General features: G+C 67.1%; 52 protein-coding genes and 1 CRISPR repeat array (1 of these 53 only partly in view). Of the genes, 29 read left to right on the top strand and 23 right to left on the bottom strand.

Annotation, left to right across the window (positions count from 1 at the left end; all coding sequences use genetic code 11):
- Positions 1–259 precede the first annotated feature (259 nt).
- The 3 genes from BBX35_RS23430 to BBX35_RS14585 form a co-directional block, all read right to left on the bottom strand.
- Positions 260–1,072: a hypothetical protein gene (locus BBX35_RS23430; RefSeq protein ID WP_141687867.1), complete on the bottom strand. Its 813-nt coding sequence runs from the start codon at positions 1,070–1,072 to the stop codon at positions 260–262.
- Between the two features lie 26 nt (positions 1,073–1,098).
- Positions 1,099–2,091, bottom strand: coding sequence for a site-specific integrase (locus BBX35_RS14580; protein ID WP_067221662.1), 993 nt, complete (start codon positions 2,089–2,091; stop codon positions 1,099–1,101).
- Positions 2,092–2,332: 241 nt separating this feature from the next.
- Positions 2,333–3,232 (bottom strand): LysR substrate-binding domain-containing protein, encoded by a 900-nt coding sequence (locus BBX35_RS14585; RefSeq protein WP_067221664.1) that lies wholly within the window; start codon positions 3,230–3,232, stop codon positions 2,333–2,335.
- Positions 3,233–3,369: 137 nt separating this feature from the next.
- Here BBX35_RS14585 and BBX35_RS14590 point away from each other — a divergent pair, with 137 nt between their 5' ends.
- Genes BBX35_RS14590 through BBX35_RS14605 form a run of 4 tightly spaced genes read left to right on the top strand, consistent with a single transcriptional unit; the run spans position 3,370 to position 7,266 of the window.
- Positions 3,370–4,356, top strand: a complete 987-nt coding sequence (locus BBX35_RS14590) for a TRAP transporter substrate-binding protein (RefSeq protein ID WP_067221665.1) — start codon at positions 3,370–3,372, stop codon at positions 4,354–4,356.
- 54 nt (positions 4,357–4,410) lie between these two features.
- Positions 4,411–4,905: a TRAP transporter small permease gene (locus BBX35_RS14595; RefSeq protein WP_067221667.1), complete on the top strand. Its 495-nt coding sequence runs from the start codon at positions 4,411–4,413 to the stop codon at positions 4,903–4,905.
- The gene (locus BBX35_RS14600; protein WP_067221668.1) at positions 4,902–6,200 is read left to right on the top strand and encodes a TRAP transporter large permease; all 1,299 of its coding nucleotides are present in this window, start codon (positions 4,902–4,904) and stop codon (positions 6,198–6,200) included. Before BBX35_RS14595 ends, BBX35_RS14600 begins: the two co-directional genes overlap by 4 nt.
- 31 nt (positions 6,201–6,231) lie before the next feature.
- Positions 6,232–7,266: an NAD/NADP octopine/nopaline dehydrogenase family protein gene (locus BBX35_RS14605; protein ID WP_067221670.1), complete on the top strand. Its 1,035-nt coding sequence runs from the start codon at positions 6,232–6,234 to the stop codon at positions 7,264–7,266.
- Here the strand turns inward: BBX35_RS14605 and BBX35_RS14610 are convergent.
- Entirely contained in the window at positions 7,256–8,176 is a 921-nt protein-coding gene (locus BBX35_RS14610; RefSeq protein ID WP_083202414.1) for a LysR family transcriptional regulator, read from the bottom strand. The genes BBX35_RS14605 and BBX35_RS14610 overlap by 11 nt on opposite strands.
- Positions 8,177–8,343: 167 nt before the next feature.
- On the opposite strand from BBX35_RS14610, the gene BBX35_RS14615 reads away from it, so the two are divergent.
- From BBX35_RS14615 to BBX35_RS14645, 7 genes are all read left to right on the top strand, one after another.
- The gene (locus BBX35_RS14615) at positions 8,344–9,390 is read left to right on the top strand and encodes a glutamate cyclase domain-containing protein (protein ID WP_067221673.1); all 1,047 of its coding nucleotides are present in this window, start codon (positions 8,344–8,346) and stop codon (positions 9,388–9,390) included.
- A gap of 68 nt (positions 9,391–9,458) precedes the next feature.
- Positions 9,459–10,541, top strand: coding sequence for a TRAP transporter substrate-binding protein (locus BBX35_RS14620; protein WP_067221675.1), 1,083 nt, complete (start codon positions 9,459–9,461; stop codon positions 10,539–10,541).
- Between the two features lie 5 nt (positions 10,542–10,546).
- Positions 10,547–11,098 (top strand): TRAP transporter small permease subunit, encoded by a 552-nt coding sequence (locus BBX35_RS14625; protein WP_067221677.1) that lies wholly within the window; start codon positions 10,547–10,549, stop codon positions 11,096–11,098.
- 1 nt (position 11,099) lies between these two features.
- Complete coding sequence (locus BBX35_RS14630) at positions 11,100–12,380, top strand: TRAP transporter large permease (protein WP_067221679.1); 1,281 nt, start codon at positions 11,100–11,102, stop codon at positions 12,378–12,380.
- A gap of 284 nt (positions 12,381–12,664) precedes the next feature.
- Positions 12,665–13,555 (top strand): alpha/beta hydrolase, encoded by an 891-nt coding sequence (locus BBX35_RS14635; RefSeq protein ID WP_067221681.1) that lies wholly within the window; start codon positions 12,665–12,667, stop codon positions 13,553–13,555.
- Between the two features lie 46 nt (positions 13,556–13,601).
- Complete coding sequence (locus BBX35_RS14640; protein WP_171901461.1) at positions 13,602–14,549, top strand: TAXI family TRAP transporter solute-binding subunit; 948 nt, start codon at positions 13,602–13,604, stop codon at positions 14,547–14,549.
- 151 nt (positions 14,550–14,700) lie between these two features.
- Positions 14,701–16,572 (top strand): TRAP transporter permease, encoded by a 1,872-nt coding sequence (locus tag BBX35_RS14645; protein ID WP_244271636.1) that lies wholly within the window; start codon positions 14,701–14,703, stop codon positions 16,570–16,572.
- Between the two features lie 2 nt (positions 16,573–16,574).
- Here the strand turns inward: BBX35_RS14645 and BBX35_RS14650 are convergent, their stop codons facing one another.
- Positions 16,575–17,510 (bottom strand): LysR family transcriptional regulator, encoded by a 936-nt coding sequence (locus BBX35_RS14650; protein WP_067221684.1) that lies wholly within the window; start codon positions 17,508–17,510, stop codon positions 16,575–16,577.
- A 72-nt stretch (positions 17,511–17,582) separates the two neighbouring features.
- On the opposite strand from BBX35_RS14650, the gene BBX35_RS14655 reads away from it, so the two are divergent.
- The gene (locus tag BBX35_RS14655; protein ID WP_067221686.1) at positions 17,583–19,268 is read left to right on the top strand and encodes an amidohydrolase; all 1,686 of its coding nucleotides are present in this window, start codon (positions 17,583–17,585) and stop codon (positions 19,266–19,268) included.
- Positions 19,269–19,594: 326 nt separating this feature from the next.
- A CRISPR array of direct repeats spans positions 19,595–20,222; the repeat unit is 32 nt; unit sequence GTCGCCCCCTTCGCGGGGGCGTGGATCGAAAC.
- 193 nt (positions 20,223–20,415) lie between these two features.
- Here the strand turns inward: BBX35_RS14655 and BBX35_RS14660 are convergent.
- Positions 20,416–21,138: a GntR family transcriptional regulator gene (locus tag BBX35_RS14660; RefSeq protein WP_067221688.1), complete on the bottom strand. Its 723-nt coding sequence runs from the start codon at positions 21,136–21,138 to the stop codon at positions 20,416–20,418.
- A 453-nt stretch (positions 21,139–21,591) separates the two neighbouring features.
- Between BBX35_RS14660 and ehuB the strand changes: the two genes are divergently transcribed.
- From ehuB to BBX35_RS14690, 6 genes are all read left to right on the top strand, one after another.
- Entirely contained in the window at positions 21,592–22,443 is an 852-nt protein-coding gene (ehuB, locus tag BBX35_RS14665) for an ectoine/hydroxyectoine ABC transporter substrate-binding protein EhuB (RefSeq protein WP_067221689.1), read from the top strand.
- A gap of 130 nt (positions 22,444–22,573) precedes the next feature.
- Positions 22,574–23,239: an ectoine/hydroxyectoine ABC transporter permease subunit EhuC gene (gene ehuC / locus BBX35_RS14670; RefSeq protein ID WP_067221691.1), complete on the top strand. Its 666-nt coding sequence runs from the start codon at positions 22,574–22,576 to the stop codon at positions 23,237–23,239.
- Positions 23,240–23,242: 3 nt separating this feature from the next.
- Positions 23,243–23,911: an ectoine/hydroxyectoine ABC transporter permease subunit EhuD gene (ehuD, locus tag BBX35_RS14675; RefSeq protein ID WP_067221693.1), complete on the top strand. Its 669-nt coding sequence runs from the start codon at positions 23,243–23,245 to the stop codon at positions 23,909–23,911.
- Positions 23,911–24,732 carry an ectoine/hydroxyectoine ABC transporter ATP-binding protein EhuA gene (ehuA, locus tag BBX35_RS14680; protein WP_067221695.1) on the top strand — a complete coding sequence of 274 codons (822 nt, stop codon included), beginning with the start codon at positions 23,911–23,913 and terminating at the stop codon, positions 24,730–24,732. Before ehuD ends, ehuA begins: the two co-directional genes overlap by 1 nt.
- Positions 24,729–25,724, top strand: a complete 996-nt coding sequence (eutB, locus tag BBX35_RS14685) for a hydroxyectoine utilization dehydratase EutB (protein ID WP_067221696.1) — start codon at positions 24,729–24,731, stop codon at positions 25,722–25,724. The genes ehuA and eutB overlap by 4 nt, the downstream gene beginning before the upstream one ends.
- Positions 25,714–26,706: a cyclodeaminase gene (locus BBX35_RS14690; protein ID WP_067221698.1), complete on the top strand. Its 993-nt coding sequence runs from the start codon at positions 25,714–25,716 to the stop codon at positions 26,704–26,706. The genes eutB and BBX35_RS14690 overlap by 11 nt, the downstream gene beginning before the upstream one ends.
- A gap of 94 nt (positions 26,707–26,800) precedes the next feature.
- On the opposite strand, the gene BBX35_RS14695 is transcribed toward BBX35_RS14690, so the two are convergent.
- Positions 26,801–27,883: an ABC transporter substrate-binding protein gene (locus tag BBX35_RS14695; RefSeq protein ID WP_067221700.1), complete on the bottom strand. Its 1,083-nt coding sequence runs from the start codon at positions 27,881–27,883 to the stop codon at positions 26,801–26,803.
- 318 nt (positions 27,884–28,201) lie between these two features.
- Between BBX35_RS14695 and BBX35_RS14700 the strand changes: the two genes are divergently transcribed.
- Positions 28,202–28,957, top strand: a complete 756-nt coding sequence (locus BBX35_RS14700; RefSeq protein WP_083206326.1) for a FadR/GntR family transcriptional regulator — start codon at positions 28,202–28,204, stop codon at positions 28,955–28,957.
- A gap of 175 nt (positions 28,958–29,132) precedes the next feature.
- Here the strand turns inward: BBX35_RS14700 and BBX35_RS14705 are convergent, their stop codons facing one another.
- The 4 genes from BBX35_RS14705 to BBX35_RS14720 all read right to left on the bottom strand — a co-directional run bounded on the left by BBX35_RS14705 (position 29,133) and on the right by BBX35_RS14720 (position 33,482).
- The gene (locus BBX35_RS14705) at positions 29,133–29,519 is read right to left on the bottom strand and encodes a nuclear transport factor 2 family protein (RefSeq protein WP_083206327.1); all 387 of its coding nucleotides are present in this window, start codon (positions 29,517–29,519) and stop codon (positions 29,133–29,135) included.
- The gene (locus tag BBX35_RS14710) at positions 29,516–30,532 is read right to left on the bottom strand and encodes an aldo/keto reductase (protein ID WP_067221704.1); all 1,017 of its coding nucleotides are present in this window, start codon (positions 30,530–30,532) and stop codon (positions 29,516–29,518) included. The genes BBX35_RS14705 and BBX35_RS14710 overlap by 4 nt, the downstream gene beginning before the upstream one ends.
- A 61-nt stretch (positions 30,533–30,593) precedes the next feature.
- Complete coding sequence (locus BBX35_RS14715) at positions 30,594–32,336, bottom strand: ABC transporter permease (protein WP_083206328.1); 1,743 nt, start codon at positions 32,334–32,336, stop codon at positions 30,594–30,596.
- Positions 32,337–32,375: 39 nt separating this feature from the next.
- Positions 32,376–33,482, bottom strand: coding sequence for an ABC transporter ATP-binding protein (locus tag BBX35_RS14720; protein ID WP_067221705.1), 1,107 nt, complete (start codon positions 33,480–33,482; stop codon positions 32,376–32,378).
- Positions 33,483–33,832: 350 nt separating this feature from the next.
- Here BBX35_RS14720 and BBX35_RS14725 point away from each other — a divergent pair, with 350 nt between their 5' ends.
- From BBX35_RS14725 to BBX35_RS14735, 3 genes are read left to right on the top strand one after another with little or no spacing between them, the layout of a single operon-like run.
- Complete coding sequence (locus BBX35_RS14725; protein ID WP_067221707.1) at positions 33,833–34,996, top strand: serine hydrolase domain-containing protein; 1,164 nt, start codon at positions 33,833–33,835, stop codon at positions 34,994–34,996.
- A 42-nt stretch (positions 34,997–35,038) separates the two neighbouring features.
- Positions 35,039–35,698, top strand: coding sequence for a flavin reductase family protein (locus BBX35_RS14730; protein WP_067221708.1), 660 nt, complete (start codon positions 35,039–35,041; stop codon positions 35,696–35,698).
- The gene (locus tag BBX35_RS14735) at positions 35,685–37,343 is read left to right on the top strand and encodes a GMC family oxidoreductase (RefSeq protein ID WP_067221710.1); all 1,659 of its coding nucleotides are present in this window, start codon (positions 35,685–35,687) and stop codon (positions 37,341–37,343) included. Before BBX35_RS14730 ends, BBX35_RS14735 begins: the two co-directional genes overlap by 14 nt.
- 33 nt (positions 37,344–37,376) lie before the next feature.
- Here BBX35_RS14735 and BBX35_RS14740 read toward each other — a convergent pair whose 3' ends face one another.
- On the bottom strand, positions 37,377–38,255 hold the full coding sequence (locus tag BBX35_RS14740; RefSeq protein WP_067221711.1) for an MBL fold metallo-hydrolase: 879 nt from the start codon (positions 38,253–38,255) through the stop codon (positions 37,377–37,379).
- A gap of 239 nt (positions 38,256–38,494) precedes the next feature.
- Here BBX35_RS14740 and BBX35_RS14745 point away from each other — a divergent pair, with 239 nt between their 5' ends.
- From BBX35_RS14745 to BBX35_RS14775, 7 genes are read left to right on the top strand one after another with little or no spacing between them, the layout of a single operon-like run.
- Positions 38,495–39,694, top strand: a complete 1,200-nt coding sequence (locus tag BBX35_RS14745) for an acyl-CoA dehydrogenase family protein (RefSeq protein WP_244271637.1) — start codon at positions 38,495–38,497, stop codon at positions 39,692–39,694.
- Positions 39,694–40,467 (top strand): enoyl-CoA hydratase/isomerase family protein, encoded by a 774-nt coding sequence (locus tag BBX35_RS14750; protein WP_067221715.1) that lies wholly within the window; start codon positions 39,694–39,696, stop codon positions 40,465–40,467. Before BBX35_RS14745 ends, BBX35_RS14750 begins: the two co-directional genes overlap by 1 nt.
- Positions 40,467–41,669, top strand: a complete 1,203-nt coding sequence (locus BBX35_RS14755; protein ID WP_067222605.1) for a CaiB/BaiF CoA transferase family protein — start codon at positions 40,467–40,469, stop codon at positions 41,667–41,669. The genes BBX35_RS14750 and BBX35_RS14755 overlap by 1 nt, the downstream gene beginning before the upstream one ends.
- On the top strand, positions 41,669–42,793 hold the full coding sequence (locus BBX35_RS14760; RefSeq protein WP_067221716.1) for a thiolase family protein: 1,125 nt from the start codon (positions 41,669–41,671) through the stop codon (positions 42,791–42,793). The genes BBX35_RS14755 and BBX35_RS14760 overlap by 1 nt, the downstream gene beginning before the upstream one ends.
- Before the next feature lie 47 nt (positions 42,794–42,840).
- On the top strand, positions 42,841–43,254 hold the full coding sequence (locus tag BBX35_RS14765; RefSeq protein ID WP_067222608.1) for a Zn-ribbon domain-containing OB-fold protein: 414 nt from the start codon (positions 42,841–42,843) through the stop codon (positions 43,252–43,254).
- A complete protein-coding gene (kce, locus tag BBX35_RS14770; RefSeq protein WP_067221718.1) occupies positions 43,254–44,189 on the top strand; it encodes a 3,5-dioxohexanoate:acetyl-CoA acetone transferase in 936 nt (311 codons plus the stop codon). Before BBX35_RS14765 ends, kce begins: the two co-directional genes overlap by 1 nt.
- Before the next feature lie 22 nt (positions 44,190–44,211).
- Complete coding sequence (locus BBX35_RS14775; RefSeq protein WP_067221719.1) at positions 44,212–44,994, top strand: SDR family NAD(P)-dependent oxidoreductase; 783 nt, start codon at positions 44,212–44,214, stop codon at positions 44,992–44,994.
- A 94-nt stretch (positions 44,995–45,088) separates the two neighbouring features.
- Here the strand turns inward: BBX35_RS14775 and BBX35_RS14780 are convergent, their stop codons facing one another.
- The 11 genes from BBX35_RS14780 to BBX35_RS14830 form a co-directional block, all read right to left on the bottom strand.
- Entirely contained in the window at positions 45,089–46,516 is a 1,428-nt protein-coding gene (locus BBX35_RS14780) for an NAD-dependent succinate-semialdehyde dehydrogenase (protein WP_067221721.1), read from the bottom strand.
- 11 nt (positions 46,517–46,527) lie between these two features.
- On the bottom strand, positions 46,528–47,415 hold the full coding sequence (locus tag BBX35_RS14785) for an SMP-30/gluconolactonase/LRE family protein (protein ID WP_067221723.1): 888 nt from the start codon (positions 47,413–47,415) through the stop codon (positions 46,528–46,530).
- A gap of 106 nt (positions 47,416–47,521) precedes the next feature.
- A complete protein-coding gene (locus BBX35_RS14790; protein ID WP_067221724.1) occupies positions 47,522–48,655 on the bottom strand; it encodes a hypothetical protein in 1,134 nt (377 codons plus the stop codon).
- 135 nt (positions 48,656–48,790) lie between these two features.
- Positions 48,791–49,711, bottom strand: a complete 921-nt coding sequence (locus BBX35_RS14795) for an SRPBCC family protein (protein ID WP_067221726.1) — start codon at positions 49,709–49,711, stop codon at positions 48,791–48,793.
- A gap of 15 nt (positions 49,712–49,726) precedes the next feature.
- Positions 49,727–50,593: a phosphoenolpyruvate hydrolase family protein gene (locus tag BBX35_RS14800; RefSeq protein ID WP_067221727.1), complete on the bottom strand. Its 867-nt coding sequence runs from the start codon at positions 50,591–50,593 to the stop codon at positions 49,727–49,729.
- Positions 50,590–51,789 carry a Tm-1-like ATP-binding domain-containing protein gene (locus BBX35_RS14805; protein WP_067221729.1) on the bottom strand — a complete coding sequence of 400 codons (1,200 nt, stop codon included), beginning with the start codon at positions 51,787–51,789 and terminating at the stop codon, positions 50,590–50,592. The genes BBX35_RS14800 and BBX35_RS14805 overlap by 4 nt, the downstream gene beginning before the upstream one ends.
- Positions 51,790–51,808: 19 nt before the next feature.
- Positions 51,809–52,519, bottom strand: a complete 711-nt coding sequence (locus BBX35_RS14810) for an ABC transporter ATP-binding protein (RefSeq protein WP_067221730.1) — start codon at positions 52,517–52,519, stop codon at positions 51,809–51,811.
- Positions 52,519–53,319: an ABC transporter ATP-binding protein gene (locus BBX35_RS14815; RefSeq protein ID WP_244271638.1), complete on the bottom strand. Its 801-nt coding sequence runs from the start codon at positions 53,317–53,319 to the stop codon at positions 52,519–52,521. Before BBX35_RS14815 ends, BBX35_RS14810 begins: the two co-directional genes overlap by 1 nt.
- A gap of 74 nt (positions 53,320–53,393) precedes the next feature.
- A complete protein-coding gene (locus BBX35_RS14820) occupies positions 53,394–54,659 on the bottom strand; it encodes an ABC transporter substrate-binding protein (RefSeq protein WP_067221732.1) in 1,266 nt (421 codons plus the stop codon).
- A gap of 119 nt (positions 54,660–54,778) precedes the next feature.
- On the bottom strand, positions 54,779–55,780 hold the full coding sequence (locus BBX35_RS14825; RefSeq protein WP_083206331.1) for a branched-chain amino acid ABC transporter permease: 1,002 nt from the start codon (positions 55,778–55,780) through the stop codon (positions 54,779–54,781).
- Positions 55,777–56,391, bottom strand: the 3' portion of a protein-coding gene (locus BBX35_RS14830; protein WP_208979853.1) for a branched-chain amino acid ABC transporter permease. It continues 279 nt past the right edge of the window; 615 of the gene's 894 nt are visible here — the last part of the coding sequence; its start codon lies beyond the right edge, outside the window; it ends in the stop codon at positions 55,777–55,779. Before BBX35_RS14830 ends, BBX35_RS14825 begins: the two co-directional genes overlap by 4 nt.

Raw genomic sequence — 56,391 nt, forward strand, 5'->3', positions numbered from 1 at the left:
AGCCGTTAAGGGCTTGATCTGTAGGGATTTATCTAAGGGGAAGTGGTGCCCAGGGCCGGAATCGAACCAGCGACACGCGGATTTTCAATCCGCCCCTGAGAACACCGATAGCGCAACAGCGACAACACCTTAGGTAACCCAGCGATCAACCCTGTCACACTGGTGTCACAGGAGATGATCGAATGGCGACCATTCGGAAGCGCGTGGAAAGGGTGCGCCTCGGAGGCTATTAGCGTTTCTCAGCGTATTGGCCAAAAGCCTATTTGCCTCGCTCTCCTCTGTGCCGAAGAACCATCACAAGAGCGTTCTCGTATGCTGCTTTTCGAGCAAGTTCAGTGGCTCTCAAAACATTTATTTTATATTTATTTGCTGATTGTTTGGCGAGTTCCTTTAGGTGATGTGAGCAAGTGACGACCACGGCCTCGGCAATGTCACTTGCGGGCGACAAGTTATCGTCTAGCTCTCGAACAGCCTCCAGCAGGCAGTCTCTAGAGCGCTGCGGAGCTACAGGCGTGCTGTTTTTGTCGTGTCGCGTGAGTTCATTCTGCTCATGGCTATCGTTTCCAAAGTCTGCGCTAGTTTCTATTGTTTTGAGATGTATAAAATTTCCAGATTGGAAGTCGTAGAAATGCGCGCCCATTGCACCTTGCTCGTTCCGCAGGCCGGCAAAAACGATCAGCGTGCTATTTTTTCTAAATTCTATGGGTTGAAATCCATCGTCTACATTCCTCCAGCAGCAAACGGAGAACGGGAAAAAGAAAACGTCACCATTCCGGGCGTCGATGACTGCACCAGTTGCACACGATGTCCCGCATCCCCAAGACGCAAGGATGTAGTGACCCGCGAAATTGACCCCGCCTTTGGCTGCCTCGCGAAGTCGTGTTCGATAGGTTTTCGCTTGGCTGTTTGACGAAAGGTTGGGGGCTGCAACCGGACCTTTGTAGATATCTACGGTGAAGTCACGGAATTTCGGAATATCAGCTGCCGCAGATGTTGGGGTGATTGATGCCAGAAGCCAGAGAATAGCGCAGGCGACACTCGGTTTTTTTGTTTTTAGAAACATAGAAATCACGGTTTTTATCTCCTGATCCAAATATTTTAGGCTGCTGCGTGTAGTGCAGACAATTTCGCGGCCACATCTTGAGATTTCAGATGGGTGTATCGAAACAGCATTCTTGGATCTCTATGTCCGCTGATCAAGGCCACTTCGGCAATGTTGAGTCCTCTCTCGAAGAAGCGGCTGACGGCTTCATGCCGAAGGTCGTGGAACCGCAAGTTGGTGATTTCGGCTCTGTCTACCAGCCTATCCCAAGCCTGCCTGAGTGCCGTGTCGGTTATCGGCAAAACCCGTTCACTGCAGCGTGGGAGGCGTGACAGTGTGGCCTGAGCAGCCGGCGTCAGGGGGACTTGCCTTGGATGGCCATTCTTGGTGTCGGGCAGGAGTGCCAGCCCTTTGTCCAGGTCGACATCAATCCAACGGAGCTTGAGCAACTCCCCTCGGCGCATCGCCGTTTCAATCGCCAGCTCGATTGCAGGCCAGAGAAAAGGAGAGCGGCCCCGTCTCGCAGCCTCGCGGAGTGCCTCATATTCTCCGTGCTCAAGGCGACGGTTTCTCGACTTGATCCCCATCGGGATCCGGATTTGATCAACGGGATTTGCGGGGAGGACCAAGCCCCATTCCTTCCTCGCGATTTCGATAGCGTGCCTGATTAAGACCAGATCGTATTGTGCTGCTCTAAGCCCATCCTTGATGCGTCGATCTCGAAACTTGCACAGGGTAGGGGCGTCGAGACAGGCGATAGGTGTGGGCGCAACTCGGTCCTTTCGTAGGCGTGACAGCCGGCGTTCTTCCGCCGCGCGTCCTTTCTTCGAGGGAGTGATTTCGCGCTCATACCTCTCAAGGAGGGCACCGAGGGTAAGGTCTGTGGTGGGCGTCGGCTCTACAGGCTTGCCTAGGTCGATGCTGCTTTCGATCTGCCGTGCCCAGATCTCCGCGTCTTTGCGGGTGGCAAAGCTCTTGTTTTGCGGGCGGGCACCTTTGCGGCGAACCTGCACCTGCCATTTGTTCCCGCGCTTCCGAATGGTCGCCATTCGATCATCTCCTGTGACACCAGTGTGACAGGGTTGATCGCTGGGTTACCTAAGGTGTTGTCGCTGTTGCGCTATCGGTGTTCTCAGGGGCGGATTGAAAATCCGCGTGTCGCTGGTTCGATTCCGGCCCTGGGCACCACCACTCCCCCACGACATTGATATATCGATTGTTCGCCTGCGCATCGCGGGCTGGCGGCTGTCATGCCGCGTCTCGCGCGACACGCGCCGTCGCCGCAAAATCTCAGGTGCATTCCGCCAGGGCTTGCGGGAAATGCCGGAGAAAGGCGTCGTCGACATCGCTTTGCACATGCCGCGAGGAGGTGATCAGCGCGATCTCCAGATCGATCTGGGGGACGAAGGGGCGGATGATCGTCCTGTGCTGGTCCGCGGAGCGGGCGGAGACGGAATCCAGCAGCGCGACGCCCAGCCCCTGCGACACGAACGCGGCGCAGGACAGCGCATGCTGCATCTCGCCGACGATCCGCGGGGCGATCTGCCTTTGCGCGAAAACCTCGTTGATCTGCGGGCGGATGGCGCCGCTGCGCCCCAGCACGTAGAGGCTGATCCCGTCGAGATCCTCAGGCGTGATCTCAGGCCGCTCGGCCAGCGGATGATCCGCCGGCAGCAGGCAGACCGTTCCCACCTCATGGCGGGACAGCACGTTGAGCTCCCGCTCCCGCCTGCTCGGCATGCAGATGCCCAGGTCGTGTTCGCCGCGCGACACCTGCTCGGCGATGGCGCGCGAGGTATCGGAATGCAGGCTGATGGCAAGATCCGGAATGTCGACGGAGACGCGCGCCACCAGGTTTGCGGCGAAGCTGTAGGACAGGAACGGCGGCACCGCCAACCGATAGGGCTCCAGCGAAAACCGCCGTATCCGCCGCGCCGCCTCCTCGACGAAGTCGAGGCCGAGAAAGACCCGGTCGACCTCGCCGATGAGCCGTCGCGCGGCCGATGTCGGCAACAGCCGCGGCCCGACCCTGTTGAACAGCTTGAGATCCAGCGTTTCTTCAAGGTCCGAGATCAGCCTGCTAACGGCAGGCTGCGAGATCGACATCTGCTCCGCAGCGATGGTCATCGTGCGGTTGGTCATGATCAGGCGGAACGCCTGGACCTGTCTCAGGGTGATGCGGGCCGCCATGGCTGTCCTGGCTAGGATAACACCAGGTTATGATAGCATCGAATATTGAGATTAGAAATTATTATTGAACCTCGTCAAATTGGGCAGATCAGAGCCCGGCGGGATGAGCCGGCGCAGTTTCTGGCAGGGAGATAGAGATGAAACGTTACGCCATGTCCGCGCTTGCAGGCGCCATGCTCGCCGTCCTCTCGGGAGGGGCCGACGCCCAGACACTTCGCCTTTCCACCCAGGGCAACGCTCCGCATCCGTGGCTCGATGCCGCCGAGGTTCTCAAGGCCGAAGTCGAGCAGGCGACGGAAGGACGCGTCAAGATCGACATCCATCCCGGCGGCGTGCTCGGCAATGACGCGACCGCGCTGGACGAGATGCGGATGGGCACCATCGACCTGCTGATCGGCGGCACCCAGGAGGCGACCCCCTTCTTCCCGCAGTTCCAGCTGTTCAGCATCAGCTACCTGTTCCCGGACGAGGCGACCTTCCGCACCGCGCTGGATCCGCAAGGTCCGGTGACGGAATACTACCGCCAGGTCTATCGCGATGCCGACAACGGCCTGACCCTGCTGGCGCTGACCGGCGGCGGCATCCGCAATCTCAGCAATAACGTCAAGCCGGTCGCCACGCTGGAAGACCTGCGCGGCATGAAGCTGCGCGTGCCGGGCTCGCGCATGGATGCGGAGATGTGGGAAACCTCGGGCGCGCAGCCCATCTCGCTGCCCTTCACCGAGCTCTACACCGCCCTGCAGACCGGCGTTGCGAACGCGTTCGAGAGTTCGATCAGCGCCTATGTCGGCGCCAAGCTCTTCGAGGTCGCGCCCTATCACTCCAAGACCCAGCACCAGTTCATGGTCAGCCACATCACCATGAGCCGGTTCGCCTTCGATCGCCTGTCCGCCGAGGACCAGGAGATCTTTCTCAAGGCCGCGGCGAAAGCCTCGGTGACCGGCATCGACCGGGGCGTCGAATACGATGCCTCGCTGCTGGAGCCGCTGGTCGCCTCGGGCAAGGTGACGGTGACGGAGGTCGACAAGACGCCGTTCATCGAGATCATCCGCCCGCTGCACGACAAGGTCGCGGCCGAAATCGGCGCGTCCGAGGTCCTGCAGATGATCCGCGACATCAAGTGACTTTCGGTGGCCGGCCCCGGTGATCCCGGGGCCGGCCCGCAAGGGGGGCACCTCATGCTGACAAGATTCAATGCCGGGCTGGAGCGATTTTTCTACCTGGTCGGCGGCGCCTTCTTCCTGGCGTTCATCCTCTGCGTCCTGTTCCAGATCGTCGCGCGCAACTCGTCGCTCGGAACCTTCGTGTGGACCGACGAGGTGGCGATGTTCTGCTTCGTCTGGACCGTCTTCCTGGGCTCGGCGGTCGGCTACCGGCGCGGCGTCCACTATGTGGTCGAGGTGCTGCCCGCCAGCTTCGCCCGCACCAACACCGCGCTGACCCTGCTGGCGCTGTTCCTGTGCCTTCCGGTGATCTGGGTGCTCACCGTCAACGGCTGGACCTATGCGGAGATGAGCTGGCGCCGCTTCTCGTTCTCGCTCGGCTTTCCGATGTTCTACCAGAACGCGGCCGTCGCCGTGTCGGGAGCGGCCATGGCGATCTTCTCGCTCGAACTGATCGTCGCCACCGCAGGCCGCCTTTTCACCAACCGGCAAGTCGAGGACCGGGAATGACGCCTATCGTCACGCTGATCGCAGGATTTCTGTTTCTGATCCTCCTGCGCGTTCCGATCGCCTTCGCCATCGCGCTGGCATCGCTGGTCACGGTCGTCCAGCTGGGTCTTCCCGCGACGTCGGTCGTCAACCAGATGGTCTCCAACATCAACTCCTTCGCGCTGCTCGCGGTGCCGTTCTTCCTGCTGCTCGGCCGGCTGATGAACGACAGCGGCATCACCGACCGGCTGATGACCTTCGCGCAGTCGATGGTGGGCCACATCAAGGGCGGGCTCGGCCATATCAATGTGCTGGTCAGCATGATGTTCGCCAGCATGTCCGGATCCGCGGCGGCGGATACCGCGAGCGTCGGCGCGATCATGATCCCGGCGATGAAGAAGGCCGGCTATCCCGCGCCCTTCGCCGTCGCCCTGACGGCGACCTCCTCGACGCTGGGCGTGATCATCCCGCCCTCGATCCTGTTCGTGATCTACGGCGCCTTCGGCAATGTCTCCATCGCCGGGCTGTTTCTGGCCGGCGTGCTGCCGGGCCTGCTGATCGGCTTCGGGCAGATGGCCTACACCTATTACGTCGCCCGGCGCTACGGCGTCGCCAACACGCCCTACATGCCCTGGACGGCGCGCAAGGAAAGCGCCCGGCGCGCCGCGCCCGCGCTGCTCATTCCCCTGATCATCCTCGGCGGCATCATCTCGGGCTTCTTCACCGCGACCGAGGCCTCGGCCATCGCCGCGCTGGTCGGCCTGGTGCTGGCGGTCATCGTCTATCGCACGGTGCGGCCCGCGGCCCTGTTCGACATCCTGGCATCGACCGTCGTCGCCTATGCCCTGCCGATGTTCGCGGTCGCCGCCGCTGGCATCATGGGCTGGCTGATCGCCTATCTCGGCGTTGCCCGCGAGGTCGCGACCTTCATCATCTCGATTTCGGACACGCAGACGGGCGTCATGCTGCTGCTGATGGCCTTCTGCCTGATCGTCGGCACCGTGCTCAGCCCGATGACGGCGGTCATCATCTTCCTGCCGATCATCAAGGAGCTGGGCGTCCTCGCGCAGATCCCGGACATCCATCTGGCGCTGGTCGTCTGCCTGTCGCTGGCGATCGGACTGACGACGCCGCCCTACGGGATCTGCCTGCTGATCGCCGCGCAGATCGGCGAGGTCGACATGCCGCGCGCCTTCCTGGCGGTGCTGCCGATCATCGCGATCACGGTCGGGATCATCCTGATGGTCATCCTGCTGCCGGGGGTCTTCCTCTATCTGCCCGCGACCTTCTTCCCCGAGGCTTTCCCCGCCTCCTGACGGGCGCGCTTGCTCAACTCAAGGAAAAACAATGAAGATTACCGTGATCGGCGGCGGTCCCGTCGGATTGACATATTGCGCGCTTCTGCAGCAGGGGGGGCACTCGGTCAGGCTGTGGTCGCAAACCCATCCCGACGGGCTGAACCAGCGGTTCGACGGCACCTTTTCCGGGGATCACGTGATCCCCGGCGCCGGCAGCCTCGAGGACGCGGTCAAGGATACGGACGTCGTCCTGCTGGCGCGCTGCGCGCAGGGCATGCAGGACGTGCTGGACCGTCTTGCCCCGATCCTCGATGGCCAGACCGTCATCTTCAGCGCCGAGCTCTCCTTCGGGTCGATCTATCTGGCGCACGCCTTGATGCGGTCGCAGGCCCGCGCCGGGATCGTGTCATGGTCGACCACCGTGGCGACCGCACAGCGCCGGGACGGCATCGTCCGCGTCGGCACGGTGCGCGATGTGATCGACATGGCCGTGTCCGGGGGGATGGACGCTGAGGACGGCCTGCGCCTGTGTCAGGCGCTGTTCGGCGACCGTTTCCGCCTCAAGACGAGCCCCGCGCTCATCGGCATGAGCAATCTCAACCCGCCGATCCACCTTGCCAACTCGCTCGCCAACCTGACCCGGATCGAGCGGGCCGAGGACTGGGAAAACTACCAGTGCATCACGCCCGTCGTCGGCCGCATGATCGAGGCGCTGGATACCGAGCGCCTTGCGCTGGCCGGCCGCTTCGGGTTCGAGGTGAGGGATGTCTTCGACCACTACATGATGACCTTCCCCGGCATCCGGCGCGGCAGCGTCTCCGAGATGGCCCAGCAGGTCTACGAGCGCGCGCCCGGCACGATGGGCCCCCGCAGCCTCGAGACGCGGTACATCACCGAAGACGTGCCGTTCGGCCTGATCCCGCTCTGCGAGCTGGGCCGGCGCTGCGGCGTGCCGATGCCCCTGCACGAGGCGGCGATCGGCACGCTCTCCACCTATCTGGGGCGCGATTTCCGTGCGCAGAACGGGATGCTGGAGACGGTCGTCGCCGAACTGCAGGGCCTGCTCGGCGCGGCTACTTCGTGAAAAGCCGGTTGATGTTCTCGACCTGATCGCGAACGACGTCGTGGAACACCTTTGAGAAGAACTCGCCCCCGCGGCTGCGTCCGATCGCCGGAAAGATCGCCGAGAAGCGGAACTCGATCGCGGGGGTGAAGGGCCTGATCGCAATCCTGTCCAGGTCGACGCCGATGACGGAAAAGATGTCGGCGATGGAGATGCCGAGCCCGGCCGACACATAGCTGGGCACCGTGTTGGAATACAGCGTCTGCGCGGTCCTGCCCGGCTGGACGCCCGCCGCCGTCATCTCCGCCTCGATCTGCATCCGCAACAGGCTGCTGACCCCCAGCGAGATGAACGGCTGCCCGTCCAGGTCGTGGACCGAGATCACATCCTGCTTCGCCAGCGGATGCGCCTTGGGCAGCAGGCAGATCGCGGTGGAAACGGGCATCTCGACATGGTCGATATCGGTGCGCTCCGGCGGCACGCGGCCAAGGCCGATGGAGAACTCGCTGCGCTGCAAGGCGTCGAGGATGTGCACCGAATTGTCGGAATGGATGAAGAAATCCATGTCCGGTTCTTTCTGGCGATAGCGGCGGATCGTTTCGGGCAGGGCGCCCGACGACAGGGTCGACATGGCGGCGATGCGCAGCCGCCCCTCGGACTTCTCGCGCATCTCGCGGGCATTCTCGCGCACCCGCTCCATCGCCTCGAAGTACTTCTCCACCTCCCGGAACAGGGCGACGGCCTCGGCCGTCGGGCGCACGCTGGACCACTTGCGGATGAACAGGGTCAGCCCGAGATCCGCCTCAAGGTCGCGCACCAGGCGCGTCACGGCCGGCTGGGTGATGTTCAGGATGCGGCCGGCGGCCGTCATGCTGCCGCTGATCATCACGGCGCGAAACGCCAGCATCTGTCGATGGTTGAGCGAGCGCAACGTCTCTTCCCTCCGCCGCGAATCCTCTGAGGTTAGCCAAACATGACAGGTCCAGAGCCCGGAGGGGCATAACATTATCTGATGACGTATTCCGTAATTCGATTCGCCAATGCGAGCCGCGGCTTCCTACGATCACGGTCATTCCGATACCTGAGAAGGAGCAAAGCGTGCCGGACATCATTGGTGAATATGTCGACCGTCTGATCACAGTCGAGATGCGCAACCGCGGCATGAACCACAATATCATCGCTCCGATCTACAACGAGGCGCGGCGCGAGGGCGGCGGCCGTCCGATCACCGCCCGCGCGGCCGAAGCGCTGGTGGATCGGGTCGGCGAGGGCGACGTGGTCCTCATCGTTACGGGCGCGGGCTACTGGCCCGAAGTGCCGCACGGCGAAAGCGACGGACCTCCGGGCGCCGTGTCGCTGGCGCGGGCGCTCTACTGGGGGCTGAAGGCCGTTCCGGTCTACGTCTCCGAAGTCTGCCATGCCCCGCCGATCAAGGCCTCGTCCGAGGCCGCCGGCATCATGATCCGCGACTACGAGCTGGCGACCGGCCGGCGCATGGGCGCGGCCCAGGTGACCGCTCCCGAGGAGCAGGGCGATATCGACCAGTGGGCCAAGGACCTGCTCGAGCGGACGCAGCCCAAGGCGATCATCGCCATCGAGCGGCTCGGCCCGAACGAGAACGGCATCGTCCACTATTCGACCGGCGTTGCGCCGAAGAACTGCGTGAACCTTGGTCCCCTGTTCGACCAGGCGGCCGAGCGCGGCGTGCTCAGCATCGGCATCGGCGACAATGGAAACGAGATCGGCTTCGGCCGCATCCATTCCTTCATGCAGGACTTCCACCCCTATGGCCGCGAGACGCAGACCGACAAGCCCGGCGGCGCCATCACGGTGACGGCCACGGACATCTTCCTGCCGGCCTCGATCTCCAACTGGGGCGCCTACGGCATCTCCGCGATGCTGGGCTTCCTGTTGAAGGACAAGGAGCTGGTCCAGGATCCGGAGACGGAAAAGCGCATCATCCGCGCCTGTCTGGATGCCGGCGGCTGGGAGATGCGCTACTGCACCTCGCGCTTCATCGTCGATGGGGCGGAAGGGGAGAGCTCCATGGCCATCGTGCAGCTGCTGCGCGACATGGTCCGACTGAACATTGCGCCGCCCGACCGCGGGCTGTCGCACGGCAAGATGAAAGAGGCGGCACAGTAAAGCCGCCCGACCACGGGCCCTGCCGGACCATCGGCAGGGCCGGCCCCACCCGACAGAGAGGATTTCCCATGAACACTCTTGCAAGACTGCTCGGCGCCACGGCTCTGGCCTGCGTTCTCCCCCTGGTGGCTGTGGCTCAGGACCTGCCGCAGACCAAGCTCTCGGTGATTGGCTCGCCGGTGAACTCGCCGAACTGGACCAACGTGCTGCAGCCGTTCTGGAACGAGACGGTCCCGGCCGACAGCAACGGCCGCGTCACGGCGAACGCGGTCAGCATGACCGACCTCGGGGCGAAGGGCCCCGAGCTGATGCGCCTTGCCGCCTCGGGCGTTGCGGACATCGTTGCGGGCAGCACGACCCTGATTTCCGGCGAGCTGCCGGAGAACGACTCCATCGATCTTGCCGGCCTCGCGCAGGATATCGATACGCTGCAGAAGATCATCGACGCCTATCGCCCGACGCTGGAGGAGCGCTACCGCGAGCGCCTCGGCGTCGTTCCGCTCGGCTTCTGGCCGACCGGCGCGCAGGTCCTGTGGTGCGCGACCCCGGTCGAAGGCCTCGACGATCTGGCCGGCAAGAAGGTGCGGGTGTTCTCCACCACCACCTCCTCGCTGACGGCGGCGCTCGGCGCCACGCCCGTCACCATGGCCTTCAACGAGGTGGTTCCGGCCATGCAGCGCGGCGTCATCGACTGCGCGTTCACCGGATCGAACTCGGGCAACAACGCGAAATGGACGGATGTCGCAACGCATCTGGTCGACCTGACCGTCGGCTGGGGCGTCAACTTCATCGTCGCCAACTCCAAGACCTGGGATGCGCTGGACCCGGCCGTTCAGACCTTCCTGCGCGACGAGGTGCGCACCAAGCTGGAGCCTGCGGGCTGGGAGATGGCCCGTGTCGCCACGCAGCAGGGCATCTGGTGCTCGGTCGGCGACGACCGCTGCGAGCCCGAGTCCACCGCCCCGCGCAACCTGACGAAAGCCGGCCTGAAGCTGGTCGAGCTGACCGAGGTCGAGAGCGCGCGCCTTCGCGAGATCGTCGCCGAGCATGTCATGCCCGAATTCACGCAGGCCTGCGGCTCCGACTGCGTTACCCGCTGGAACGAGACCGTCGGCACTGTCCTGGACATCCAGCTGAACGCGGCGAGGTGACGGGGTTGGGCAACCTTCTGGTCTCTCGCAAGCTGGCGCGACTGGCCCGGTTTTCCGCCATCGGCAGCGGGTTGCTGCTTCTCGGTGCGGCCGGCCTGATGACGGTGGAAATCCTGTCGCGCCGCCTCTTTCACTTCGGCCTCATCGGCGTCGACGAACTGGCCGGCTATGCCTTCGCCATCGCCATGGCCTGGGGCTTTGCCCAGGCCCTGTTCATGCGGGCGCATATCCGCGTGGATCTCGTCTATCTGCAGTTGCCGGCCGGGGTGCAGCGGTTTCTGGACGTGGTGGCGCTCGGGGCATTCACCGGGATCATCGGCATTCTGGTCACCCATGCTTGGGGCACGCTCGCGGAATCCCTGCGCCTTGGGGCCCGCGCCAGCACGCCGCTGGCAACACCCCTGTGGATCCCGCAGGCGCTCTGGCTGGCCGGGCTGATCTTCTTCCTGATCTGCCTTGCGGCCCTGCTGTTCGATCTGATGCGCGCGCTCGTGCGGGGCGACCAGGCCCTGGCGGCCGAGCTGGGCGCCTCGGAATCGGCATTGCGGAGGCGGTGAGATGGGCATTGCGCTGATCCTTCTGTTCGTCCTGATCGCGCTGGGTCTGCCGATTGCCGCGGTGCTCGGCTGGCTCGCCGTGCTGCTGGACTGGCTGCTGTCGCCCTTTCCCCTGCAGCGGGCCTTCGGCGAGATCGCCTGGTCGCACAGCATCGAGTTCACGCTGATCGCGATCCCCATGTTCATCATGATGGGCGAGATCCTGCTGCGCTCGGGCATCGCGGACCGCATGTACAACGGGGTCGCGGCATGGCTCGGCTGGCTGCCCGGCGGGTTGATGCACGCCAATATCGGGGCCAGCGCCCTGTTCGCGGCGACCTCCGGCTCCAGCGTCGCCACGGCCGCGACCATCGGCACCACCGCCATGCCGCAGGTCGACCGCCACGGCTACAGCGAGCGCTTGTTCCTCGGCTCCCTGGCGGCCGGCGGCACGCTCGGCATCCTGATCCCGCCGTCGATCAACATGATCATCTACGGGTTCCTGACCGACACATCCGTCCCGCGCCTGTTCATGGCGGGGCTGATCCCCGGCATCGTGCTGGCGGCGATCTTCTCGCTGGTCATCGTCGTGCTGTGCATCGTCAAGCCCTCGCTGGACGGCGACCGCAGCGCGCCGACCGCGCGGGCCCTTCTGGCCAGCCTGCCGGCATTGGCGCCGCCTCTGGGGCTGTTCGCGGTGGTGATCGGGTCGATCTATGCCGGCTGGGCCACCCCGACGGAGTCCGCGTCCATCGGCGTCATCGTCTCCCTGATGCTCGCCGCGGTCTATCGGCGGCTCAGCTGGGAAATGCTGGTCGAGGTGTTCATCGGCACCATCCGCACCTCCTCGATGATGATCCTGATCACGCTGCTGGCCTTCCTGCTCAACTTCGTCATCGGCGCGACGGGAATGGCCAATGTGGTCAACGACTTCGTGAGCGGCCTCAACTGGAGCCCGCTGTCGACGATGTTGATGATCCTGCTCGTCTATCTGGTGCTGGGCATGTTCATGGACACGCTGGCGATGATCGTGCTGACCATCCCCATCGTCACGCCCATCGTCGTGGGCCTTGGCTACGACCCGATCTGGTTCGGCGTCATGATGGTGCTGGTGGCTGAAACCTCGGTGTTGACGCCGCCCATCGGCATGCTCTGCTACGTCGTGCACGGCGTGCGGGGCAGGGGCGATCTGACGGACGTGTTCATCGGCGTCACGCCGTTCATCGCCGCGCTCATGGGCATGATCGCCCTGATGCTGGCATGGCCGGAACTCGCCCTGTGGCTGCCGGGGCGCCTCTACTAGGCACCGTCCCGCTACGAGGCCGAAAAGCTCAAGGCCCGGCCAGCCGTCATGCGGCTGGCCGGGCCTTTGTCTTTTTTGGTGCCCGCCTTGCGCCCCCGACAGGATCGCAGCCACTCCGCGCGGCAACGGGAGAATTGCCTCCGCACAACCTGCAATTTTTATCGGAAAAACCAATAATTATATCCAAAAAAGGCAGGTTATCCGATCAAGCCTTCTGACGCAGGGTTGGGTGTCCGGCGGGTTTTCTCGCTGGCACATTTCGAGATACCCGTCAGGAGCCAGAGTTGAGCGCCGTCTATCTGAATTACTCGCAAGCCGAACTGGACCGGGCGTACGACCAATCGTGCTGGGCTCCCGAAATGGCGGCTACGCTCGCCGCCTATGCCGCGCTGAGTCTTGCGCAGCGCGAGGAAACGCCGCCGGAAGTCTTCCGCTACGAAGAAGACGCCATGGGCAGCATCGATGTTTTCAACGCTTCCGCCGAGGGGCCGCTGGTCTATTTTCTCCATGGCGGTGCCTGGCGGTCGGGCGACCGTTCCATGTACAGTTTTCTTGCGCGCAACCTGGACCTGACCGGGTGTCCGCTGGCCGTGCCCGACTATCCCAAGATCCAGTCTGTCGGCCTGCCGGCGATGGTCGACCGGGTCGCCGCGGCCCTGCGTACCCTGCTGGCGCAGCGGCGCGATTATGCCCGGCGCGGCCTGGTCCTGGCGGGCCACAGTTCCGGCGCGCATCTGGCCGCATGTCTGGCGACCGGGGCAGGGGGCGCGGACATCGCGGAGCGCGTGTCCGCCTGTCTGCTCGTCTCGGGCATCTACGACATGGAGCCCGTGCTGCTGTCGAGCCGGCGCAGCTATGTGGATCTGACGGAGGCGGAGGCCCTTCGGCTGAGCCCGCTCGAGCATATCGAGGTGCTTGAGCCCGGCCGCATCGTCCTCGCCTACGGCTCGCGCGAGAGCCCGGAATTCATCCGGCAGGCGGAGGCCTTCGGCCGGGCGCTGGTCTCGATGCAGCACGATGTCCGGATGTTGCGGATCGAGGACCGCGATCATTTCTCCATCCTTCTGGAATGCAACGATCCCGCCAGCGCGCTCTGGCAGGCCCTGACGTCGCTGGTGGCGTCGACGCAGCGCTGTGAAGCGCCGCATACCAGGGAGATGCAAGGACCGGACTAGACCAACCAAACACCGGAGAGGGAAAATGGGAGTGAGTTCAATGAGAATGACGTCGATTGTCTGCGCCGCCGCGTTGATGTGCGGAGCAGCGCCGGCCCTGGCCGAGCAATTTTCCATCGGAACCCTGCCACAGGGCAGCAGCGGCTATGTCATAGCCGCGGCCATCGCCTCGACGGCCAGCGACCACACGGACAACGACTTCATCGCCGTTGCGACCGGCGGTGCCAACCTCGTCCTGCCGCAGGTGAATTCCGGCGAGATGGACTTCGCCACCTCCAACATGATCGAGGCCTCCTACGCCGTCACCGGCACGGGCAACTTCGAGGGCATGCCCTTGCCCGAGCTGCGGATCGCCGCGGTGCTGCCGCGCTATCAGGTCGGCCTGCTCGTGCGCCGCGACAGCGACTTCAAGACGGCGGCCGATCTGGCCGGCCGGCCGGTGCCGACCCAGTACAGCGCGATGAAGATGATCGAACTGATGCAGGACGCCACGCTGGCGGCCGAAGGGCTGGACTCGTCCCGCTTCGAAGCGACGGCCGTGCCGAACTTCGCCAAGGCCGTCGAGCTGCTCGCCGCCGGCCGTGTCGATGCGGCCTATGCGGCGGCGACCAGCGCCCAGGTGCGCGAGGCGGACGCCTCCGTCGGCGTCCGCTTCCTCGGCGTCAATGCCGTGCCGGGCGGCGAAGAGAAGATGCAGGAGATCGCGCCCGGCTCCTATCTCGACACGATGGAGCCGGGGCCGGGCCTGGTCGGCGTCGACAAGCCGCTCACCATGTTCAGCTACGAATATGCCCTGCTCGTCGGTGCCCATGTGCCGGACCAGGTGGTCCATGACATGGTGAAGGCGCTCTACGAAAACCGGCAGCAGCTCGCCGACACCTCGCCGCACTTCAAGGAATGGGACCCGGCCAAGATCTATCGCCCCTCGAAGAAGGCGAAGTATCATCCGGGCGCGGAAGCCTTCTTCCGTGAAGCCGGTCTCCTGAAGGACTGATCGAGGATGCTGGGCAGCGGCGAGGTGCCGTTGCCCGGCTCCAGTGCAAGGGTCTTGTGGAAGGGTCTTGAAGATGAGGCAATCTCCGGACGGATCGGACGCGCGGACGGGCGTCGATCGGCTTTTTGCCGGCCTTCGCACGGCATTTGCCGTGTCGATACCTCTGCTCGCCGTCGGCTTCTGTCTGGATGCGCCGCGCCGGCTCGGCTACGTCATCTACGACGAGCAGTTCTTGGCGCTTCTGGTCGGCCTGTGCCTGGCGCTGGTCTTCCTGTCGACCGGACCGCGCGGCAAGGCGCACAAGCGGGCCACCCCCTGGTACGACGTCCTTGCCGCAATGGTCGGCCTCGGCGTCTGTCTGTTCATCGCTTCGGACTACGAGGGGATTTCCATGGCGTCCGCCATGAACCCGATGGCGCACCTGTTTCCCGCCCTCGCCGTGATCCTGCTGTTGCTGGAGGGTGTGCGCCGCGTTGCCGGCTTCGCCCTGATGGCCATCATCCTCGTCTTTCTGGCCTACGGGCTGTGGGGCTACATGATGCCCGCGCCGCTGACCGGCCAGCAGGTCTCTCCCCAGCGGCTGGCGGTCCAGATCGCCTTCGACCCGAGCGCCATCCTCGGCACCGCGCTGTTCATCTGCGCGACCGCCGTGGTCACGTTCATCCTGTTCGGCTCGATCCTGGAAAAGGCGGGCGGCACGGAGTTCTTCAACGACATCTCGCTTGCCCTGTTCGGCGGCTATCGCGGCGGCGCGGCCAAGATCGCCGTGACCTCCTCGGCGCTGATGGGCTCGATCTCGGGCAGTGCGGTCGCCAATGTCGTCTCGTCCGGCGTCGTCACGATTCCGCTGATGAAGCGCAGCGGCTATCGCGCGCAGACCGCCGCGGCGGTCGAGACCGTCGCCTCCACCGGCGGCCAGTTGGCGCCGCCCGTGATGGGAGCTGCGGCCTTCCTGATGGCCGACTTCCTGCAGGTGGATTATTCGGAAGTCGTCCTCGCCGCTTTGATCCCGGCCTTGCTCTACTTCCTGTCCATCTTCTTCCAGGTCGACCTTGCCGCTGCGCGCCAGGGCCTGCGCGCGCTTTCGAAGTCCGAACTGCCGTCGGCGCGCGCGGTCATGGCGCGGGGCTGGATTTACCCGCTGCCCTTCGTCGTCCTGATCGTCGCGATGTTCTGGCTGCATCTGCGGGTCGAGGAAGCAGCCCTGTGGGCCTGCGCCTCGCTGCTGCCGATCCTGGTCTGGAGAGCGGGCGGCCGCCGCAGTCCGGGCGACCTCTTCGATGCCCTCGCGTCGGCCGGCCGGTCGTCGACCTCCGTCATCCTGATTGCCGCTGCGGCGGGCATCATCATCGGCATTCTCAACCTGACCGGGCTCAGCTTCTCGCTGACGCGCATCCTGATCACGCTCGGCGAGAACAACCTGTTCCTGCTGCTCCTGCTGTCGGCAGCCCTGTCCATCGTGCTGGGAATGGGCATGCCGACCGTCGGCGTCTATGTGCTGCTCGCCACCCTGGTCACCCCCTCGATGATCAAGCTGGGGGTGGAGCCCATCGCCGCCCACATGTTCGTTCTCTATTTCGGCATGATGTCGATGATCACCCCGCCGGTCGCGGTGGCGGCGTTCTCGGCGGCGACCCTTGCGTCCAGCCCGCCGATGCGCACGGCGATCGAGGCGACGATCATGGCCTGGCCGGCCTTCATCGTGCCGTTCCTTTTCGTCTTCTCGCCCACGCTTCTGGGTGTCGGGCCGAGCCTTGCGGTGATCGCCTCCACGCTCACCGCCCTTGCCGGCGTGTGGTGCATCACGGCCGGAGGCGTCGGCTATATCCGCGATCCCGCCGGCCCGCTGTCGCGGCTGGCCATCTTCGCGGCCGGCGCCGCACTGCTGATGCCGACCGACCTGTTCCAAGGCGCGCTTCTGCTCAATATCGCGGGCCTTGCGGTCATGATCGCGATGCTGGTGTTGTCCAGGAGAGCCAGGTCCGTCTCGGTGTCCGCCCCGCAGGAAACGCGGGCCGGATAGGTTCAGCCGGGCTGGTCGGCGTCGAGGTCCGGGTCGGGCGGCACCCCCGCCCGCAGCAGCACGGCACGCAGCTGTTTGATGAATGTGTACCCCGCCGGGCTCAGCGAGCGGCTTGCCGGATAGACGCAGGAGATCTTGCGCACGATGTGCGGCTCACCGAGAGGCAGGGCAACGACATGGGTGTTGTGAACGCCGAGGATCGTGTAGCGCGGCAGGATCGCGATGCCGAGGTTCTCGGCCAGCATGCCGAAGATGGTGGTGATCTGCTCCACCTCCCATTGCGGCCGGAAGTCGACGCCCGCCCGGGCGAAGCCCTGCTCCACCAGTTCGCGCAGGCCGCTGCCGCGCACCAGCGTGATGCAGGGAAACCGGACCGCCTCGCGCCAGTCTGTGGCATCGCCCGCCGCCAGCGGATGGTCCTTCAGGCAGAACACCATCATGTCTTCACTTAGGAGCGGCATCGACCGCAGGTCGGTCTGGCCCGGCGTCATCGTTCCGATGCAAAGGTCGACCCGACCGTCCATCAGCCGGATCAGCATCTCGTCGTTGGTGACGTCGGAGATCTCCACCTTGACGCCCGGGTGCAGCCGGGTGAACGCGGCGACCGCGCGCGGCAGGATGGTGGCCGCCAGAAACGGGGGAGCGGCTACGCGCAGCCGACCTTCGCGCAATTCGGTCAGGTTGCGCACGTCCGAAAACGTCTGTTCCAGCTCCTCGAAGGTCCGCACCGCGCCCTTGCGAAAGGTGCGTCCGGCTTCCGTCAGCTCGACGCGGCGCGTGGTCCGGTCGAACAGGCTGGTGCCGAGCTCCGTTTCCAGGTCGCGGATGATCTGCGAGAGCGTCGGCTGGCTCAGGCCGATGCGTTCCGCCGTCCGCGAGAAATTGCAGGTCTCGGCCAGGACGAGGAAGGCGTTGAGCTGTCGGAACGTGATCTTCATGCCACCCGTTTATCAGACAATCGCATCGATGTGTCGCAGCGCGCCGCGCGCCTGCCCAAGGAAGGAGCCGGGATGATCCCTCAAGCACGGCCAGCGGAACTTATCCTGCACGGCGCGCGGCTCGTCGACCCTGCGGGAGACGATCCGGCCGGCGATGCCGTTGCCATCGGGGGAGGGCGCATTCTTGGCGTCGGCCCGCACGAGCAGCTCAAGGAGCTGGCGACGCCCGCGACCGTCTCGCTGTGCTGCGACGGCCTCTCCCTGATGCCGGGCATGATCGACGGCCACGCCCATCTCGACCGCGAGGGGCTGAAGAGCGTGCTGCCGTCGATCTCCGGCGCGCGCTCGATTGCCGAGATCCAGGCGATCCTGCGGGACGTGGCCGCGCGCACGCCGCCGGGCCAGTGGATCGTGCTGTCGCCCTTGGGCACGCCGCCGTTGTTTCTCGACGGCTGGTCCGGCCTTGCCGACGGGCGCTGCCCGGATCGGCACGATCTCGATGCCGCCGCGCCCGATCACCCGGTCTGGATCCGCCCGGCCTGGGGCTATTGGAGCAACAAGGCGGATCTGGTCTGCGTGGCCAACACCGCCGCCCTGGCGCTGGCCGGCGTGGGCCGGGACACCCAGTCGCCGCACCCGCTGGTCGAGATCCACCGCGCGGCGGACGGCCTGCCGGACGGGCGCTTTCGCGAGGCGACGCGCATCTCCATCGTCGAGACGACCCTGATGTCTGCCGCGCCCGGCTTCGACGTGGCGACCAGAACCGATGCTCTGGCCCGCTCGATGGATGCCTATGCGCGCTTCGGCACGACCGGCGTCTATGAGGGCCACGGCGTCGCGCGGGAGGTCATCACCGCCTACGGCGCCTTGCGGGATCGCTGCAAGCCGGGCATGCGGGCAACGCTCGTCGTCAGCCCCTCCTGGTCGGGCGTCGATGCCGCTGCCGACATGGCCGAGCTGATCGCGGACTGGACCCGGTGGGCGAAGCGCGGCTTTGCGGATGACGACCGCCTGCGCATCGAAGGCATCTATGCCGAGATCGACGAAACCGGCGAAGGGCTCGTCCGGGCGCGCGGCGGATGCTGCACCGGCTGGGCGGGCTTTCATCTCGACAGCGGCGCACCGCGCGCGATGGTCCGCGAACTGCTGCTGGAGGCGGCCCGCCAGCGCCTGCGCGTCTCGACCATCTTCGACGACGTCATGGGCCTGATGGAGGAGGTGAACCGGACGCAGCCGCTTGCCGGGCTGAACTGGGTGCGCGGCCATGTGGCGACGCTGGACGAGCGCGCCCTCGGGGTCATCAAGGACATGGGCCTGATGCTCGTCACCCATACCAACCGGCACATCGCCAAGGGCGGCTCGGCCCATCTTGCGCGCCTGGGACCCGAGCGCTGCAACGACATCGTGCCCATGCGCCGGATCCTCGACCGCGGCATCCCGGTCGCCCTCGGCTCGGACAACCTGCCCCCGTCCTTGCTGCATCCCGTCGCCGACCTTGAGCTGCGGCGCGACCACGGCACGGGTGAGCATGTCGCGCCTGATCAGGCGCTGACCCGCCGCGAGGCGCTGGCGCTGGCGACCGCCGGCGGTGCCAGCCTGTTGCAGCGCGGGGACGAACTCGGTCGGCTCAAGCCCGGATATCTTGCCGACCTCGTCGGCTTTCCCGGCGACATCCTGACGATGGAGGCCGGCGAGCTGAGGCATCTGGAGGCGCGCCTCGCCCTTGTCGGCGGGCAGGTCGTCCTGCGGCAGGCCTAGCCCTGTGCGGCCTCGCCCCCGCCGCCTCCGCATCATTTCCGGGGTGGCGCGCTACTATAATCTGGGCTCCAATTGGCATCGGCGGGTGGGGCAGGTGGGGGCGAAGCCGGCAAGGGATCTCAACAGGCCGATGATCGTCTGGTCGCTTCCGCGAACCTCAAGCGTGCCGAAAAAGCCCGGCAGGTTCGCGCAAGCAACAACGCATTGAAAATTTTGCTCTTTTTTTGACGTCATCAGTCTGTTGGCGCGGCTGCGGGATATAGCGCCTCGCAGTTCGCGCTGGAACTCCGGTTTCTTCTGAAAAAACCGCATGATACGAGGAGCCAGTCGCCCCCTTCGCGGGGGCGTGGATCGAAACGACCCTAGAACATTGGACGTGATGTAACCGCCGCGTCGCCCCCTTCGCGGGGGCGTGGATCGAAACTTCGCGGCCCCGCCAATGCTCCTGCAGATCGTGCGGTCGCCCCCTTCGCGGGGGCGTGGATCGAAACCCCGGATCACCACGGGCGGCGTCGTGATGATCGGTCGCCCCCTTCGCGGGGGCGTGGATCGAAACACATCCACCAGGAGACAAAGACCATGAAGATCGAGTCGCCCCCTTCGCGGGGGCGTGGATCGAAACGCCTTACCTTGAGACAGTAGCGGCAGGGTTTCCGCGTCGCCCCCTTCGCGGGGGCGTGGATCGAAACAACGAGGGCGCGCTCGACCAGCCGCTGCGCTGGCGTCGCCCCCTTCGCGGGGGCGTGGATCGAAACCTGGTTACCATGCGGCCGACCACCGCGGGCAAGCGTCGCCCCCCCTCGCGGGGGCGTGGATCGAAACGGCGACGGGGCGACCAAATGGGCGCGCTCGGTCGGTCGCCCTCTTCGCGGGGGCGTGGATCGAAACTGAACGTCGGAATAAGTAAGGACGGCAGCGCGCTGTCGCCCCCTTCGCGGGGGCGTGGATCGAAACGTGTCGTTGTCGGCGAACACCACCAGCTCCTCGCATTGTCGCCCCCTTGCGGGGGTGCGGATCGAAACTTCACGACGCCGATCAGCTCGTTCGCCGGCACCGTCGCCCCCCTCGCGGGGGCGCGGATCGAAACGACGATGGCGACTTGGACATGGCGTTCCACGAGCTGTCGCCCCCCTCGCAGGGGGCGCGGCTAGCGTTCGTCTGCGCCGCCGCCTGCCTTGCTCGCCTTGCGGATGCGGCTGAAGCTCATGGCGATATGGGCGCGCCGCACATGAGCGGCGGCGGCAAGGTCGCCATGCTCCACCGCCTCGGTGATGTCGGTCACCTCGCGCTGGAAGGTGGTGAACTCCGTATGGATCAGCTCCTCGAAATTCTTCAGCCGTGAGGCGGTCTTCAGCCAGATCCGCGCGGTCTGGTAATACAGCCGCTCGCTGATCTCGCGCAGCGGCGCGTTGGTCGTCAGCGCGTTGAACAGATGGAAGAATTCCATGTTGATCCGCGAGAAGGTGCGCGGGTCGCCCTCATGCACCATCTCGTCGCAGCGCGCGCGGATCTCGCGGAAGCGCGCGATCAGCGCCGCATCCACCGGGGTCGGCGACAGCTTGCCGACCAGTTCGGCCAGCTCCACCCGCAGCTCGTAGACCTGCGCCAGCGCGTCGACCTCGATGTCGGTGACGATGGTGCCGACCCCGTGCACCGAGCGCAGCAGCCCTTCCGCCTCCAGCTTCACCAGCACGCGGCGCACCGGCGTGCGCGACACGCGGAATTCCTCGGCCAGGTCCTCCTCGCGCAGCCGGCTGCCCGGCGCGTAGTCGAGCAGGCAGATCCGCATCCGCAAGGTCTGGTAGATCCGTTCGAACCGGCCGCGCGCGCCTTCCTCCGCCGGCCGCGCCGTCTCTTCCTCAACCGTCATCGCGCCTGTCTGCTCCCGGTCTCCATCCGCATCTCCGTCCTCTTCGTGCCGGTCCCCGCACATACCGTCGCGGCCGCGCCTTGTCCGGCATTTCCGCGCGTCCCGCAAGCGTCTCTCGGGCGGCCTCTCGGGTGGCCTCTTAGGTAGCTTCCGGGGCCGGTCTGGAGGACGCCTGCCAGCCTCCTCGATATCGCCTCCGATCCGCCCCGGACGCCGGCGCGCGTCCTCGGCCCATGTGTTTCGGCGGCCCTCTTTCCACAGTCCGTCCAAAGCCTTGGCGGCGGTGCCGGAGGGCGCCTCGTTCCCAGTAATGTGTACATCTGACGATGCGCCTGAAAACCGAGCGAGGAATGCGCTCGGTCAATTCAGCAAATTCCGTTGACACAGTCTGACGCAGCATGATGTTGTGCACAACATAAGAAGCAAGAGTTGGTGGAACAGAGGAGCTCAACCATGAAAAACACGATCTTCAAAGGCCTTGCCACGCTCGGCATGGCCGCGCTCGCCGTTGGCTTTGCCGGCAGCGCAAGTGCCCAGTCGCTGCTGGAGCGCGCCGAGAAGGGCGAGCCGATCCGCATCGGCTTCGCCAACGAGGTGCCCTTCGCCTATCCGGGCGAGGACGGCAGCCCCAAGGGCTTCGTGAACGCCTATACGATCGGCGTTCTCAAGACGATGGGCTTCGAGAACATCGAGCCGGTGCAGACCGAGTGGGGCGGCCTCATTCCGGGCCTCAACGCCAACCGCTTCGACATCGTCACCGGCGGCATGAACATCCTGGCGAGCCGCTGCGAGAACATCGCCTTCTCCGAGCCGATGGCCAAGGTCGGCGACGGCTTCATCGTCGCCCCGGGCAACCCGAAGAACATCAGCGACTATGCCAGCCTCGTCGAAGGCAACGCGGTGATGGTCACCGGCGCCGGCTATTCCAACATCGAGGCGGCTAAGGAGGCCGGCGTTCCGGAAGCCAACATCATGCAGGTGCCCGGACCGACCGAGATCCTGGCGGCCGTGCGTGCTGGCCGCGCCGATGCCGGTGCCGGCACCTACTTCACCATGAAGCAGCTGGCCGACAGCTCGAACGGTGCCGTCGAGGCGTCCGACCCGAACGCCATGCCGGAAGACTCGTTCAACTGGGCCGGCATCGGCTTCCGCAAGGCGGACCAGGCCTTCCTCGACAAGTTCAACGAGGCCCAGACCAAGTATCTCGGCTCCGAAGAGATGCTCGCCGCCGTTGCCGAATACGGCTATGGCGAGGGCTCGCTGCCCGGCGACAAGACCACCGAGTGGGTCTGCGCCAACCGCTGACATGGCGATGACGGCGAGCGCGGGGGCGGCTGTGCCGGCCCTTCGCCCCGCCGTCTCCCGCATCCGGGCAGGGTCTCCTGCCCGGGCTTTGCGGCCTTGAACAAGGTCTGAGAGCAAAGGGCTGGGCGGCATGTCCTATTTCGAATTCCTCGGCCAGTATGGCGACCGGATCGCCAGCGGCACGCTCATCACCATGGCGCTGACGGTCCTGTCGGCGCTGCTGGCGGTGGCGATCGCCGTTGCCGCCGGCTTGATGCGCATGGCGCCGAACATGGCGGTGCGCGGCCTGGCCACCGTCTATATCGAGGTCTTTCGCGGCACATCGCTGCTCGTCCAGCTTTACTGGATCTTCTTCGTGCTGCCGCTCTTCGGCATCACGCTGGAAAAGTTCACCGCCGGCTTCGTGGCGGTCGGCATGAACCTCGGCGCCTATGGCGCGGAGCTGGTGCGCGGCGCCATCCTTTCCGTGCCCAAGGGCCAGTGGGAGGCGGCGCTGGCGCTCAACATGTCGCCGGCCAAGCGGATGATCCGGGTGATCCTGCCGCAGGCCGTGCTGATCATGCTGCCCTCCTGGGGCAACCTGCTGATCGAGCTGTTGAAAGGCACGGCGCTGGTCGCGCTGATCTCCGTCGCCGACCTGATGTTCCAGGTGAAGCAGATCAACGGCACCACCTTCATGTCGGCCGAGACCTTCGGCACCGCGCTCATCATCTACTACGTGCTGGCCCGCTTCATGATCACGCCGTTCATGCGCTGGCTGGAGCGGTTCATGTTGCGCAAGATGGGGAGGGCCTGAGCCATGTTCGATTGGCGCTGGGACTTCACCTTCGAGATCCTGCCCCGGCTGATCGTCGCCACCGGCAACACCTTGCTGGCCGCCGGCCTCGGCTATGCCATCGCGGTCGTGCTCGGCCTCGTCTTCGCGCTGGCGCAGCGCACGCCGTTCCGCCCGCTCACCATCGCGGTTCGCGAGGCGGTGGAGTTCATCCGCTCCACGCCGCTGGTGCTGCAGATCTTCTTCGTCTTCTATGTCGGGCCGCAATTCGGCATCCGCCTGTCGCCCTGGACGGCCGGCATGATCGCCATCGGCCTGCACTATGCGGCCTACCTGTCGGAGGTCTATCGCGGCGGGCTGGAAAGCGTGCCCAAGGGGCAGTGGGAGGCGGCCAAGTCGCTCAACCTGTCGACGGCGCGCACCTACTTCCGCGTCATCCTTCCCCAAGCGCTGCCGCCTTCGCTCGCCGGCATGGGCAACTATCTCGTCGGCATCTTCAAGGACACGCCGATGCTCTCGGTGATCGGTGTCGCGGAGCTGATGCACACGGCCAACGCCATCGGCTCGGAGACCTACCGCTTCCTCGAGCCGTTCACGCTGGTCGGCATCATCTTCCTCTGCATCTCGCTGCCAACGGCGGCCCTGATCCGGCTCTTCGAGGGCTGGGTGCGCCGCAAACTCGGATTGGGCTGATGAACACCACAGACGTTTCCGCCTTCCCCCTCCGGCTTGAGGGGGACGCGATCCCGATGGTCAGCTTCAAGAAGGTCACCAAGTCCTACGGCAACCTGGTGGTGCTGGACTCGCTGGACCTTGATGTCGCCGAAGGCGAGATGGTGACCGTCATCGGTCCGTCCGGCTCGGGCAAGACCACCGTGCTGCGCATGCTGATGACGCTGGAGACCATCAATGGCGGCGTCATCTATGTCGACGGCGAGCCGCTGACCCACATGGAGCGCGACGGCAAGCTGGTGCGCGCCGACAGCCGGCACCTGCGCAAGATGCGCTCGAAGATCGGCATGTGCTTCCAGCACTTCAACCTGTTCCCGCACATGACCGCGCTGGAAAACTGCATGGAAGGTCCCGTGCATGTGCTCGGCATGTCGAAAAAGGAAGCGCGGGAGCGTTCCGAGGAACTGCTGGCGATGGTCGGCATGGCGGAAAAGCGCGACCAGCACCCCTCGCGCCTGTCCGGCGGCCAGCAGCAGCGCGTGGCGATTGCCCGCGCGCTGGCCATGCGGCCCAAGGTGATGCTGTTCGACGAGGTGACCTCGGCGCTCGATCCCGAGGTGATCGGCGAGGTGACCAATGTCATCCGCCAGCTCGTCGCCGAGCACAATCTGACCATGCTGATGGTCACGCACCAGATGGGCTTCGCCAAGGACATTTCCGACCGCATCTGCTTCTTCTACAGCGGGCGGATCGAGGAGCAGGGCACCCCGGACGAGCTGTTCGGCAATCCGCAGAAGGAGCGCACGCAGCAGTTCCTCAGCGCGGTCAAGGAGGCGAGTTGAGCATCCAGCTTGCCGACATTCTCGCCGCGCGCCGCACCATTGCCGGCGTCGCCGCGCGCACCCCGATGGTGCCCTCGCTTGCCGTGGATGGAGACCTGCTGCTGAAGCTGGAGACGACCCAGCCCATCGGCGCGTTCAAGCTGCGCGGCGCATTGAACGCCGTCTCCGCCGTGCCGGCGGGCGCCCCCGGCGTCACCTGCTGCTCCACCGGCAATCACGGCCGCGGCGTCGCCTTTGCCGCGCGCGCCGCCGGCCTTCGCGCCGTCGTGTGCATGTCCGAGCTGGTGCCGAGAGCCAAGGTCGAGGGCATCCGCGCGCTGGGCGCCGAGGTGCATATCGCCGGCCGCAGCCAGGACGATGCCCAGGGCGAGAGCCTGCGGCTGGTGCGCGAGGAGGGGCTCGTTGAGATCCCGCCCTTCGACGACCCGCTGGTGATCGCCGGCCAGGGCACCATCGGCCTTGAAATGCTCGAGGACCGCCCGGACCTTGAAGCGATCCTCGTGCCGCTGTCCGGCGGCGGACTGGCCGCCGGCGTTGCGCTTGCCGCAAAGGCGATCAAGCCGTCGGTCCGCCTCATCGGCGTCACCATGGATCGCGGCGCGGCGATGCACGCCTCCATCCGGGCCGGCCGTCCGGTCGAGGTCGTGGAGGTGGCAAGCCTTGCCGATTCCCTTGGCGGCGGCATCGGGCTGGAGAACCGGCTGACCTTCGCCATGTGCCGCGACCTGCTGGACGACTGCATCCTCGTCACCGAGGACGAGATCTACGACGCCATGCAGGCGCTCTATTACGAGGACCGCATGGTGGCCGAGGGCGGCAGCGTCGTCGGCATCGCCGCGATGCGCTCGGGCCGCCTGCCGGCCTTCGGCGGTCCAGTCGCCACCATCCTCACGGGCCGCAATGTCGACATGACCACCTTCACCGAGATCGTCGCCGGGCGCGGCGTCCGCCTCGGCGAGGTCGAGCTGAAAGGGCGCAGCTATGGCGCATGAAGTGACCGTCCTGACCGCGGGCGAGCTGCGCGGGCTGGTGCAGCTGGATCTGGCCGCCGTCGATGTGGTGGAGCGGGCCTTCGCCGCGCTCGCCTCGGGCACCGTGGTGATGCCGCCGATCCTGTCGATGGCGATCCCTGAGGCCAATGGCGAGGTCGACGTGAAGACCGCCTATATCCCCGGCTTCGACGGTTTCGCGATCAAGGTCAGCCCCGGCTTCTTCGACAATCCGAAGCTCGGCCTGCCGAGCCTCAACGGTTTGATGATCCTGTTTTCCGCCAGGACCGGCCTGGTCGAGGCCCTGCTGCTCGACAATGGCTACCTGACGGATGTGCGCACGGCCGCCGCCGGCGCTGTCGCCGCGCGGCACCTAGCACCCTCGAAGGTCGAGACGGCGACCGTCATCGGCACCGGCATCCAGGCGCGGCTGCAGATCGAGGCGGCCCATCTGGTGCGCCCGTTCTCCCGCGTTCTCGTCTGGGGCCGCGACATGGCCAAGGCGGAAGCCTGCGCCGCCGACATCGCCGAGCGGCTGAAGATCGTGGCGGAGGCCGTTACCGATCCGGCCCACGCGGTGGCGCAGAGCCAGCTCGTCGTCACCACCACCCCGGCCGAGTATCCGGTGCTCAAGGCCGAGTGGCTGCATCCCGGCCTCCACATCACGGCGATGGGCTCGGATCAGGCGGGCAAGAACGAGATCGATCCGGCAGCGCTCGTTGCGGCGGACCTTTATGTCTGCGACCGGGTCAGCCAGTGCGAGGCTCTCGGCGAGCTGCGCAGCGCCATCGCTGCGGGCCTGTGGCAGGGCGGCACGCCGCCGGAGCTCGGCGAGATCGTCACGGGCCGCCATCCCGGCCGCCGCTCGGACGACGAGATCACCCTCTGCGATCTCACCGGCACGGGCGCGCAGGACACCGCGATCGCGACCTCCACCATCGCCGCCGCCCGAAAGGCCGGTGCCGGCTCGACGATCCTGACCTAGCGGGCGGGAACTCTGGGACCGCCGGATCGACGTGACAAGGCCGTCGGAGCACTGCCGGCGGCCTTGTCGTATCGGCTTTGGGTAAAGGACCGCGTCAGCGGTCGGCGATCATCTTGTCGATGACCTTGCGGGTTTCCGCCAACTCGCCGAACTGGGCGATGGACGAGACGCTGACCACCTTGGATCCGGCCTCCTCGATCTGCCGGCTGAGCTCGCGGCCGACGACGGAGTTCGGGTTGCCCAGCTGGCCCAGATGCTCCGATTCCCCGACCAGCGCCATGCCCTCGGTGGTGAACCAGGCGGCGAACAGCCTGGCCGCGTTCGGGTTCGGCGCATAGGCCGGCACGAAGACCTTCATGCCCAGCACCGGCGTGTAGTCGGTGAAGGGGCGGAAGCGCACCGGCTCGCCGCGATCGATGGCAAGGTCGGTGGCATAGGCCATACCCGTCCCGACTGCCGCCTCGCCAGCGGAGACGGCGGCCCCCACCGCGCCGCTGCCGGCTTTCAGCACCGGATTGTTGTCCAGCAGCTTGCCCACCAGGTCGATGGTCGGCTCCGCGCCGATCTCGTAGCTGAGATAGTCGACCGGCGCGATGTGGTAGGAGTTGAGCGCGATACGCTGGTTCCAGCTCTCGTCGGCAAGGTCTGCGAAGGAGCGAGGCAGGTCCGCCTCCTCGACGAAGTCTGTGTTCCAGACCAGCCCATAGACCAGGTCGAACATCGACAGCACCGTGCCGCTCATTTCCGGCGGCACGCCGCCTGCGGCCTGGTCGATGCTCTCCAGCATCGAGCCGAATGTGGCCGGCCAGTCCATTCTGGCGACATAGCCCTTCTCGACCGAAGGCCACAGATCGTCGACGCTGCCTTGGCCGATATCGGCGCTGAAGCGGCCCGAGGGGCTCTCGGCGTTGAGCCGCGACATCAGCGTGGTCGGATGCATGGGCGACCATTCGATGTCGATGTCGAGACCGAACCGGCTCTTGAAGGCCTCCATGACGATCTCGCGGTTGTGCTGCTGCGTCGGCTGCAGCAACAGTACGACCAGCCGGCCTTCCTTCTTGGCGCCCTCGACCAGTTCCTCGATGGTCGGCGCGTCGGCTGCGCGTGCGGGCACCGAAATGGTCACGGCCACCAGCGTGGCCGCCACGACAGCAGCGGTGAAAATGCGTCCCTTCATGGTTCCTCCCAGACAGGTTGCGCGGCCGGCCCGACATTGATCGGAAGCTTCAGATCCGCGGCGGATTGCAGAATATCCCAATAGTCGCGAGAGTCAATAAACATCAGACCATTTAAAATTTCGGTTTATTTATATCTCCTGCACGACGGGCAGGGCACTTCCGGTCCTCTCTGGGAGTGCCTTGAGAATTCCGTAGCGTCTGCGGCGAATTACCCCACTCTCAGAGCGGGTTTGCTAATTGGTCTGATATATTTCATATTGGCGCAAAGGCGCGTCGGCATTTTCAGTCGCCGCCAGGCAGTTCATATCGGCAGGTTCATGGTCCAGAAAAAAGACACGGCAAAGACCGAGCGGGGAGGCGCACAGCGCCGCTTCAGCCTTGATCGCATCAAGATTCCCAAGGCGGCGGACGTGCTCGCCTCGCATCTGCGCGACGAGATCGTGCAGGGGCGGATCGCCAATGGGGAGATGCTGCCCAACGAGCGGGAGCTTGCGGACAATTCCGGCCTGTCGCGCTCCAGTGTCCGCGAGGCGCTGCGCATGCTGGAGATCGAGGGCCTGCTGGTCACCAAGCAGGGGCGCAACGGCGGCTCCATGGTCTGCCAGCCGAGCCGCGACACCATCGTCAAGACGGTCAATCTTTATATCTCGAGCCGCAAGACCCGCCTGTCCTCGCTGGTCGAGGCCCGCAGCGCCATCGAGCCCTCGGCGGCGATGCTGGCCGCGCGCTATCGTACGGCCGAGGACGTGGAGGCGATTTCCGCCCACCACCAGCGTCTCCTCGACAATCTCGACGATCTCGACGGCTTCCTGCGCGCCAATATCGACTGGCACATGGCCATCGTCCACGCCAGCCACAACGACCTGTTGATCGCCTTCATGGAGTCCATCGCCCAGTCGGTCTACGCGGTGACCAATGTCGAGAACCTCAACCCCGAGGGCGTGCGCCAGAAGGTGGCCAAGGTCCACGGCCTGATCACCGATGCGATCAAGGCCGGCGATCCGGCCGAGGCCAAGCGCTTGATGGATCGGCACGTCAATGCCTATGCCGAGCATATCGGCATGACGGCCTGAGAACCGGGCCGGCGCGTTCGCTCGGACCATTCTCCCGGACAGACGTCCCTCGGTGAAAAAGGCGCCGCGTCTTCCCCCGGCCTCAGGGTCAGACCTCAGGAAAGACGCGGCTTTCGCCCGGCGAGGGCAGTGCCGGGCGGGGAGCAATAAGGAAAGGCTCAGGGATGACGCTCTGTCAGCCCGCGAGGTCGCGATGGAACGCCTTGGCGACGATGCGCCACGTCCCGTCGATGCGCAGCAGGTGCAGCACGTCGCGGAAGCGGTTGGGCGGGCTCGTCATCTCGATGGTGACTGCGGCACAGTCGGGACCGGCCAGCTCCAGCGAGGCGAGGCGGAAGTCGGGCGCATGCCCTTGCGCCGCCGCAGAGGCGCGGCTGCCGACGATGGCGATCCAGTCGCTCGCGGCAAAGCGGCGCAGCGCCCCGTCCTCGACGAATTGCAGCTTGCAGTCGGGCAGGAACAGCCGCCCCAGCTCATTCGTGTCGCCCTCGTGAAAGGCGATGGCATAGGCTTCGGCCGCCGCCGCCACCTGCCGGTAGCTCTCCTGTAGCTGCGCGCTCATCGGGGCACCTCCACGTCCAGGACCTGTTTCATCCAGCGGCAGCCGTTGTGGAAGTTGGTGACGGCACTGCCGGGAGGCACCAGCGCGTCGAACTCGGCCTCCAGATGGGCGGGAAAGTCGAGCTCCAGCACCGGCAGCATGTCCTCCAGTTGCTCGAGCGTACGCGGCCCGAACAGCGGTGCGGCGACGCCGGGGCGGTCCTTGACCCAGGCCAGCGCCAGATGGCTGCCGGCAAGTCCTTCGCGCTCGGCCAGCTCCGCGACCTTGCGGCCGACGGCGATGCCTGCCTCGTTCACCCGGTCGGCATAGGTGCCGCCGCGGGTGATGGCCCGGCTGTCGGCGGGCGGGGCGGCCTTGGAGCCGTAGCGTCCGGCGAGCACGCCCTGCGCCAGCGGCGCATAGGGCAGGAGGCTCAGTCCTTCCGCAAGGCACATCGGCACCAGCTCGTTCTCCACGCGCCGGTCCAGCAGGTTGTAGGGCGGCTGCTCGGCGATCGGGCGCGCCCAGCCGCGTCGCTCGGCGATGGAGATCGCCTCGTACACCTTCCACGCCGGATGGGTGGAGGTGCCGATGTAGCGGACCTTGCCCTGGCGCACGAGGTCGTTCAGCGCCGACAGGGTTTCTTCCGCCGGAATGTCGAAATCCGGCCGGTGCAGCTGCAGCATGTCGATATGGTCGAGGCCCATCCGCTTCAGGCTGCGTTCGCATTCGCGGATGATGTGGTGGCGCGAGTTGCCGCGGTCGTTGGGGCCGGGGCCGACGGGAAAGTGCACCTTGGTGTTGACGATCAGGTCGTCGCGCCGCCCGCTTTCGCGCAAGGCCCGGCCGAGATACGCCTCGCTGCGCCCCTCATTGTAGGAGTTGGCGACGTCAAACAGGTTGATGCCGGCATCGATGGCCCGCGCGATGATGCGCACGGACGTGTCCTCGTCGGTCGGCCCGCCGAAGTTGAAGGTTCCAAGCGCCAGCGGCGAGACCATGAGGCCGCTGCGCCCGAGCGATCGATAGTTCATCTTGAGGCTCCAGTGTCGGGCGCGCCGGCCGCAAGGTCCGGCCGGCGGCGCGCGGGTCGTGTCAGGGCTTGCGCCGCTCGGTGCCGAGCCGCGCCGCGAAGATCTGCACCGGAACGACCAGGCACAGCAGGCCGCTCACCAGCACCACGGCCAGTGCCGCGGCCGTCGGGATCTCCGGTGTGTTCCACAGGATGTAGAGTTCGGAGGCGGCGACCACGTTGGTGGTGGTGATCAGGAACAGCGGGAAGGTGATGTCGCGGGCGCTGTGTCCGGCGACCCACAGCCAGCCGTTCAGGATATGCGGCAGCAGCAGGGGGAAGATCACCCGCCGCAGCATGGTGAACCAGCCGGCGCCGCACACGAAGGCGGCGTTCTCCAGCTCCTTGTGGATCTGCAGAAGGGCTGCATTCATCGTCCGCGTGCCGAAGGCGATATAGGCCGTCACATGGGCGAGGATGATCAGTCCGATCGTGCCGTAGAGCGGCGTGCGCAGGTAGATCAGCAGGATGGCGATGGCCAGCACCACCGGCGGGATCGCCATCGGCGCGAAGGAGATCACCTCCAGCAGCCGGCCTAGCCGGGTCTTCGAGCGCACCGAGATCCAGGCGATCATCACCGACAGCACCATGACGATGGTGGAGGAGGCGAGCACCAGGAGGATGGTGTTGACCAGCGCCCGCACGATCCGCGTTTCGCTGAAAACCGCCTGGTAGTTCTCCAGCGTCAGCCGGCTCAGCGCTTCCATCGAGGGAACCGAGTAGAACGGCAGGAAGCTCGTCCACAGCAGCACCAGGAAGGGAAGCATCATCACAAGGAAATAGAACCCGACGCCGGCGGTGGCGAGCCGGTGCCAGCCGCCGAGCGGCTTCAGGTTGGGCCGGAAGGCCTTGCCCGTGACCACGCGAAAGCGCTCGCCCAGCCGCACGGCGCGGAAGTAGACGAGGATCAGGATCAAGGCCAGCACCAGGAAGAAGGTGCCGAAGGTGGCGGTGAGGGAGTAGTCGGGGCGCGACACGTCCGAATGAGCGAGCAGGTAGATCTGCGTCGACAGCACCGGCACCCTTGCGGTCAGGCCGATCACCAGCGGCAGGTCGAACGCCTGCACCATCGCCATGAACAGCAGGATGCCGACGGACAGCAGCCCCGGCACCAGCAGCGGCAGTGTGACGCGCCGGAACACGCTGAAGGGCCGCGCGCCATGCACGCTGCCGGCACTTTCCAGCTGAGGGTCCATGTTGCGCAGCAGGCCGGCGATCATGGTGAAGGCGGTCGGCACGATGGCGAAGCCGGTGATCAGCACCATCGCCCACATCGAGTAGATCGACACCGGCGCGCCCTTCATCGCGAACAGCGAGCGCAGGATCACGTTGATGATGCCATTGCCGGGGTTGCCGAGCAGGATCCAGCCGAAGGCCATGACGATGGGCGGCACAGCCATCCACGAGAACATCATGGTGCGGATGCTGCGCTTGAAGCCGATGTCGGTGCGCTCTACCAGCCAGGCGATGGCGAAGGCGAGCGTCACGCCGATGGTGACGCTGCCGAAGGCATAGGTCAGCGTGTTGCCGATGAGGATCGGCAGGCGCGGATTGCCGAGCGCCTCGCGGTAGTTGTCGAGCGTGTAGACGTCGGTTGAAAAGGGTAGTTCGCCCGCCGGCGTCAGGCTGGTGCGGAACAGCAGGATCAGCGGTGCGATCACCAGCGCGGTCATCAGCGCCAGCAGCACCAGCGACATGATCGTCGCGGTGGTCGGCCGGCCGAACGTGCGGGCCGGGCCAGGGGCAAGGGTGTCGGCATGCGCCATGGTCGTCGTCCTCCCGAAGCGTGAAGCGGTGCCGGTGCGTCAGGCGCGTTCGGCAAGGAGGACGCAGCGGTCCTGCGGGAATTCCAGCCAGGCCGCATCGCCTTCCCGGAAGCCGGAATAGGGGCTGGCGAAGATGCGGATCGTCTCGTCGCCGAGCTCTGCCTCCATGTCGAGGAACTCGCCGACGAAGCTGATGCGGCGGATGGTGGAGCGGAAGCGGCTCGCCGCGGCGGCCTCGCCGTTTTCTGCGCGCACCCCGTGCGGCCGGATCATCAGTTCCACCTGTGCGCCGACGCTCTGGTTCTCGGGAACCGGGCAGGCGACCCGGCCGAAGGATAGATCCACCAGGCCGATGCCGTCCGCACCGCGTTCCGCCAGGCGGCCCTTGAGGATGTTGCTGCGGCCGACGAACTCGGCCGCGAAGGCCGAGTTTGGACGCTTGTAGATCTCGTCGGGTGTGCCCAGCTGCACGAGGCGCCCCTTGTTCAGCAGCGCGATCCGGTCGGACATGGACAGGGCCTCGGTCTGGTCGTGGGTGACGTAGATCGTGGTGATGCCCAGCGACTTGACGAGATCGCGCAGCTCCACGCGCATGGAATCGCGCAGCTTGGCGTCGAGATTGGACAGCGGCTCGTCGAGCAGGATGATGGAGGGCTCGTTGACCAGCGAGCGGGCGAGGGCGACGCGCTGCTGCTGCCCGCCGGACAGGTAGGGGGCGGGACGGTCGGCGAAGTCCTGCAGCCCGACCCGTTCCAGCGCCGCCAGCACCCGGGCGCGGACGTCGCCGCGCGCCGTGCCGCCGGGGCCGTAGCGCAGCGGGAAGGCGACATTCTCGAAGACGGTCAGATGCGGCCAGATCGCGTAGGACTGGAAAACCATGCCGAGGCCGCGCCGGTTCGGCGGCACGGCGATGTTGGCGTCGCTGCAGAACACCGTCCGCCCGTCCATGGTGATGCGTCCGCTCGTGGGATGTTCCAGCCCGGCAATGCATTGCAGCGTCGTCGACTTGCCGCAGCCGCTCGGCCCCAACAGCGTGAAGAACTCGCCCTGTGCGATCTCCAGCGACAGGTCGACGAGCGCGGGCGGCGGTGTCTCGCCGTCTCCGGTCGGCGGATAGGTCTTCTGCAAATTCTCCAAGCTGAGCACGTCTGCCTCCCTCGGGCCCGCCGCCCATGGCCTCCCAGCCGTGTCGGGCCTGTTTCGCGCCCGGCTGCTCGCCGGGGCATTGTGGGGACGGCGTCGCGAGCCGTTTGCGGAGCGCGCGCCGTCCATGATCGGCTTTGACGCTAGCGGCGGGCGAATGATGCGTCAATGAAAAAGGTATGATATTTAAAAAAATACCCAGAATGGCGCGCTTGCCTGCTGCGGCGGCATTCAATCTTGCGAAATTAATCTAATTAAAACAACGATATAATTCGTGTTACCGTTTCCTGTATTGCCAGAATGGTCGTGTCGTATAATATCAGACCAATAAATCGAACGTGTGGGGAGCGGGAATGTCGGAGATGGAAAAGTCGGGACGGTTCGCCGTCGACGAGGGCAGGCTGGATGTGCTGTCCAGGGCGGTCGAGGCGGATATCGCGCGTCAGGCCTATGACGGGATGGCCATCGGCATCCTGCACGAGGGGCGGGTCGTGATGCGGCGGCATTTCGGCTTTGCCGAGCGCGAGGCGGACCGCTCGCTCGGTGAAGGCGATGTCTTCTCGGTGATGTCCTTCACCAAGGTGATGACGGCGCTCGCCATCTTCCGCGCGCTGGAACGGGGCGACCTGTCACTGGGCACCCGCATCGCCGAGGTGATCCCGGAATTCGCCGCCGCCGGAAAGCAGCGCGTCACGGTCGCGCAACTGCTCAGCCATACCGGCGGCATGCCCTTCACCCTTCCCGGTCTCACCGAGGAGATCGAGGGCGACCTGCGCCGCACGGTCGAGCTCGCCTGCCGCATCGCTCCGGTCAACCGGCCGGGCGAGGTGGTCAGCTATTCCGCGCAGGTCTCCTACGACGTGCTCGGCGTCGTGGCGGAGCGGGTGGATCCTGCCGGTCGCCGTTTCGGCCGCATCATCGAGGAGGACATCTTCGCGCCGCTCGGCATGGCCGACAGCGCCATCGGCATGCCGGAGCGCCTCAGGCGGCGCCGGGTGCCTGTGGTTGCGCGCAATCCGACGGAGATGAACCTGCGTCTTGCCGCCCGCGACCGGCGGATCACCGCCGAGACCGAGTTGCCCGGCGGCGGCGGCTTTTCCACCCTTGCCGACGTGCTGCGCTTCGCCGCCATGCTGGCTTCGGGCGGCGCGCTCGAGGGCGCGTCCATCGTCTCGCCCGCCTCGCTGGCGCTGGCCACGGCCAATCACACCGGCGAGTTGCCGAACAACACGCTGGCGGCGCAGCGCGAGATGCGCGGCTGGGAGCCGTTCCCCGCCTGGCTCGGCCTCGGCTTCTTCCTGCGCGGCACCGGCCTCTTTCCCACGCCCTTCGGGCATCTTGCCTCGCCGCGCACCTTCGGCTCCATCGGCGCCGGATCGATGGTCATGTGGGTCGACCCCGAACGCAGCCTGTCCGCCGTGCTGCTGTCGAGCGGCCTGATGGACCAGGTCGACAGCCACCTGCGCTTCCAGCGCCTGTCGGACATCATCCATTCGGCGCTGCGCGTCGCCCCCTGACCGGGCGCCCGCATCTCCCCTACGACCAAGCCGGAACAGACCATGGAAATCGATCCGACCCCGCAGACCATGCGGGAGAACTACAAGCTGATGACCGGGCTCATCGTCCCGCGGCCGATCGCCTGGGTATCCACCCTATCGGCGGAAGGCGCGGTGAACCTGGCGCCCTTTTCCGCCTTCACCTTCTGCTCGCACAAGCCTCCGATGGTAGCGATCAGCGTCGGTCGCAAGGGGCGGCTGCTGAAGGACACGGGCACCAACATCCTGCGCGACGGCGAGTTCGTCGTGAACATCGCCCATCGCGGCTTGCTGCAGGAGCTGCACGACAGTTCCGCCGTCTATCCGCCCGATGTCAGCGAGGCGCAGGCGCTGGGCCTTGCGACGGTCGCCAGCCGCTGCATCGCCCCGCCGCGGCTGGCCGTGGCACCGGCGAGCCTGGAGTGCCGCCTGCACATGGCCCTGCCGCTCGGCGACGAGCGCAATTATCTGATGATCGGCGAGGTGCTGCGCTTCCACATCGACGACGCGCTGCTGCACGAGGGTAAGGTCGACACGGCGGAGCTCGACCCGGTCGCCCGCGTCGGCGGGCCCAATTACATGACCTATGGGGAGCTCGTCACCCTGCCGGCGGCGCAGACGCGCCCCATGCCCGGTGCGCCGCAGATGGCAGGCGTGACGGCGGGTGGCGATGGCGCCTCCTGATGCCCCGGCCGACATCGAAGCCGACTTCGTCATCGTCGGAGCGGGTTCGGCCGGCTGCCTGCTGGCCGACCGGCTGAGCGCCGACGGTCGCTTCCGCGTCGTGCTCGTCGAGGCCGGGCGGCGCTGGCGCGATCCTCTCCTGTCGATCCCGCTCGGCGTCGGTGCCGTCTGGAAGGCCGCGCGCTACAACTGGTCGTACCGCTCCCAGCCCGAGCCGGCCCTTGGCGGGCGGCGCCTGTTCCTGCCGCGCGGGCGGCTGGTCGGTGGCTCGTCGATGATCAACGCCATGAACCATGTGCGCGGCAACGCCGCCGATTTCGACGCCTGGGCGGCCCTCGGCCTGCCCGGCTGGTCGGCGGCGGAGGTGCTGCCGCTGTTCCGCCGGCTGGAGGACTACTCGGGCCCCGACCCGGACGATCTTCGCGGCCGAAGCGGCCCCCTTGCCGTCACCGAGGCAAGCCACGCCGACCTGGTGGTGGAGGCTGCCTTTTCGGCCTTCGCTGCGGCCGGCCACACCGCCTTGGCCGACTACAACGGCGCCCGCCAGGAGGGCTTCGGCCGGGCGCAGTTCAACCTGTCCGGCGGCCGGCGTCTGGGCGCCGACCGGGCGTTCCTTGCCCCCGCTTTGCGCCGCGCCAACGTCCGCCTGCTCACCGGCATGCGGGCCGAGCAACTGGAGATCGCGCCGGACGGGCGTGCCACCGGCGTCGTCTGCCGGCGCGGTGGGCGTCGTCATGTCGTGAAGGCGGGGCGCGAGGTGATCCTTGCCGCAGGCGCATTCGGTTCGCCTGCGCTTTTGCTGCGCTCGGGTCTCGGCCCGGCGACCGATCTTGCCCGTCTCGGCATACCCTTGCGGGCCCATCTGCCGGCCGTCGGTGCCAACCTGTGGGATCATCCGCGCGTTGCGGTGGAGTTTCGTCGCCGCCGGCCCTCGCAGCTTTCCGGCGCAATGCGGCTCGACCGGCTGGCCGTCGCGCTGGCGCGCGCCGCCCTGACCGGCCGCGGGCCGGCGAGCGAGCCGCTGGCGGCCGCGCATCTCTTTGCCCGTTCGCGGCCCGGGTTGCCGGCACCCAACCTGCAGTTCTTGTTGCGCCTGTTCAATCCGGCGCTGGGGCCGCGTCTTCCTTTCGTCCCGCCTGCCGTGTCCGACGCCTTCGGCCTCGTCGCCTGCCTCGTGCATCCGGCCAGCCGTGGGCGCGTGCGGCTCGTCTCGGCCGATCCGGCCGATCCACCGGCCATCGAAACGGGCATTCTCGGCGCGCGTCAGGATGTGGAGGATCTCACCGAGGGATTTCGCATGGCGCAGGCCTTCGGGTCCCATCCGGCCTTTGCCGCGCATCACGACGGACCGCTGTCGCCGTCCTCGCAACTCGTGGGCCAGGGCGAGATCGAGGCGTTCCTGCGCGCTTCCGCCGATACGATCTTCCATCCCGCCGGCACCTGCGCCATGGGGCCGGACGGTGCGGGCGGTCACGGGCAGGGGGCGGTCGACGGCACCTTGCGTGTGCGCGGCGTGCGCGGCCTTCGCGTCGTCGACGCTTCGGTGATGCCGCTGCCGGTGCGCGGCAACATCCAGGCCGCCGTCTTCATGGTGGCGGAGAAGGCCGCCGGCCTGATCCTCGACGCGGGGCGCGTGCAAGGCTGACCGGCGGCTTTGTGCGTGTCTCGCGTCGCCGCGTTACGGCTCGTGGCGCCAGTCCTCCGGGATATACTCGAACGCCTCGCCCAGCCGCGCCACATGGCCCACCGCCGGGAACGGCAGGTGCGTTGCCGACATCAGCCAGCGCTCGCTCGCCAGCATGTCCAGCCCCTTGCGCCGCGACAGCAGCGCCTGTTCCCGGTCGACATCGAAGGCGAAGTTCTCGTCGAGATGACGGAAGCTGTAGACCGGCGAATAGACGAGGTCGCCGGCCAGAAACAGTTGCTCGTCGCCAGACTCGATGAGAAAGCCCGAGTGCCCCGGCGTGTGTCCCGGCAGCGGGAAGGCGGTGACGCCCGGGAACACTTCCTGCTCGCGCTCGAACAGGCGGATGTCGGGATAGTGCTCGGGCACCTTGCGCGCCCTCAGCAGCCACGGCCGGTTGCGGTCGTTGGAGCGAGACATGGCGAGATCGCCCATGAAATAGCCGAGCTCGTCCTTGTGCACTACGATGGCCGCACGGGGAAACACCGCGCCGGCCTCGTCCAGCAACCCGCCGATATGGTCGGCATGCATGTGGGTGATCAGCACCGCGTCGATGCTGTCCGGCGTGATGCCGGCAAAGGCCATGTTCTGCAGCAGGAAGCCGGATGTAGGGCCGAACAGCGGGCCGCATCCGGCATCCACCATCAGCCGCCGACCGTCCGCCTCGATCACGTAGACGACCGTGCCCATGCGGAACGGGCCGGCCTTGCGGAAGGCCTGCACCGCCAGCTCGTTGATTCGATCCGCGCCGGCCGAATAGAATGAGGGGTCGGCCTCAAGATACCCGTCGGAGATGATCGTCACGCGGAAGCTGCCGATCTTCAGGCGGTAGACCGCCGGTGTCTGCTCGTTTTTCCCTAAATGTCCTACCAAAAAACCATCCTCCGTTCGGCCGGATATTTCCGCTGGATGCGCGGGAAAATGCGGCTTTTCGTAAAGGCTGACAATAGTCGAATTGCTCTTTCGATAAAAGGTTTGATATTTAAAATTATCTCATGTTTAATGTCGGCAAGCCTCGCAGCGACGGTCGCGGCGAAGGGGGCGGCGCCTGATGCCGCTGGCCGCCTTGCGGCATAAGATGATCTGGGATCCACGGGGGGAGCATGAATCAGGTGCCCGGTTCTTTTGACGGTGCGGAGATCGAGGGATGGGCGCTGCCCGCCGAGCTGCGCGAGCTGCGCAACACGGTCCGCCGCTTCATGACCGACCATGTGCGTCCGGCCGAGGAGAAGCTCGACTTCGACGCCTATGCCTTTCCGCCCGACGTGCTCAAGGGGCTGCGTGCCAAGGCGCGGGCGCTCGGCCTGTGGTGCGTCCAGAGCCCGGCCGAGCATGGCGGCGCGGGCCTCAGTCTGCTCGGCCAGGTGATCGTCGCCGAGGAGGCGGCCAAGTGCCGGATGGGCGCCTACATCCCTGCCGGCGGTGCCTTCGGCTTCGATCCGCCCAATGTGATCTTCAAGGGCACGCAGGACCAGATCGCGCGCTATGCCCTGCCGTCCCTCGAACAGGGCGAGAAGACCTTCGTCGCCATATCCGAGCCGAGCGGCGGGTCCGATCCGGCGCGTGCCATCCGCACCCGCGCCGTGCTCAAGGGCGACCGCTACGTCGTCAACGGCACCAAGGTCTGGATCACCGGCGCGGGCCAGTCGCGCTGGGGCATCCTGTTCGCCCGCACCGGCGAGGGGCGTGGCCGCGAGGGCATCACCAGCTTCATCGTCGAGATCGACCGTCCGGGCCTGACCCTGTCGCCGATCCCGGTGATCCGCTCCTATTCGCCCTACGAGCTGCATTTCGAGGATTACGAGATCCCCGTCGAGAACCGGCTGGGAGCGGAAGGGGAGGGCTTCGCCTTCGCTGAGGACTGGCTGGTCCATCAGCGCGTGCCGTATTCGGCGACGACCATCGGCACCGCCCAGGCCGCTCTCGACATCGCCCTCGACTGGGTGCGCCAACGCGAGACCTTCGGCCGCAAGCTTGCCGATCACCAGGCGATCCAGTGGATGTTGGCCGACAGCGAGGTCGACCTGCGCGCCGCTCGCCTGCTGGTTTACCAGGCGGCCTGGCGGGCCGAGCGTGGCGAGGATATCAAGCTGGAGGCCTCGGTCTGCAAGCTGTTCGCCACCGAGGCGGCCAACCGGGTGGTCGACCGCTGCGTGCAGATCCTCGGCGGCATGGGTGTCGCCAGCGAGCTGCCGCTGGAGCGCTGGTTCCGCGAGACGCGCATCAAGCGCATCGGCGAGGGGCCCTCGGAGATCCACCGGTTGGTGATCGCCCGCGATCTCATCCGCCACGGTTCGCGCGAGAACCTGTGATGCCGATCGACCTCGATATCGACGGCGGCATCGCCACCATCCTGATCGACCGGCCGGCGAAGCTCAACGCCATGGATCATGCCCACTACCGGCAGCTGTCGCGGGCCTGGGTCGAGGTGCGCGACAATCCGGAGATCCGCGTGGCGATCGTCACCGGGGCCGGCGATAAGGCCTTCTCGGTCGGCGCGGATCTCAAGAGCTTCACCACCGCGCGCGGTGAACTCGGCGAGACCTGGATGCCGCAGCGCGACATGCTGCTCAACCGCGGTCTCGAGGTGTTCAAGCCGGTGATCGCGGCGGTCAACGGCTATTGTCTGGGCGGCGGCATGACGCTGCTGATGGCGACCGACATCCGCATCGCCAGCGAGACGGCCACCTTCGGCCTGACCGAGGTCAAGCGCGGGCTGATCGCCGCCAATGGCGGCACCCAGCGCGTGCTCAAGCAACTGCCTCATGCCATCGCCATGGAGCTGCTGCTGACCGGGCGCAGCTTCGATGCGCAGGAGGCGCTGCGCTGGGGCCTCGTCAACCGCGTGGTGACGGCCGCCGGTCTGATGGGCGAGGCGCGCGGTCTCGCCGCTGCCATCGCCGAGAACGCGCCGCTGGCGATCCAGGCCAGCAAGGAGCTGGCCCTGCGCAGCCACGACATGGACCTTGCCGCCGGCCTGCGTGCCGAGCAGCTCACCAACCGCCTGCTGCAGACCAGCGACGACGTCGCCGAGGGCGCCCGCGCTTTCGCCGAAAAGCGCGCGCCGCACTTCCGGGGGATATGATGACGACTACGAGCGGAGCACCGCTGGCCGGGATCACGGTGATCGACGTCGGCCAGATCTACAACGGACCCTATTGCAGCTTCCTGCTGGCCATGGCCGGCGCACGGGTGATCAAGGTCGAGCCGCCGGCCGGCGATCCACTGCGCCGCCGCTCCGTCGTCGGCGGTGCGGCGCTGCCCTTCGCCATGCTCAATTCCAACAAGGACATGGTGACGCTCAACCTCAAGAGCGAGCGCGGCCGCGAGATCTTCCGCGAGATGGTGGCGCGCGGCGATGCGGTGGTGGAGAACTACGCCCCCGGCACCATGGAACGCTTGGGCCTCGGCTACGAGGAGCTGGCGAAGGTCAACCCGCGCCTCGTCTATGCGGCCGGCTCCGGCTATGGCCGCTCGGGTCCCAAGTCGCGCTATCCGGCGATGGACCTGACGGTGCAGGCGATGACCGGCGTGATGAGCACAACCGGCTTTCCCGACCGCCCGCCGGTCAAGGCCGGCCCGGCGATCGCCGACTTTTTCGGCGGCGTGCATCTTTATGCCGGCCTCGTCACCGCGCTCTACGAGCGCTCCGTCACCGGGCGCGGCCGGCTGGTCGAGGTCTCGATGATGGAGGGGCTCTATCCCTCGCTCAGCTCCAGCCTCGGTCTTTACTACGGCACGGACGGCGCGGTGCCGCCGCGCACCGGCAACCGCCATGCCGGCCTTGCCGAGGCGCCCTACAATGTCTACCCGACCCGCGACGGCCACATCGCCATCATCTGCGTGTCCGATGCCCACTGGGTGAACCTGACCCGCGCCATGGGCCGGCCGGATCTCGGAGACGACCCAGGCTTCGACACGCTGAAGAAGCGGGTGGAGCGAATGGACGAGGTCGACGAGCTGGTCTCCGCCTTCACCGGGCAGCACGACAAGGAGCCGCTCTTCGCCCTGCTCAACGACCATCGGGTTCCTTGCGCGCCGGTGCGCACGCTCGACGAGGTGGTCAACGATGAGCACCTGCACGGGCGCGGCGCGCTGGAATGGACCGAGCATCCCATGTATGGCCGCGTGCCCCTGATGCGCTCGGCACTTCGTTTCGATGGCCAGGAACGGGTGGAGCTGCGCCCCTCCGGCGAGCTCGGCCGTGACAATGCCGCCGTCTATGGCGACTGGCTCGGCCTGCCGGCCGGCGAGATCGAGCAGCTGTCGCGCGAGGGGACGATCTGATGCCCGGCAACGTCGTCATCGCCGGCATCGGCCACACCGCCTTCGGCCGGCTGGAAGGGCGCTCCACCTATTCGCTCAACATCGAGGCGATCCGCAACGCGCTCGCCGATGCGGGCATCGAAAAGGAGCGCGTCGACGGTCTCTTCGTCAAGTTCCCGACCTCCGCCTACGAGTTCATGTATGGCCAGAAGCTGGCCGAGGCGGCCGGAATCGTGCCGCGCATCGGCGGCGTCTGGGACCAGGGCGGGGCAGCCAATGCCTCGCTGATCGGCTATGCCGCCATGGCCATCGAGGCCGGCCAGTGCGAGGTCGCGGTGGTCTGCTTCGCCGACAATCCGAAGTCCGGCACGCGTCAGGCCTACAGCAAGCCCTGGGGCGCCGACGAAGTGTTCGGCTGGTTCGGCATTCCCGCCGGCTACGCAATGATCGCCCAGCGGCACATGCAGCAGCACGGCACCACCGCCGAGCAGCTCGGCGCGATCGCCGTCGCCTGCCGGGCCAACGGCGCACGCAACCCCGCCGCCCAGCTGCGCAAGCCGCTCAGCCTCGACGACTACATGGCCTCCGACATCGTCGTCTCGCCCCTGCGGCGCGACGACTGCTGCCTCGTCTCGGACGGCGGGGCGGCGGTGGTGCTGACCAGTGCCCGCCTTGCCGCGCGGCTCGGCGTCGCCGCGCCGGTGCCGATCCTCGGCTTCGGCCAGGGCCAGACCTCGGCCGAGGTGGCGCAGCGCCCCGACCTGACCACGACGGCAGCGCGCGCCTCCGCCGCCACCGCCTTCCGCATGGCCGGCGTGCGTCCCGCCGATGTCGACGTGGCGCAGATCTACGACTGCTTCACCATCACCGCCCTGATGACGCTGGAGGACTACGGCTTCTGCCGTCCGGGCGAGGGTGGTGCGTTCGTCGCCAGCGGTGCCATCGCGGCCGGCGGCGACCTGCCGATCAACACTGCCGGCGGCCTGCTGTCGGAGACCGGCATGCCCGGCCTGCAGCTGGTCATCGAGGGCGTGCGCCAGATCCGCGGCACCGCCGTCAACCAGGTTCCCGGCGCCGCGCTCTGCGCCATCTCGAACCAGGGCGGCGTCATGCACACCCATTCCACTCTCATTCTGGGCAACTAGCGCCTGCGCGCGTGCCCCTTCGCCCCATCGAGGAGATGCCGCCCGCCATGCCGGATCACGATCCCTTTCCGCTTCCCCGCGTCGACGAGACCAACCGCCCCTATTGGCAGGCGCTTGCCGAGGGCCGTCTCGTCTACCAGTGCTGCAAGGCCTGCGGCCATGCCTGGCTGCCGGCCCGCAGCGAGTGCCCGCGCTGCCTTGCCGCGGAGACCGGCTGGCAGCAGGCGAGCGGCCGCGCCCGGCTTGTCAGCTGGGTGACCTACCGCAAGGCCTTCCATCCGGCCTTCGCCGACCGGCTTCCCTACAATGTCTCGGTGGTCGAGCTGGAAGAGGGGCCGCGGCTGATCTCCAACCTCGTCGGCCTTGCCGATCCGGAGGATCTGGCGATCGACGAACCGCTGGCGCTGGTCCTGCGTGAGGAGCACGGCGTCGCCATCCCCGCTTTCAGAAAGGCCGGCTAATGTCGCAGTCCGTCAGCAAGGTCATCATCACCTGCGCCGTCACCGGCTCGATCCACACGCCGTCAATGTCGCCGCATCTGCCGGTGACGCCGGAGGAGATCGTCTCCTCCGCCCTGGGTGCGGCCGAAGCCGGAGCCGCGGTGCTGCACCTCCACGCCCGCGATCCGCAGACCGGCCGGCCGGACCAGCGGCCGGAGGCGTTCCGGCCGCTGGTCCAGGTGCTGAAGCAGCGCACGGACGCGGTGCTCAACTTGACGAGCGGCGGCGCCCCGACCATGACCATCGAGGAGCGCATCCGCCCCTCGACCGAGCTCAAGCCGGAGCTCGCCTCGCTCAACATGGGCTCGATGAATTTCGGCCTCTATCCCATGCTGGAGCGCTTCCGCGACTTCCGCCACGACTGGGAGGAGCCGTATCTGGCCGGCAGCCGCGACCTGATCTTCCGCAACACCTTCGCGGACATCGAGTATGCGCTGAAGACCTGCGCCGGCAACGGCACCCGCTTCGAGTTCGAGTGCTACGATATCGGCCACCTCTACAACCTGGCGCATTTCGCGGACCGGGGCCTGGTGGAGCCGCCCTTCTTCGTCCAGAGCGTCTTCGGCATTCTCGGCGGCATCGGCAATCACCCGGAAGACGTCCAGCACATGCGCCGCACGGCCGACCGGTTGTTCGGCGGCGACTATCGCTGGTCGGTGCTCGGCGCGGGGCGGAACCAGATGCGGATCGCCGCCCTGGCCGCCGCGCAGGGCGGAAACGTGCGCGTCGGCCTTGAAGACAATCTGTGGGCCGGCAAGGGGCGTCTCTCCGTTTCCAATGCCGAGCAGGTGGCGACCGTGCGCGGGATCATCGAGGGGCTGGGCCTCCAGGTGGCATCGCCCGACGAGGCGCGGGAGATCCTGGCGCTGAAGGGCGCCGACAGGACCGGCTTCTGAAGATCACGAGGGAGGAATGGCAATGAGCGCAGACAGCACGCGCAAGGTGGCGCTGGTCACCGGCGGCAGCCAGGGTATCGGCCGGGCCATCGGCCTTCGCCTTGCGCAGGACGGCTGGGCGGTCGCCGTGGTGGCGATGGACACGCCCGAGCTGGCCGCCACGACGGCGGAGATCGACGCCCTGTCGCAGGCGCGCGGCTATGCGGCGGACCTTTCTGCGGCCGAAGGCATTCCGGCGCTGGTCGGCAAGGTCGCCGCCGACTTCGGCCGCCTCGACCTCGTCGTCAATTGCGCCGGCGCCACCCGTCGCGGCGGGCTCGCCGATCTGGCCGACGAGGACTGGCGGCACGGTTTTTCCGTCAAGTTCTTCGGCACGGTGGCTGTGACCCGGGCCGCCTGGCCGCATCTGGTCGCGAGCGGCGGCTCCGTCGTCACCATTGCCGGTGCGCTCGGCCATACGCCGAGCGCGGATTCGCTGATCGGCGGCGCCATCTGCTCGGCCTTGATCAATTTCTGCAAGGCGCTGGCCGAAACCGGCCGCCGCGACGGGGTACGGGTCAACTCGATCAACCCCGGCTGGATCGACACCGGGCGGCTCGACAGCATGCTGGAGCAGAAGGCCGTGCGCGACGGCCATGGCGACCCGGAGCGGGCCGGTCGCGAGTTCGTCGACGAACTGAAGATCCTGCGCTTCGGCCAGCCGTGCGACGTGGCCGAGCTCGTCGCCTATCTGTCCGACGGGCGCGGCTCCTTCATCCACGGCGCCTCCATCGACATCGACGGTGGCCTGACCAAGGGCGTGTGAGCGGTTCGCGCCTCTGCGAAAAGAAGAAAGACCCGGGGCACCGCCGTGCTCCGGGTCTTTCGCATTCGTCTTTCCATTTCTCTCGGGGCCGCCGTCAGGCGATGAATTCGGAGACGTATTTGGTGGTCATATAGGCGGCAACGCCCTCGCTGCCGCCTTCCGACCCGTTGCCGCTCTGGCGCACGCCGCCGAACGGGGTTTCCGGCAGCGAGATCTGCGGCGTGTTGATCCCAAGCATGCCGACAGACAGGCCCTGCTCGACGAAGCGCGCCCGTGCCGGGGAGCGCGTGTAGCAATAGCCGGCCAGCCCGTAGGGCAGGGCATTCGCGGCCGCCATCATCTCTTCCGGCTCGTCGAAGGCGATCAGCGCGGCGACCGGGCCGAAGGGCTCTTCCCGCAGGATCCTTGCCTCGTCCGGCAGCTCCGCGAGCAGCGTCGGCTGGTGGAAGTTGCCCGGCCCCTGCAGCCGCTCGCCGCCGCACAGAATGCGCGCGCCGCAGCCGCGTGCATCCTCCACCATCGCCTCGATGCGGGCGAGCTGCCGGCGCGAGGCGAGCGGCCCCATCTCGGTTTCCGGCGCCAGTCCGTCGCCGAGCCGCAGCGCCGTCGCGCGTCTCGCCAGTGCATCGGCGAAGGCGTCGTGCACCTTGCGCTGCACGAAAAGCCGGGTCGGCGAGTTGCAGACCTGACCTGCATTGCGGAACTTGCTGCGCACGACGATCTCCGCCGTCGCCTCCACATCGACATCGTCGAAGACGATGGTCGGCGCGTGGCCGCCGAGCTCCAGCGTGGTCTTCAGCACCGCATCGGCCGCCAGCCGGCCGATGGTCCGCCCGGTTTGCGTACCGCCGGTGAAGGACACCTTGGCGATGCCGGGCGCGCGCAGCAGCGTCTCCACCAGCTCGGCGTTGGAGCCGAACAGCAGGCTCGCCGCCTCCGCCGGCAACCCACCCTCGATCAGCGCGCGGATCACCGCGACGGCCGCGCCCGGCGTCTGCTTGTGGCCGACCAGGATCGCGCTGCATCCCGCCGCCAGACATTCGCCCAGCTTGCGCGCCACGAACAGCACCGGCACGTTCCACGAAGGGATGAGCACGCATACGCCGACGGGCTCGTGCAGCACGCTCTGGCGGAAGCGCGGATCGCGCGGCGGGATCAGCCGGCCGTATTGCCGTTCGCCTTCGCCGGCCGACCAGTCCAGGATGTCGGCCGATACGGCCACCTCGACGCGTGCCTCGGACAGCGGCTTGCCCTGTTCGCGCACCATCTGCCGGGCGATCTCCTCCGCGTCCCGCCGCAGGGCGGCGGCACCGCGCCGCAGCACCGCGCCGCGCTCGGCTGCGGACACACGCCGCCACAGGGCGAAACCGCGCCGGGCCGCGTCCAGCGCCTCGGAAATCTCGTCGGCGCTCGCGTGCGGCACGCGGCCGATCTCGGTGTTGTCGGCCGGGTTGAGGACAGGCGTCGACGGGGCGCCCGGCGTGCTGCGCCAGGTGCCTGCGATGAACTGCGCAGGGGTCATGATCGGGTCTTTCAGCTGGCCAGCCAGTGGACGGGAGGGCGGCCGGCAACCGGCGCGCGAAAGCGGGCGAGGCGGGTCTGGCCGAGCCCGCCCACATAGACGGTCCGCAGGTCCTCGCCGGCAAAGGTGAGGCTGGACGGATGGTCGAGAATGTCGCCCTCGGGGTCTTCGAAGACGAGCAGCGCGCAGCCGTCGGGCTGCAGGACATAAAGCCGGTTGCGGGTGATCTCGGTCACCCACAGGTTGCCGGCGCTGTCGAAGCGGATGCCGTCGACCAGCGCGCCGGGAAAGATCGGGTCCGGGCCGAAGACCTCCGGCTCGCCGAGGCTGCCGTCCGCGCGGATCCGTGCCCGCGAGATCCGCCCGCCGCGCGTTTCGGCCATGTAGAGGTAGTGGCCGTGATTGTCGACGCGCACCTCGTTGGTGAACAGCAGGCCGTCTGCGACGATGCGGGCCCCGCGCTCGTCGAGCAGGATCACGTAGCCGTCCGGGATATCCTCCTCCAGCGCCAGCAGATGGTTCTCCAGCCGCGAGGACACGGAGAGCCAGGTTCGCCGCCAGCGGTCGCGGCCGACGAAATTCGCCGCCCCCACCGGATGCCCGTCGATCCGGTCGAAAAACAGCTCATGGCTGCCGTCGCGCGCCACGCGGAAGAATTTCCGCAAGGCGATGTTGGCCAGCAGGATACTGCCGTTCGTGTCCATCGCCATGCCGTTGGGCTTGCCGCCCATGGTGCCCAGCAGGCGCTGCGCGCCATCGGGACGGATATGGGTCACAGCGCCGCGATTGTCGGACACCCAAAGGTCGCCGCTCGCTTCCGCCAGGATGCACTCGGGCCGGCTGAGCCCTTCGCCGGTGAAGCCGAAATCTGCGCGTCGCAACTCGAAACCGTTGAGCATCGCCGTCTCTTTTAGGTCTGACCTTTAAAATGGTTTTTTCACAGACCATAAAAGTTTGCAACGGGAAATTCCCGTGAACGACCTCCGCTTTCTCGGTGATCCTGACCTAACGGGCGGCCGTGGCAGGGGCGGTCGCCGGCCGCAGCAGCTCGGCCAGCACCAGCACGCTTGCCACCACCACCAGGACCGGCGTCGCCCCGAAGGCGGCGGGCAGCATGTAGAACGAGCGGACCAGCACCGCACCGAGCACCAGCGCCATCTGCAACGCGGCGATGGTGGCGACCGGCATGGCCTCCAGTCCCCGGGCGGCGTCCGCCGGCCGCACCGGCACGCGCAGATAGGCCGTCAGGAACAGCGGCACCAGCAGCGCCGTCAGTACGAAATGCGCCGCATAGAGCGGCCAGCCCAGGGCGCGGACCCCGTCCGGCAGCACCCACCACACCAGCAGGACCAGATAGCCCGCCGCGGTGTTGGCGAGAACCGGCGGCCACAGCAGCAGGGTCAGCCAGGCGGACGGTGCCGCGCCCGTCTGTCGCGCCGTCGTCTGCAAGCCTCTGGCGACGATGATTGCCGCGGCCGTTGCCGCCACGACGAAGGCGAGGGGGACCAGCAGGTCCATCGGCAGGCCGGATTGCAGGAACATGCCGGTGCGATACTGCGAGAAGATCATCTCGAGTTCCGACGGCAGGCTGGCGATCATCGGAAAGACCATCAGCAGCAGGATGCCCTGGCCCGGCCCCGGCAGGCGGAGCCGTCCGGCCAGCCAGATCAGCACCGCGGTCGCCCCGCAATAGGCGGCAAGGCTGGCGACCACTCCGCCGGTGGACAGGTCCCGCAGCAACTGGCCTGTCTGCATGGCGTGCAGCGCGCCGGCGCCCTGCGCCAGCGTCATCAGCAGGGCGATCAGGCCGGTGATGGCGACCAGCACCTGGGCGTTGCGGGCCGAGGCGGCCTGCCAGCGCGCCAGCGGCGGGATCATCAGGCGGGCGATCTCCACATGGGCGATGGCCACCACCAGCGGGCCGGTCCACAGGGCGAAGATCGAGGCCATCCGGATCGAGCTGCCGCCGGTGAAGCCGTCGTGGTAGTCGAGCCGCTCCGCATCCACCCCGGGAATCGGGATCCACAGTCCGATCAGATAGATGGCCAGCGCGGCGGCAAGCGGCCACAGCACCGGCCAGAGCGTCCGGGACGGCGGGGTGGCGGAGGGGGAGGGCGGGGCAGGCGAGATCTCGCTCATCGCGATCCTGTGTGCGGACGGGGCCTTTGCAGGGTGCTTGCGCCCGTTCTCGGGCGCAATCCTAGCGGTCCGCTTGCCGCCCCTGCAAGGGGGGCGGGTGCGCCCTCAGTTCCTGCAAGGGGGGCGGGTGCCCCCTCAGGCAGCCCCGCCGCCCAGTCGCGCCTCCAGCGTGTCGAACGCCTTCTGGAAGACGTTGCCATGCACGTTCGGGATCAGCTCCAGATCGTCCTGCGGCGAGGCGGTCCAGTCGGCGGTCCACACCGCGAAGGTGTGATCCCGGTCGGTGACCGGATAGAGCCGGGCGCCGGCATGGTAGTTCAGCCAGGGCATCGGGCTTTTCAGGATGCGGTAGCGGAAGGCCCGCTCCGTGTCGGAGAGGTAGGTGAGCTGTTCCCACAAGGCGCCGTCGCCAAACAGGAAGTCGCGCACCCCCGACACCTTGTCGGAGCGGGCGCCCTCCAGCATGTGCATCTTGGTGATGTCCTCGTGCCAGCCGCCCATGCCGGCAAAGTCGCGCATCTTCGCCCAGACCCGGTCGACCGGCGCGGTGATGGTGCTGGAGGTGAACACCTTGGCCGGCCGCAGGCCCTGCCAGCGCTCGGCGCCGTCCGGCGCGCCCGCGCCCGAAATCTTCTTGGCGAGCGCGGCAAGCCCGGCGGCGAAGACGTCGCGCGAGACAATCTCGGTAAAGCGCCCGGCATCTTCCGGCTTCTCGTCGAAACTCGCCCACCACTGGACATAGGTCCGCCCGGTGCTGGTCTCGGGGATCAGCTCCATCCCGGCGACATAGTTCTCCACCGGAAAGGCCGGCGTCACGAAGTTGTAGGTGAAGCTGTAGCGGCTGTCGTCGAGCGACAGCAGCCGCTCGCGCACGAAGGTGCCGTCGGAAAGCGTGAAGGCGCGCACGCAGCCGACCACGTCGGCGGCGAGCCCGTCTTCGATCTCGCTCTTCACGATCCCCGGATTCCAGTCCGGCAAGCCGTTGAAGTCGCGCACGCATGCCCACACCGCCTCGACCGGCGCATCGATCATGGTGCTTGCGAAAGCCCTGGCCATGGATGGTCCTCCCAATCAGAAGCTGAGTTGCTTGAAGCGCCGGGTCTGGTCGATCAACGCGGTTTCCGCCGGCAGCCGCTCCATCGAGCTGGCCCCGTAGAAGCCGTTGCAGCCCGGCGTGTTGCGCAGGACGTATTCGGCGTCCTCGGGGTTGGCGATCGGCCCGCCATGGCACATCACTAGAATGTCCGGGCGCACGCTGCGCGCCGCCTCCGCCCAGGCGCCGATGTCGCGCACGCAGTCCTCCAGCGTGCGCGCGGTCTCCGCGCCGATGGAGCCGCCGGTGGTCAGGCCCATATGTGCGACCAGGATGTCGGCGCCGGCCTCGGCCATGGCGATGGCCTCCTCGGAGGAGAAGACATAGGGCGTCGTCAGCATGTCCTTTTCGGCGGCCAGCCGGATCATCTCCACCTCGTGGTAGAAGCCCATGCCGGTCTCCTCCAGGTTCTGGCGGAACATCCCGTCGATCAGCCCGACGGTCGGAAAGTTCTGCACCCCGGCGAAGCCCAGCGCCTTCAGCCGGTCGAGATGGTCATGCATGATCACGAAGGGATCGGTGCCGTTGACCCCGGCCAGCACCGGCGTGTGGGTGACGACGGGCAGCACCTCGCGCGCCATGTCGAGCACGATCTCGTTGGCATTGCCATAGGCGAGAACCCCGGCCAGCGAGCCGCGCCCGGCCATGCGATAGCGGCCGGAATTGTAGATGACGATGAGGTCGATGCCGCCGGCCTCCTCGCATTTCGCCGAAAGGCCGGTGCCGGCGCCGCCGCCGATGATCGGGACGCGGCGCTTCGCCATGTCCTGGAACCGGTCCAGCAGCTCGCGGCGCGTCGGCCGGGCGGTGCGCGAAGGGGTCTTGGGGGTGGGTGCTTCGTTCATGACGCGATCTTTCGGAATTCGGCGACCGCCGCATCGGCGAAGGCCGGATCGTTGATGTTGAAGGGCAGTTCGATCAGTTGGCGCCTGGGGGTGGTGACCAGGGTCTCGCGGATGGCGGCGAACAGCGCCGCATCGGCCTCCGGGTCGTGGAAGGGCATGCCGGGGGCGTCGATGGCCGAGACGCCGCCGAGCGGCAGCAGGAAGCGCACCTCGCCCTCGCAGCGGTTCAGCCGTTCGGCGATCCAGCGGCCGATCTCCGCGTTCTCCTGCGCCGTGGTGCGCATCAAGGTCACCTGCGGATTGTGGACATAGAGGTTGCGGTCCCGGTACTTCTCCGGAACCGTCTCCAGCGCGCCGAAATTCACCATGTCGACCGCCCCGACCGAGCCGACATAGGGCAGGCGGGTACGCGCCACCGCGCCGAAGCGGTCCTGCGTGCAGGGAAACACTCCGCCCATCAACAGGTCGGGCACTTCGGTCGTGGTGGTGTCGATCATGCCGGCGAGCAGGCCGGATTCCGCCAGCTTCTCCATCGACTGGCCGCCGGTGCCGGTGGCGTGGAAGACGTAGCACTCGTAGGTGTCGTCCAGCCGCTCGCGCAGTTGGTCGACGCAGGTCGTGGTGACGCCGAACATGGTCATGCCGACGCCCGGCAGGTCGCCGCTCGCCTTCGGCGCCTGCCACTGCGCCATGCCGGCAACGGCATGGGCGGCATTGGCGATGATCTGCCGGCTGATGGCGTTGAGCCCGGCGACATCGGTCACCGAATACATCATGGCGATGTCGGTCGGCCCGACATAGGGCGCCACGTTGCTGGAGGCGACGGTGGAGACCATCAGCTTCGGCACGCCGACCGGCAGCGCCCGCATCGCCTGCGTCACCAGCGCCGTGTTGCCCGACCCGCCAAGGCCGAGCACCGCGCCGATATCCTGCCGGGCGGTGAGCCAGAGGGTCAGCGCCTCGGCCATCGCGCCGACGGCCGCGCCCCGGTCGGTGCCGCCGAGCACGGCGTCCACCCCGCCCGGATGCTGTGCGGCGACCTCGCGGGCGGGCACGTCGGCCACGTCCGTCTCGCCGCGGGTTCCCACATCCACCAGCACCGCGTCGACACCGGCGGCCCGGATCAGCGACCTGGCATAGGCCAGCTCCTCCGCCTTGGTGTCGCAGGTACCGACAACATAGACCGTCTTGGCCATGCAGGTTTTCTCCCGTTCTTCAGTGTCCATGGCTGACGCCGAGATAGCGGCGCTGGGCGTCGCGGTCGGCCTCCAGGTCGCGTGCGGGCATGGTCGCGGCGATCTGCCCGGTGACCATGATCGCCACCTGGTCCGAGACCGAGGTCGCAACCCGCATGTTCTGTTCCACCAGCAGCACGCCCATGCCCTCCGCGGCGATGGCGCGCAGCGTCTCGATCAGGTGGTCGACGATCACCGGCGCCAGCCCCTCGGAGGGCTCGTCCATGATGACGATGCGCGGGTTCATCAGGAGCGCCCGCGAGATCGCCAGCATCTGCTGCTCGCCGCCCGACAGCTGGTTGCCGCCGTTGCGGCGCCGTTCGGCCAAGCGCGGAAAGGTCTCGTAGACCCGCTCCACCGTCCAGGCGCCCTTGGTCCGCCCGGCCACCAGCAACAGGTGCTCGTGCACCGAAAGGGAAGGGAACATCCGCCGTCCCTGCGGCACCAGGGCGATGCCGCCGCGCGCCACCCGGCTTGGGCCGAGGCCCAGCAGCGGCCGCCCGTCCAGCGTCACCGAGCCCTTCTGCGCCGCCACCATGCCCATGATCGCGTGGCACAGGGTCGACTTGCCCATGCCGTTGCGCCCGACCAGGGACAGCGGCGCCCGGTCGAGCGACAGCGTCACGCCCTGCAGGATCACCGCCTGGCCGAAATTCACATGCAGGTCGTCGATCTCCAGACGGCCGCCCATCAGTGTTCGCCTCCAAGATAGATCGCCTGCACCAGCGGATCGTCGGCGATGCGGTCGGGGGTGCTGTCCACCACCACCTCGCCGTCCTTCATCACCGTGACCTTGTCCGAGTTGGGCAGGGCCACATCCATGTCGTGCTCGATCAGGATCAGCGTCAGCTCGCGCGGCAGGTCGCGGATCAGCTTGACCAGCTCCGGCCGCTCGGCCGCCGAAAGGCCCGCCGCCGGCTCGTCCAGCATCAACAGGCGCGGGTCGGAGGCGAGCGCCATGCCCACCTCCACCTGCCGCCGCTGGCCGTGCGACAGCGACTGGATGCGCGCCTGCGCGATTGTGTCGACGCGCACCTGCTCGGCCAGCCGCCGTGCCTTGGCGAGCGCGGGATCGTCGTGCCCGGCCTTCCACAGCGACAGCCGGCCGGGCATCGCCCCGCGCACGGCGAGATAGAGGTTCTCCAGGACGCTCAGCCCGTCGAACAGCAGCGAGCTCTGGTAGGTGCGGCCGATGCCCAGCCGCGCGCGCCTGTGCGGCTGCAGGTGGGTGATGTCCTCGCCGAACAGCAGGATGCGTCCGGCGGTCGGCGGATGGTCGCCGCAGATCGTGTTGAACAGCGTGGTCTTGCCGGCCCCGTTGGGGCCCAGGATCGCGCGCCGTTCGCCCGGCGCGATGGTGATCGACACATTGCTGACGGCCTTGAGGGCGCCGAAGCTGCGGGCGACGTTTTCCGTCACCAGCGCCGGGGTCATGGACGCCTTGGGTCCGGGCGCCTCCGTCCGGCCCTTGCGTGTCGTCGTGTCCAGCATTCTGGTCTTGCCTGTTGGTCTCGAAAGGGAGCCTCCCCCCGCAATGCGCGGGAGGAGGCGTCTCGGGAGGGGCCTCAGTTGGCCGGCGGGCAGTCCGGGTTGTCGCGCGAGGGGGCGCCGAGCGCCAGGAACGCCTCCCGGTCCATGCCCATGGTCTGCGTCACGCCCTCGGTCTTGCCGAAGGCCTCAGTCCGCAGCGTGCCGCCGTCGTCGACGATCCGGGTCAGGAAGATGTCGGAGATCGCCTGCCGGTTCTCGTCGAGCCGCACATTCGCGCCCATCGGGTTCTTGAACTCGACCTTGGCCAGCGCCGCCTGGAAGGCCTTCTGGCCGTCCGACAGGTCGCCGTCCACCTCGTCCAGCGCCAGCAGCACCGCCTTGGTGTTGGTGTAGTAGTTGAAGGCGTGGATCGAGGGCGAGTCGAAGCCGTCCGGGAAGCGCTCGCGATAGGCGGCGACCCATTCCACCCACATCGGATCCTCGTTGAGGTCGGCGATCGGGCCGGCCGCCAGCATGCCTTCCATCAGCCGCTGGTGCGGGCCGCGGGCGCTGAGCAGCGTCTGGTCGGCGGTGATCGAGCCGCCGATGATCGGCAGGTCGCCGCCGGCCTCGGCATACTGGGTCAGGAAGGCGAGGGCGTCGGTGCCGCCCTGGATCAGCACGATGGCGCCGGCATCCTGCGGGATGTTGGCGATGATCGAGCCGAAGTCGGTGGTGTTCAGAGGCGACCACAGCTTGGTCACCGCACCGCCCGCCTCGCAATATTCGAGCATGAAGCCCATCGCCTGCGCATAGGGGAAGGCGTAGTCGGCGGCGACCAGCGCGACATGGCCGACATTCATGTCCTTGTAGACATGGTTGCCGAGGCCCGCCATCCACTGGGTGCCTTCCGTGCTGAAGCGGAAGAAGTTCGGCGACGCATCGCGCAAGGTGGTGTCGGCGGCGCCCGACGAGCCGTTGACGATGGTCTTGCCCTCCAGCGTGCGCGAGTAGTCGCGCAGCGCGATGCCTTCCGCGCCCGACAGCGGGCCGACGATGATGTCGACATTGTCCTGCTCGATCAGCTTGCGGGCGCGGGCCAGCGCCACGTCGGCCTGGGCGTTCGAGGATTCGCGGATCCACTCGATCTTCTTGCCGTCGATCGTGTAGTCGATCTCCTCCAGCGCCATCTCCATGGCGCGATAGGCGTCCTGCCCGCCGGTGGCGAAGGGGCCTTCCAGCGTGGTGATCGAGCCGAGCTTGATGACGTCCTGCGCGGTGGCGGCAGTGACCCCCGCCAGCGCGAACAGGCCGGCGGCCAGCGCCGTCGCGGTCTTCAGTGCCAGTTTCTTCCTGAGCATGGTCTTCTCCCCTTGTGATGTGTTCGGCCGTTTCTCCTCCGCGGCCGGGCTCCGGTGGTGCCGGCCTTGCGGCCGGTGTCTGCCTGCGGCGCCGGAGCCGGGCTGCCGCAGGCAATTCCTCAGTGCGGCGTGCCGCCGTCTTCCGTGTCCTTGCGCTTGCCCCACCCGGTCAGGCGCTTGCCGAGCCCCAGCACGCCGTCGGGCGAGGCCACGACGATGCCGAGGAAGACGAGGCCGATCAGCGTGTTGAAGCGGTCGCGGTCGTAGATCGTGGCGGCGAACGTATCGATCAGCGTGAAGATCACCGCGCCGATGAACGCCCCGACCGGATGGCCCAGCCCGCCGATGACGGACATCACCAGCACGTTGACCGTCGCCGTCATGCCGATGGAGCCGGGCGTGATGCCGATATTGTAGAAGGTGATCAGGACGCCGCCGCAGCCGGCGATGAAGCCTGCCATCGCGAAGGCGGCGATCCGGTGGACGGCGACGTTGTAGCCGAGCGCCGCCACCCGGCGCGGGTTGTCGCGAATGCCCTGCAGCACCAGCCCGAACGGCGTGCGCACCACATAGAGCACCAGCACGTAGAGCAGCGCGGCGAGCGTCAGCGACACGTAGTAGAACACCGCGTGGGTCCTGAACGGCAGGCCGAAGAGGTCCGGGCCGACCACGTTGCGGATGCCCTCGTAGCCGTTGAACCAGTCGATGTTGGACTGCGCGAACAGGCTGAAGCCGACCGCGAGCGCCAGGGTGATCATCAGCAGGTAGATGTCGCGGGTGCGGATCGCGATCAGCCCGACCACGGCGCCGGCAAGGGTTGCGGCCAGCACGGCCAGCGGCATGGCGAGCCAGTAGCTGACGGCGCTCGCGCTGGCCGGGATCGCCGTCGGCGCCAGGATCGCCACCGTGTAGCCGGCGATGCCGGCGAGCATCGTCTGGGCCAGCGAGATGAAGCCGCCATAGCTCGCCAGGAAGGTGATCGACAGCGCCACGATCCCGTAGATCAGCGAGCGGCCGAGAATGCCGCTCAGCCAGAAGTCGGGCAGCAGCAGCGGCATCGAGACGAGGATCGCCAGCACCAGCGCGGTCAGGATCCAGTGGCTGCGGGACATCAGGCTCATCGGCCGGTCCTCCCGAGCAGGCCCTGCGGGCGGACCGCCAGCACGGCGACCATGATTGCGAAGGTCAGGATGACCGAGTAGGTCGGAAACAGCGCCTGGCCCCATTGCTCGGCAACGCCGATCAGGATCGCGCCGATCGCCGTGCCGCCGATCGAGCCCATGCCGCCGACGATCACCACCACCAGCGAGGTCAGCAGGAACTTGACGTCCACGCCGAGCGCGACCGGCTGGGCGGTGGCGCCGACGACACCGCCGAGCCCGGCGAGCCCTGCGCCGAGCGCGAAGGTCGCCACCGCGATCAGCGGCACGTTGACGCCGCAGGCGGCCAGCATCTGCCGGTCGTCGACGCCGGCCCGCACCATGATGCCGAGCCGCGTCTTGTTGAGCAGCAGCCACAGCCCGACGCCGACGGCCAGCGCCAGGCCGATCTGGAACAGGCGGAAGGTCGAGTAGCGGCCGATCACCGGCACCGGCGTCGGGCCGAACAGCGCGTCGGGCGCGAAGAACTGGAAGGGATTGCCGCCGAAATGCGCCAGCAGCTGGTCGGCGATGATGATCGACAGGCCGATGGTCACCAGCGCCTGCCGCAGCTCCTGTCCCTGCATCCAGCC

Source organism: Stappia indica, from assembly GCF_001696535.1.
Taxonomy (GTDB): domain Bacteria; phylum Pseudomonadota; class Alphaproteobacteria; order Rhizobiales; family Stappiaceae; genus Stappia; species Stappia indica.

Bases quoted from the DNA above. Each gene is read 5' to 3' on its own strand.
- kce (WP_067221718.1), top strand. From the start codon at position 43,254: ATGTCGCAGTCCGTCAGCAAGGTCATCATCACCTGCGCCGTCACCGGC.
- BBX35_RS14630 (WP_067221679.1), top strand. From the start codon at position 11,100: ATGGGCATTGCGCTGATCCTTCTGTTCGTCCTGATCGCGCTGGGTCTG.
- BBX35_RS14595 (WP_067221667.1), top strand. From the start codon at position 4,411: ATGCTGACAAGATTCAATGCCGGGCTGGAGCGATTTTTCTACCTGGTC.
- BBX35_RS14810 (WP_067221730.1), bottom strand. From the start codon at position 52,519: ATGGGCGGCCGTCTGGAGATCGACGACCTGCATGTGAATTTCGGCCAG.
- BBX35_RS14735 (WP_067221710.1), top strand. From the start codon at position 35,685: ATGGCGCCTCCTGATGCCCCGGCCGACATCGAAGCCGACTTCGTCATC.
- BBX35_RS14660 (WP_067221688.1), bottom strand. From the start codon at position 21,138: ATGACGGTTGAGGAAGAGACGGCGCGGCCGGCGGAGGAAGGCGCGCGC.
- BBX35_RS14580 (WP_067221662.1), bottom strand. From the start codon at position 2,091: ATGGCGACCATTCGGAAGCGCGGGAACAAATGGCAGGTGCAGGTTCGC.
- BBX35_RS14730 (WP_067221708.1), top strand. From the start codon at position 35,039: ATGGAAATCGATCCGACCCCGCAGACCATGCGGGAGAACTACAAGCTG.
- BBX35_RS14785 (WP_067221723.1), bottom strand. From the start codon at position 47,415: ATGCTCAACGGTTTCGAGTTGCGACGCGCAGATTTCGGCTTCACCGGC.
- ehuB (WP_067221689.1), top strand. From the start codon at position 21,592: ATGAAAAACACGATCTTCAAAGGCCTTGCCACGCTCGGCATGGCCGCG.
- BBX35_RS14695 (WP_067221700.1), bottom strand. From the start codon at position 27,883: ATGAAGGGACGCATTTTCACCGCTGCTGTCGTGGCGGCCACGCTGGTG.
- BBX35_RS14600 (WP_067221668.1), top strand. From the start codon at position 4,902: ATGACGCCTATCGTCACGCTGATCGCAGGATTTCTGTTTCTGATCCTC.
- BBX35_RS14805 (WP_067221729.1), bottom strand. From the start codon at position 51,789: ATGGCCAAGACGGTCTATGTTGTCGGTACCTGCGACACCAAGGCGGAG.
- BBX35_RS14650 (WP_067221684.1), bottom strand. From the start codon at position 17,510: ATGAAGATCACGTTCCGACAGCTCAACGCCTTCCTCGTCCTGGCCGAG.
- BBX35_RS14755 (WP_067222605.1), top strand. From the start codon at position 40,467: ATGACGACTACGAGCGGAGCACCGCTGGCCGGGATCACGGTGATCGAC.
- BBX35_RS14765 (WP_067222608.1), top strand. From the start codon at position 42,841: ATGCCGGATCACGATCCCTTTCCGCTTCCCCGCGTCGACGAGACCAAC.
- BBX35_RS14655 (WP_067221686.1), top strand. From the start codon at position 17,583: ATGATCCCTCAAGCACGGCCAGCGGAACTTATCCTGCACGGCGCGCGG.
- BBX35_RS14710 (WP_067221704.1), bottom strand. From the start codon at position 30,532: ATGAACTATCGATCGCTCGGGCGCAGCGGCCTCATGGTCTCGCCGCTG.
- BBX35_RS14590 (WP_067221665.1), top strand. From the start codon at position 3,370: ATGAAACGTTACGCCATGTCCGCGCTTGCAGGCGCCATGCTCGCCGTC.
- BBX35_RS14700 (WP_083206326.1), top strand. From the start codon at position 28,202: ATGGTCCAGAAAAAAGACACGGCAAAGACCGAGCGGGGAGGCGCACAG.
- BBX35_RS14620 (WP_067221675.1), top strand. From the start codon at position 9,459: ATGAACACTCTTGCAAGACTGCTCGGCGCCACGGCTCTGGCCTGCGTT.
- BBX35_RS14725 (WP_067221707.1), top strand. From the start codon at position 33,833: ATGTCGGAGATGGAAAAGTCGGGACGGTTCGCCGTCGACGAGGGCAGG.
- BBX35_RS14820 (WP_067221732.1), bottom strand. From the start codon at position 54,659: ATGCTCAGGAAGAAACTGGCACTGAAGACCGCGACGGCGCTGGCCGCC.
- BBX35_RS14605 (WP_067221670.1), top strand. From the start codon at position 6,232: ATGAAGATTACCGTGATCGGCGGCGGTCCCGTCGGATTGACATATTGC.
- BBX35_RS14790 (WP_067221724.1), bottom strand. From the start codon at position 48,655: ATGAGCGAGATCTCGCCTGCCCCGCCCTCCCCCTCCGCCACCCCGCCG.
- BBX35_RS14800 (WP_067221727.1), bottom strand. From the start codon at position 50,593: ATGAACGAAGCACCCACCCCCAAGACCCCTTCGCGCACCGCCCGGCCG.
- BBX35_RS14760 (WP_067221716.1), top strand. From the start codon at position 41,669: ATGCCCGGCAACGTCGTCATCGCCGGCATCGGCCACACCGCCTTCGGC.
- BBX35_RS14780 (WP_067221721.1), bottom strand. From the start codon at position 46,516: ATGACCCCTGCGCAGTTCATCGCAGGCACCTGGCGCAGCACGCCGGGC.
- BBX35_RS14825 (WP_083206331.1), bottom strand. From the start codon at position 55,780: ATGAGCCTGATGTCCCGCAGCCACTGGATCCTGACCGCGCTGGTGCTG.
- BBX35_RS14750 (WP_067221715.1), top strand. From the start codon at position 39,694: ATGCCGATCGACCTCGATATCGACGGCGGCATCGCCACCATCCTGATC.
- BBX35_RS14690 (WP_067221698.1), top strand. From the start codon at position 25,714: ATGGCGCATGAAGTGACCGTCCTGACCGCGGGCGAGCTGCGCGGGCTG.
- BBX35_RS14815 (WP_244271638.1), bottom strand. From the start codon at position 53,319: ATGCTGGACACGACGACACGCAAGGGCCGGACGGAGGCGCCCGGACCC.
- BBX35_RS14705 (WP_083206327.1), bottom strand. From the start codon at position 29,519: ATGAGCGCGCAGCTACAGGAGAGCTACCGGCAGGTGGCGGCGGCGGCC.
- ehuC (WP_067221691.1), top strand. From the start codon at position 22,574: ATGTCCTATTTCGAATTCCTCGGCCAGTATGGCGACCGGATCGCCAGC.
- BBX35_RS14715 (WP_083206328.1), bottom strand. From the start codon at position 32,336: ATGGCGCATGCCGACACCCTTGCCCCTGGCCCGGCCCGCACGTTCGGC.
- ehuA (WP_067221695.1), top strand. From the start codon at position 23,911: ATGAACACCACAGACGTTTCCGCCTTCCCCCTCCGGCTTGAGGGGGAC.
- BBX35_RS14640 (WP_171901461.1), top strand. From the start codon at position 13,602: ATGACGTCGATTGTCTGCGCCGCCGCGTTGATGTGCGGAGCAGCGCCG.
- BBX35_RS14775 (WP_067221719.1), top strand. From the start codon at position 44,212: ATGAGCGCAGACAGCACGCGCAAGGTGGCGCTGGTCACCGGCGGCAGC.
- ehuD (WP_067221693.1), top strand. From the start codon at position 23,243: ATGTTCGATTGGCGCTGGGACTTCACCTTCGAGATCCTGCCCCGGCTG.
- BBX35_RS14585 (WP_067221664.1), bottom strand. From the start codon at position 3,232: ATGGCGGCCCGCATCACCCTGAGACAGGTCCAGGCGTTCCGCCTGATC.
- BBX35_RS14795 (WP_067221726.1), bottom strand. From the start codon at position 49,711: ATGGCCAGGGCTTTCGCAAGCACCATGATCGATGCGCCGGTCGAGGCG.